Origin of the sequence: Campylobacter sp. CNRCH_2013_0671h (assembly GCF_025773055.1) — a bacterium.
In the GTDB taxonomy this organism is placed as follows: domain Bacteria; phylum Campylobacterota; class Campylobacteria; order Campylobacterales; family Campylobacteraceae; genus Campylobacter_D; species Campylobacter_D lari_D.
This window is the reverse complement of the sequence record NZ_JAKMTG010000008.1, coordinates 1-57,671: the sequence shown is the minus strand read 5'-3', so window position 1 is coordinate 57,671 and position 57,671 is coordinate 1. Positions and strand designations below refer to the sequence as shown.

The following is a 57,671-nucleotide window of genomic DNA, read 5'->3' as shown; positions in this document are numbered from 1 at the left end:
GTTAGTGATGAACTTTTAGGAAGAGTAGTCGATCCTTTTATGCGACCAAAAGATGGTAAAGGACCTATTGAGGCAAGTAAATTTATGCCTATTATGCGAGCACCTATTGATGCAATGAAGCGAGGTTTGATAGAAGAAGTTTTTCCAGTAGGTGTTAAAACAATAGATGCACTTTTAACTTGCGGGGTAGGACAAAAGCTTGGGATTTTTGCAGGAAGTGGGGTTGGTAAATCAACTCTTATGGGTATGATAGTGAAAAATTCCAAAGCTCCTATTAAAGTTATAGCTTTAATAGGAGAGCGCGGTAGAGAAATTCCTGAATTTATACAAAAAAATCTTGGTGGTAAACTTGATGATACTGTCATCATCGTTGCAACAAGTGATGATAGCGCGCTGATGAGAAAATACGGAGCATTTTGTGCTATGAGTGTGGCTGAATATTTTAAAGAACAAGGTAAAGATGTGTTATTTATCATGGATAGCGTAACGCGTTTTGCTATGGCTCAAAGAGAAATAGGTCTTGCCCTAGGTGAACCACCTACAACAAAAGGTTATCCGCCAAGCGTTTTAAGTCTTTTACCTCAGCTTATGGAAAGAACAGGAAAGGAAGAAGGTAAAGGCACCATAACAGCTTTTTTTACCGTGTTGGTTGATGGGGATGATATGAGTGATCCAATAGCTGATCAAAGCAGATCTATCCTAGATGGGCATATAGTGCTTAGTCGCGAACTCACTGACTTTGGAATTTATCCACCTATAAATATACAAAATTCAGCCTCAAGGGTTATGGGGGATATTATCAGTGATGAACATAAGCTAGCTGCTAGAAAATTTAAGCGTTTAAATTCTTTGCTTAAAGAAAATGAAGTGCTATTGCGTATTGGTGCTTATCAAAAAGGCACCGATAAAGAACTCGATCAAGCTATTGCTAAAAAAGATTTTATGCAGCAATTTTTAAGTCAAAATCCTGAAGAAAGTTTTGAATTTGAAGATACGATTAATATGCTTAAGATGATTGATACATAATAGTTGGAATATTTTTTGCTTTTTTTGATAAAAAAGTCATGAAAAAAGGATAGATCATGTCAAATATAGCATTTTTAGATCATCAACAAAGCTTAGGTTTAAAATATACCGATATTTGTCAAAATATTTTTGAAAGAGAAATTTTTACACATATGTTTTTAGAATGCATAAGTTTTGTTTTACTAGAAGATAAAGCAAAATTAAAATATTTAAAAATTATCGCTTCAAAAGAAGATTTTATAATCGAATTTAAAATCAATAATCAAAAAAAATCTTTTATTATTAATAATAAAAAAGTTCTAAATGAAGAATTCAGTGCAAAAAGAATGACTCAAGATGAATATGAAAGAGAAGTGGCGAGAATTTATCAAATCGAAAGATATTTAAAAGCCCAAAATAATCTTCAAAATTTTTCTAATGAAATTAGCACTACAATGAAAAATCTTTTTAAAGATATGGATGAATTTAAAAATTATATCGATATGCTTGAAGCAAAAGAAAACACCCACAATCATTACTTATCAAAAATTTATAATATAGCTTAATATTTACCAAACTTTGCCGATAATACCTTTGATCCAAACAAAAGGAGTATGTTATGGGCGAAGTTACAAACAATCAAGCAAACTTAATGCTTAACATTGCAACTACTATGATGAAAAAAACCATAGAAGTTAATGAAAATGCAGTAATGCAAGTACTTGAAGGCGTAAATGCAAACCCTGCTCCAACTACTACTCCTACTGCTAGTTCAGGATTACTTGACATTTACGCTTAAAATTTTTCTCTTCAATTCAAAAATTTTGGCATAGCTTTTGCTTTTTAAAAGTTAAGCAATATTTTTGAAGAGAAGAGTTATGTTTGTAAATTCTAATGTTAATCCGTATCAGAATTTTGCAAATTATCCTTTTGCAAAAACTGGACACATAGAAGAAAAAAAAGAAAATACTAATATTAAAAGTGATTTACTTGATATCAATGGTTCTAATTTAGACTATAAAATTACTTATGCAAGTGAATTTGGTTTTAGAATCAATGAGCAAGGTTTTTTTGAAAAAGATCTTAATAAAGCAGCTGCTTTGCCTCTTGATTATGATATTAATATAAAAAGTATAAGAGAAATTTCAAAACAACTTATAAAGCTTGATGAGAATTTAAATTATAACAAAATAGATTTACCAAGACTTTTAAACACTTATCACAACACATTAAAAACTATAAATCCACAGTTTCAAAACAATGACAATGATTTTTTAAGTAAAGCTCAAATTTCAGAGTTAAATCAAGGTTATAGTTATACTTATGAGGGTAAAATTTTAAAAGTTTATGAAAATGCTAAAAATTTACAAAATGCAAAAGAATCAAATAAAAATTTAAACACCTTAATGCTTGATAATAAAATAGGTGATTTTGCGTTTAACGCAAGCATAGAAAATACAGCTAGTAATCCTGTTATCAAACCTTATTTAAATAAACAAGGGGAGGTTTCTAAAAGTGGATTGCTGCTCAATTATATTTATCATGATTTAAAAGAACAAAATCACAATAAAGCTAATTTTTTTCTATCGCCTATTGAGTTGGATATGTCCTCTAGTGTAAATTTTCAAAAACTCATGAGAGGTCAAATGAGTATGCAAGATTATATTAATGAAAACAACAAAGAAAAAATGAGTTTTGATTTATATTTATATATCAATGGAGTAGATAAAAACAACACTTCAGAAGATAAGCTTTCAGTTTTCTTTCAACAATATATTAACTATCAACATAGCATTAACATGAAAGAATTTGCCAATTCAAGTTCTATTTATAGTCTTTATAGCGAGCAAGTTAGTAAAGAAATTGAAGTTTTAAAAGAAGAATTCAATCAAAACAATCCTAATATTGATCTTGAAAAAATCAATACTCAAAAAGAACTTTTAGATACTCAATTTTTAGAAAATAGAAAAAAACAAGCTAGTATTAACAAAATTTTACATTCTTATTTAAATGCTATGGCTTAACTTGTGCTAAAATAATAATGTAAATTATTACACAAGTTAAAAACTTACTTGATTTAATATTAAATTTAATATTTTAGTGTATATTAACAAAAAAGATAAAAATTATCCTAATTAAAGGAGTATAATTTGAAAGTATATTTAGATAACAACGCAACAACACAACTTGCACCAGAAGCTTACGAGCTTATGAAGCCTTTTTTAAAAGAGCATTTTGGAAACCCAAATAGCCTTCATCAATGGGGTAGTGCAACCCATCCTGCCTTAAAAGAAGCTATGGATAAACTTTATATAGGTGTAGGAGCAAGTGATTTAGATGATATTATTATCACTTCCTGTGCTACAGAAAGTATCAATTGGGTGTTAAAAGGTGTGTATTTTGATAAAATTTTAAATAACGATAGAAATGAAGTAATTATTTCTAGCGTGGAACATCCCGCAGTAGCTGCTAGTGCTATGTTTTTAAAATCTTTAGGGGTAAAAGTTATAGAACTTGGTGTTGATCATGAGGGTGTTTCTAGCGTAAAAGATTTAAAAGAAGTTATTTCAGATAAAACTGCCCTAGTGAGTATTATGTGGGCAAATAATGAAACTGGTATGATTTTTCCTATAGAAGAAATGGCTCAAATTGCTCATGAATATGGAGCATTATTTCATACTGATGCAACTCAAGCTGTTGGGAAAATCAAAGTTAATTTTGCAAAAGCTGGAGTTGATTTTGCTTCATTTTCTGCACATAAATTCCATGGTCCAAAAGGAGTTGGTGGGCTTTATATTAAAAAAGATATAGAACTAACTCCACTTTTACATGGTGGTGAGCATATGGGTGGTAGAAGAAGTGGAACTTTAAATGTGCCATATATTATAGCAATGGCAGAAGCTTTAAGAATTGCAAATACTATGCTTGACTTTGAAAATTCACACATTAGAAGATTAAGAGATAAATTAGAAGATTTAATTTTAGCTATGCCTGATACAAGTGTAGTTGGAAATAGATCAAGAAGGGTTCCTAATACCATCTTAGCAAGTATTAAAGGTGTAGAAGGCGAAGCTATGCTTTGGGATTTAAACAAAAATGGTATAGCAGCAAGCACTGGTTCAGCCTGTGCTAGCGAAGCACTTGAGAGCAATCCTATCATGGAAGCAATTGGTGCTGAAAATGATTTAGCTCATACTGCTCTAAGACTTTCTTTATCAAGATTTAACACAGAAGATGAAATTGATTATGCAGCAGAGCAAATAAAAAAAGCAACGCAAAGACTTAGAGCAATCTCAAGTACTTATGCATATAAGCCTGAAAATATTTAAAGGATAAAAAATGGCAAAGAATAATTTAATTGGCGGATCAATTTGGGATGAGTATTCTCAAAAAGTACAAGATAGAATGAATAACCCTCAACATATGGGCGAATTTACACAAGAAGATGCACAAAAAGCAAATGCAAAACTTATTATTGCAGATTTTGGAGCTGAAAGCTGTGGTGATGCAGTTAGACTTTATTGGCTAGTGGATGAAAAAACAGATAAAATCATTGATGCTAAATTTAAAAGCTTTGGCTGTGGAACAGCAATAGCAAGTAGTGATACTATGGTTGATCTTTGCATAGGTAAAACCGTGGATGAAGCTGTTAAAATTACAAATTTAGATGTTGAATTTGCTATGAGAGATAATCCGCAAACTCCTGCGGTTCCACCTCAAAAAATGCATTGTTCGGTTATGGCTTATGATGTTATCAAACAAGCAGCAGCACATTATAAAGGAGTCAATCCTGAAGACTTTGAAGATCAAATTATAGTTTGTGAATGTGCTAGGGTAAGCCTTGGAACTATCAAAGAGGTAATTAAACTAAATGATTTACATACAGTAGAAGAAATCACACAATTTACAAAAGCAGGAGCTTTTTGTAAATCTTGTGTTAAACCTGGAGGACATGAGAAAAAAGATTATTACCTTGTAGATATTTTAGCTGAAACTAGAGCTGAAATGGAAAGAGAGAGATTAAAAGATCAAAGTAAAGCAGATATTGCTTTTGATGATATGACCATGGTTAAACAATTAAAAGCAGTAGAGGCTGTTTTAGATAGCGATGTGCGTCCGATGCTACACGGAGATGGTGGGGATTTGGAAGTAATTGATATACAAAAAAGTGAAAGTAAAAATATAGATGTATATATACGCTATCTTGGAGCTTGCAGTGGTTGCTCAAGCGGAAGTGGCGCAACTTTATATGCCATAGAAAATATCTTACAAGAAGAACTTAGTCCAAATATACGCGTTATACCTGTTTAAGCAGTTTTTCTGCTTAAACTTTTAAATTTCAAGCCTTTTTATGTTAAAATAACGCATTAATTAAAAATTTAAAAAGGCTATTTATATGCAAAGACTTCAAACCTTTGTTAAAAGCGAAACTTTTCCGGGTGTTTTGCTAATATTTTTCACTTTACTTGCATTAATTTTACAAAACAGCTCTTTAACAGATCAATACACCAACTTTTTAAATATTCCTTTTGGGTTTCAAGCAGGAAGTTTAGAAATTTTCAAACCTTTGCTTTTATGGATTAATGATGGACTTATTGCGATTTTTTTCTTTGCCATAGGGCTTGAATTAAAGTATGAAGTAACAAGAGGACAGCTAAATAGTATAAAAGCTATGTCTTTACCTGTATTTGCTGCACTTGGTGGTATGATAGTACCTGCATTGATTTTTGCATTTTTTAATTATAAAGATGCTTTTGCTTTGCAAGGTTGGGCTATACCAACAGCAACTGATGTGGCTTTTGCAGTAGGAATTTTAATGCTTTTAGGTAAAAAAGTACCTACTTCATTAAAATTATTCTTGCTTTCCTTGGCTATTTTTGATGATTTGGGTGCGATTATTGTGATTGCTTTATTTTACACAAGCGAGCTTTCAGTATTTGCTATGATTGCTGCTTTGGTATGTATATTAGCACTTTATTTATTAAATCATTTTCATGTTACTAAAAAATCCTTTTATATCATTATAGCTATAGTATTTTGGATAAGCATGCTAAAAAGTGGAGTGCATGCAACTTTAGCGGGTGTGATTACTGCTTTGTTTATACCACTTGAAACAAAAAATGGAAAATCTTTTTTAAAAGAAATCGAACATGATTTAGCACCTTGGGTAAGTTATTTTATTTTACCTATTTTTGCCTTTGCAAATGCAGGTGTTGATTTAAAAGATATGGATCCAAGCTTTATGTTTTCTTCGGTTAGCTTAGGTATTATTTTAGGTTTATTTTTAGGAAAACAAATAGGTGTCTTTTTATTTTCATATATTAGTATAAAACTAGGCTTAGCAAAACTTCCGCAAAATGTTAATTTCAAACAGCTCTATGGGGTTTGCATACTCACAGGTATAGGTTTTACCATGAGCTTTTTTATAGATGGCTTAGCTTATCAAAATAGTGATATTTTTGCATATTCGGACAAGCTTGCTATTTTAATAGCCTCTTTGTTAAGTGCTGTGATTGGCTATGTTTATTTAAAACTCATTTATAGTTTCAAAAAATGAAATTTAAAAACCTCCAAAGCTTTTTATCTCTTGAAATTTTAGGAGGATTGTTGCTTTTAATAGCAACAATCTTTGCCCTACTACTTAAAAATAGTCCTTACGGGCAACATTATATGGACTTTTTAAGTGTAGAAATGGGTATAAAAATAGGAGCTTGGGAGCTTTTTAAACCTTCTTTGTTATGGATTAATGATGGGCTGATTGCAATTTTTTTCTTTGCAATAGGACTTGAATTAAAAAAAGAATTTGTTCAAGGAGAATTTAAAACTCTTAGCAATATTACTCTACCCTTAATAGCTGCTATAGGTGGTATAGTAGTACCTGCTTTGATATTTTGTGCTATTAATTTTAATGATACTTATGTTTTAAAAGGTTGGGCTATACCAACAGCAACTGACACTGCATTTGCTCTAGTTATACTTGCAATGCTAAAACAACGCATACCAAGCTCTTTAAAAATATTTTTAGTTTCTTTGGCGATTTTTGATGATGTAGGAGCTATTTTAATCATTGCTATTTTTTATACAGGTGAGCTTTCAACTTTGGCTTTTTTTGTTGCCTTTTGCTGCATTGTTGGCTTGTTTTTACTTAATCGCTTAGGTAATGAAAGAAAATCATTTTATTATATACTTGGTGCTCTGCTTTGGCTTAGTGTATTAAAAAGCGGAGTACATGCGACTTTAGCAGGTATTATTACTGCTTTATTCATTCCTGTATATACAAAAAACAATCATGCTTTATTAGAAGAAATTGAGCATGGGTTAAAATTTTGGATAGCTTTTATAATATTGCCACTTTTTGCTTTTGCAAACGCAGGAGTTGATCTTTCTAAAATAGAATTTCATATGCTTTTTAGTGGTGTAAGCATGGGTATATTTTTGGGACTTTTTGTTGGAAAACAACTAGGTGTATTTGGCTTTGCCTATATGGCGATTAAATTCAAACTTGCAAAACTACCAAAAGATGCAAATTTTAAACAACTCTATGGAGTTTGCATACTCACAGGTATAGGTTTTACCATGAGCTTTTTTATAGATGCTCTTGCTTATGAAGTGAGTGATATATTTAATTTTGTAGATAACTTTGCAATCTTACTAGCCTCATTAGCTTCTGGTGTATTTGGCTATTTTTACCTGCGTTTTATTAAATAATTAAGCTTTTTTTAAATTAAATAAGATATAATTTCATTTCTTATTTAATGTTTTGGCCCATTCGTCTAGCGGTTAGGACATCGCCCTTTCACGGCGGTAACACGAGTTCGAGTCTCGTATGGGTCACCACTCTTTTAGCTCCTAAATAAAAATAGCATAAACAATAGTTTCAATATTTAAGCTTAATATAAATTTAATATATCAAATATATATTCTAAAATAAAATATAAATAAATATTGCTTACTAGCAGAGCTCGCAGGGATTTTATAAAAACATTATAAATAACAAAACTTGCATTTTAAAATCTAAAAAATAAAATTAGCTTTCTTTATTTTCTCCATCTTTAAAAGAAAATATAGGCAAACTTAAACCATAATATATCGCTAAAAGTCTTGCTATAGTTCCTACAATCAATGAAGCAAGAATTACCCATAATTCATCTATGCCTAAAATATGCAATATATAATACAAAGCTCCTGTTAATATGGCCACACCTGCATAAATTTCTTTTTGAAATACAAGTGGTATCCTAGCACATAATATATCTCTTAATATCCCACCAAATACACCAGTAATCACAGCTGAACTCACAGCCACTATAAAACCATACCCCATTTCTATTGCAATTTGTGCACCTAAAACACTAAAAACAACCAAACCTATAGCATCTAAAATTAAAAAAAGTTTTTCAAGTCTTATAACATATTTAGCAATTTTTGTTGTAATCATAGCCGCAACACAAATCAAAATGACATATTCAGGAGTTTTAATCCAAGTTAATGGATGATGATCAAGTAAAATATCTCTGATAGAACCTCCACCAATAGCTGTTACCAAAGCTATAAATATCACTCCAAAAAGATCCATTTTGTGCCGTCCTGCAGCAATAGCCCCCGTCATTGCATCAACAGTAATTCCGATAATATAAAGTATAGTTAAAAGCATAATGAGTTAAAACCCTTGTTAAACAAGGGTTAATTTTTACTCACGATATTAATGATATTTTGAGCTACTTTTTTAGCAATAGGCTCAACAAATTCAGCAGGAGAAGTAAATCCTACGCAAGAGCAGTTAATCTCACCTAAAACATATTTATCTTTACCATTTTCATCTGTATCTAAGATAAAATCGGCAGTCCAAATTAAAGGAATATCGTAATTTCCAAGCTTTGAACGAATTTCTGGTAAGGTTGCTAAAAACCAATCTATCAATTCTTGCCAATCTTTTGGCTCATCATATCTATATTTTGCACCTGAAAAAAGTGTAGCAGAGAATGCATCAGCACCTTCTGCAGGCTTTTTATGCACTACATAAATTGGAGTATGATAAAGCATTAAAATTCTAATTTCACCTTCTTTAATACGCGGTAAAAAAGTCATATCTACAAGCATACCATTATCACCCACAATGTATTGCTCACAAAAATCCATAAATTCACCAAGCTCTCTTTCTTCTGTATGATTGTCTTTTGCTTCTGTGCATTTGATTTTTGCATTTAATGGCACACTTGTAGTCCCTGCTGGCAGTTCATCTATTAATCTCACACGCCAAATTCCCTCACCTGTTGAACCACGATTTTGCTTCAAAACCCTCTCGCCTTTTGCTAAGGTTTTTACAAAACTTTCTTTAAAAGTTTTAATATCATAATACGCATAAGTATCTTCAGGCACTAAAGCTGTTTTATTAAGCTTAGTAAGTGCATCTTTAGCGCCATATCCTATCATCGCATCAGGATGAGGCATACCTATAACACCATTTGCACAAAGTTTTCTTAACATATCAAAGTATTCATTTTCTTCTTTTAAATTTCCTGGGTTAATTCTAGAAACATAAGCATCAGCATTGTTTTTTACATATTCATAAATTTCGTCTTTTTTTTCAACCTCAAAAAAGATAACCTCAGCGTTCCAACCTTGCTCTTTTAAAGCATTTACCATAGGCATGGTGTCTTTTCTATGGCCATCTTCACCTTTATCGCTACCACCTCTAACTTCAAAAAATACGATATTTTTTTTCATATTGCTCCCTTTTTAAAGATATTTTATCATCATATCAAAATAAGTATTAAATTTTTATTTATTTTTTTCATAAATACATTGTAAATTTTGCAAATTTGAACTTGCATTTAAAAGTAAAGCATCGGCCATGCATATGGCTACCATAGCATTTACTACAACACTACCTCTTATACCCACACAAGGATCATGTCTACCTTTTAACTCATATATGATATTTTTTCCTTGAATATTTTGTGTTTGCTGGGGTAAAAATATAGAAGGGGTTGGTTTAAAATATGTTTTTATATCGATAAAATTTCCATTAGAAATTCCACCCAATATACCTCCGCTATGATTACTTAAAAATACTCCATCTTTTAACTCATCATTATTTTCGCTTCCATACATATAACTGCTTTGAATGCCACTTCCTATTTCTACAGCCTTAACTGCATTTACACCCATAATCGCATGAGCAAGTTTAGAATCAAGCTTATCATACAAAGGCTCACCTAAGCCTATGATAGGGTTTTTCACTCTAGTAAAAACTCTTGCACCTACGCTATTTTTAGCATTTTTAGCCTTTAAAATTTCATCTTTAAAGTTTTGCTCTAAATTTTTATCTAAAGCATAAATTTCACTATTTTTAGCATAATTAAAATCGAACTCATCATTACTAAGTTTGCTATCAATACTTCCTACCCCAAAAACTCCACTCATTATTTCTATATCAAACTCTTTTAAAAGCATACAAGCTAACGCCCCTGCTGCCACTCTTGCTACACTTTCTCTAGCGCTAGCTCTTCCACCACCTCTATAATCTCTAATGCCGTATTTGTGATAATAAGTAAAATCAGCATGTGCAGGACGAAACACATCTTTTTCATAATCTTTTGAGCGTGTATTTTCATTATGCACCAAAACACTTATAGGAGTTCCTGTTGTATAACCCTCAAAAACCCCGCTTAAAACTTGAGCTTTATCTTCTTCTTTTCTAGGAGTGCTAAATTTATTTTGACCTGGTTTTCTTTTATCTAACATTTCTTGCAAAAAATCAAAGTCAAACTTCACCCCTGCTGGCATACCATCTATCACACAACCTATAGCTTGACCATGAGATTCGCCAAAACTTGTAAATTTAAATCTTTTTCCAAAGCTATTCATAGTTTTCCTAATTTTTCAAGTGCTATTTTGGCACATTGTTGTTGGGCTTCTTTTTTACTACCTGCTATAGATCTTGCTACTTCTATACCTTGAATTTTTACTGCAATTTCAAATTGCTTTTTATGATCAGGTCCAAAAGCTTTCATCACTACATACTCGGGTGTGCCTGCCATATGTGCTTGTGTAATTTCTTGAAGTCTTGTTTTATAGTCTTTAAATAAACTTTGTGTATCAATATGCGGATAAACTTCATTGAGTAAATTTAATGCTATGTTTTTAGTTTTTTCAAAACCTATTTCTAAATACAAAGCTCCCATTAAAGCTTCAAAGGCATCAGAAAGTATAGAAGGTTTATTGCGTCCATCATTATTTTCTTCTGCAATAGACATAAAAATACATGTTCCAAGATCAAGTTTTTGTGCTAAGGTTGCAAAAGATTTTTCATTTACCAAAGCTGCCCTAAGCTTAGAAAGGTTTCCTTCTGAGTCTTTTTGGAATTTAAAAAACAAAAACTCCCCTACTACTAAATCCATTACAGCATCACCCAAAAACTCTAATCTTTCATTATTATAAGGCTTTTTATAGCTTTTATGTGTCAAAGCTTCGATGAGCAATTGCTCATTTTTAAAATGATAACTTAATCTTTCTTGGAGTTTTTTAAGCATTTATCAACCTTTCTTCTTGGAGTTTCAAAGCTGCATTTCTTGCTAGTTCATCACAACGCTCATTTAATTCATGGCCATTATGTGCTTTGATCCAAAAAGCAGTTATTTTATGATCTTTAGCAACATTTAAATACTCTTTCCAAAGATCAATATTTTTTTTACCTTTAAAATCTTTTTTTATCCAATCTTTAAGCCATTCATTAATACTTTGCACCATTAAATTTGAATCTGTGTATAATTTTACCTCGCATGGCTCTTTTAAAGCTTTCAAAGCTTGTATAATGGCCATTAACTCCATACGATTATTTGTTGTATTCTCACATGCCCCACTTTGTTCTTTTTGATGATTTTTATAAGTTAAAACATAAGCCCACCCTCCAAAACCAGGGTTATTTAAACACGATCCGTCTGTATAAATTTCAATATTTTTCAAGCTTTTACCTCATAATAAATCTCACATTTTCCAAATTCATAACAAAATGGACAATGATAAAAAAACAAAGGACTTTGATTTTTGCAATTATTACACACATAAGTAAAGCTAAGATTAGCACTTAGCTTATTATCATTTAAAATTTTTAAAATTTTTAGTTTATGATTTTTTATAGGAATAGATTTTGTACTTAAATTTTTTGCATAAAAAAACTCATGGTATTTTTCATCTTCAAGATTAAGTGGGCTTTTACATTCATTAAGTAAATCAATAACATTTTCAAATTTAGGCATTTGAGTAAGCTTATCTTTATAGTGTAAAAAACAAAATCTTAAAACATACTCATTATCTTTGCTAAAAATTAAAATTTCTTTAATCTTTTGCTCTTGCTCTTTAGAACTTGATTGAATTTTTAAAGCCTTTATCAAAGCTTTTTCTGCATATATATTTTCTCCAAGCTCAAACAAACATTCTAAAACATCTAAAACCTTATCATAATCTTTAAGTTTTAAATACACAATTTTTAAAAGTTTTAAGCTTTCTTTATTGCGTGCTTTAATTTTTAAAGCATTTAGCAAAGCTTCTACACTACGCTCTAAAAATCCTGCTTTTAGATAAACTTGTGCTAATGAAAAAAAGATAAATTCTTTTTGGTTAGCCTCATTTGTCTTTTGCAAAGCTATAAGATAAATTCCCACAGCTTTTTCAAATTCACCACTTTTGGTAAAAATTTGAGCTAGGAAATTTAAATTTTCTATACTTAAATTGGCATTTTTTAAAATCTGCTGATGGGTAGAATTGATTTCAAATTTTTTTACAAAACGATCAAGCTTGCTTTTTTGATCTTTGCTTGCAAAAAACCGCCATATATAATGTGAGCTAGCAACGATAAAAATCAAAGCCGTCAAAACAATAAGACCGAATAAAGGATCGCGGTATTCTACAAAGAAAAAATCCATAATCTTGCAACTTAACTTTCAAATTTATAACAATTATAGCTAAATGCTTATATAATTTTCTTTAAGGTTTAAATATGATAGAACAAGCAAGTATAGAACAACTTTTACAAAAAACAGATATTGTTGATATTATAGCTCATTATGTTGAAGTAAAAAAACAAGGTTCAGGCTATGTATGCGTTTGTCCTTTCCATGATGATAAAAATCCTAGCATGCATATTAATTCTATTAAAGGATTTTATCATTGTTTTGCATGTAAAGCTGGGGGCAATGTTTTTAAATTTGTAATGGATTATGAGAAATTAAACTTTGTTGAAGCGGTAGAAAAGGTTGCTTCGTGGAGTAATTTTTCACTTACTTACACCTCACAAAAACAGGATAATAAAAAATCTATCACTCACATCTTACCTACTCTTAATGCTTTTTATAAGCAAAACTTAGCTAAAAACAAAGAAGCTTTAACTTATCTTTATAAAAGAGGTTTAAATGATGAGGATATTAGAACCTTTGAGCTAGGCTTTGCACCAAGTTCTAATGAAACACTAAGACTTTTACAAAATGAGCAAATCACTCAAGAAGAAGCCTTAGAGGTTGGCGCAATAAAACAAAATGAAAATGGTGCTTATGCAAGTTTTATCAACCGCATTACTTTTAGTATTTATGATCATAAAAATTTACTCATAGGCTTTGGTGGTAGAACTTTAGATGAAGCAAATATGGCAAAATATGTTAATTCACCTCAAAGCAAACTTTTTGATAAATCACGCGTTTTTTATGCACTCAATTTAGCAAAAGATACCATTTACAAACAAAAAGAAATGATAATTTGTGAAGGCTATATGGACGCCATAGCCTTTCATAAGGCAGGATTTAAAAATGCTGTAGCAGTTTTAGGAACAGCTTTAGGTGAAAATCACATACCTTTGATAAAAAGATTAGAGGCGAGAGTGATTTTGTGCTTTGATAATGATAATGCAGGACTTAATGCTGCCGTGCGTTCAGCACATTTACTAAGTTTAGCAAAAATTGATGGAAAAGTAGTTTTAATAGAAGGCGGGAAAGATCCGGCTGAACTAGTGGCCGCTCATCAAGAAAAATTGCTTTTTAATATTTTAGAAAAAGGTATAGAACTTGGAGAATTTTATATAAGAAATTTGATCACAAATTTTGATTTAAGCTCAGCACTTAGTAAGCAAAAGGCTTTAGAAGAGGTACAAAAATACACTTTTAACCTTGAACCTTTAATAGCAAATTCCTACACTACCTTAGTAGCAAATCTTTTGGGTGTAAATGTTAATGATATAAAACTTTCTAAAAATACTAGACAAAATATAAATTTTTTTACTCCTACAAAACAAAATAAAATCAACAACATAAGCGAGTTGGAGCTTTTGAAATTTTTATATGAAAATCAAAAAGCCATAGGACTTTTTAAACTTTTAAGTGCAAAAGAATATTTCTTACATCAAGATATTGCTAAGGCTATTTTAGAACAAAAAGACTTTAATGATCCTAGCATAAGAGAACTTTATGAGATCGAAAATATTAAAATTTTAAACAATTTAGAAGAATTTTTATATGCTATTTGCAAAATTAATTTTGCTCATTTTAACAAATTAAAAAACTTAAATTTAAAACAAGCCTTTAAAAAGCAAATTTATAATTTGCTCAATCAAAATTTAGAAAAAATCAAAAAAAACTATCAAAATGATGAAAATTTTTTTAATCATTTAATGGAAGTTTTAAAAAATGTCCAATTTTTAGATGATGAGGGAAGTTTAGAATTATTTTTAAGTAGATTACAAAAAAATATAAAAGATAAAAAAGCAATTCATTATAACTTTGAAGAAGAAGTTTTTTAAATAAAAACTTACATAAAAATTAAAAAATATTCACTACAATATGCCAAAAATTTCGAAAGGAAAAAATGAAAGCATTAGCACTTTTTAGTGGTGGTCTTGATTCTATGCTTGCTATAAAACTTATAAGCTCTCAAGGCATAGAGGTAAAAGCTTTAAATATCAATATAGGCTTTGGTAGCACAAGCGATAAAAGCGAACTCATGGCAAAACGCGCTGCTATGGCAGGGGCTAGTTTTGAAATGATAGATGTAAGAAATGCATATTTGCAAGAAGTTTTATTTAATCCTCAATATGGTTATGGAAAACATTTTAACCCTTGTATAGATTGTCATGCTTTTATGTTTAAAACCGCTCTTTCTATGTTAAAAGATGAAAACGCAAGTTTTATCATCACAGGAGAAGTAGTTGGTCAACGCCCTATGAGTCAAAGAAATGATGCTATGGCTAAGGTTAAAAAACTAGCACTTGATGAAGAAGATTTAATCTTGCGTCCAATGTGTGCTAAAAATTTACCTTTAACCAAACCTGAGCGTGAAGGTTGGGTTGATAGAGAAAAGTTAGAAAACATCAGCGGAAGAAGTAGAAAAAGACAACTTGAACTAGCTGCCAAATTTGGTTTTGAAGATTTTGAAAGTCCGGGTGGTGGATGTTTACTCACACTTGAGAGTTTTTCAAATAAAATCAAAGATTTTATTAAATTTGATAAAAATATGCAAGTTAATGATGCACAACTTTTAAAATATGGACGCCACTTAAGACTTCCAAATGGCTCTAAAATGATAGTAGGTAGAAATGAGCTAGAAAATCAATTTTTAAAAGAATTAAAAACTCAAAAATATGAAGAATTAAAACTCTTTGATTTAATCGGTGCTTATTCTTTGGTAGATGAAAATATCAATCCGCAAGATCTTGAACTTGCTCTAAGCATAGCACTAACTTATGCTAAAACTCAAAATAATACAAAATACAAAATAGGTTTTAAAGATAAAATTTTCCAAAGTATGGCTTTTGAAGATAAAAATAAAATTCAAGAGTATTTTATAAATTAAACTACCCTTAAAAAGGGTAGTTTTTTTAGAATTTCTTTCTTCTAACTTCTGCTACAATATCAGCCGACATAGAATCAACTTCATTTGCTACAGAATTAGTTGCATGTGCAATTTGTGAGTTTTCTTTAGTTAAACCATCTATTACTGAAACAGATTGATTAATTTGTGAAATTCCTAAAGCTTGTTCTTTAATACTCTCACCCATTTCATTAATAGATTGAACTAAGATATTAGTATTAGCTTCAATCTCACCTAAAGACTTTTGAGTTCTTTCTGCTAGATTTCTAACTTCATCAGCAACAACAGCAAAGCCACGACCATGTTCTCCTGCACGAGCTGCTTCAATAGCAGCATTTAATGCAAGTAGGTTAATTTGATCAGCAATATCTCTAATAACATCAGTTACATCTTTAATATCGCTACTTTGTTTAATAACCTCTTCAGTTCTTGCTGCTACTGCGTTCATAGAAGCACTCATTTCTTCAACAGCAGCTGCGCTTTCTTGTAAAGAATCAGCTTGTTTTTGCGCGCCATCATTAAGCTTTAAAACACTCTCTTTTAAAGCATCAGCTTTAGTTTGAAGCATTTCCCCTTGTTTTAATGAAGCTTGAAGCATTTTTCTTATTTCTTCTCCGACTGCATTAAGCGATTTTTCTATCTCACCATCAGCATACTCAAGTTTATCTGAAAAATCAAGATTTTTAAAACTTTTAAAAACTCTTTCTATTTCATTTAAATCTTTACCAATTTTCATTTGCATATCATCAAGCATTTTATTTAATACTTCTTTTAATTCCACAAGTTTTGGATTAACAGGATTTGCTTTTATTCTTTGAGTAAAATGTCCTTTTTCTATATCACAAGATACTTCTAAGATATTTTGCACAGTTATGTCATCTTTTTCTAAACAAGTATGTATATATTGAACATTATCATTAATCATTAATGCCATTTTTCCAAGTTCATCATTATATCTAGGAATTAAAACCTCAACGGTTGGAAGCTCATGATTTAAGTATCTAAAAAATTTCATTAAATGATCTTGAAGTCTTTGTACTCTTATAGAAACTATTCTTTTTACTGAAGTACCAATCACAACTACTATAACAATTATCGCTATAATAGAATTAATCAAAATAATATTTCTTAAATCCACAATAGAAGCATATACAGATTCATTTGGGACAATAGCCAACATAGCCCAATAAATTCCCGTATTTGGCCATATTTCAAATACTCTTATAGCACCATGATATTCACTACCATCATCTGCTTTATAATCAATAGCTCCTGCATGGATAGTTTTTTGTGCTTCTATTATATGAGCTGTATTTTTATTAACCTCTGTAATCTTTTTTGTAACAAATTCAGCATTTGGATGCGTAGCTATAACACCATTACTTGCTATTAAAATCCTTCTTGCTCCTTGATAAATAGATCTTGAAGAATCATTTAAAAAATCAGCCGTAGGTTTAAGATCAAAAAGCATACCAACAACACCTATAGCCTTTCCTTTTTTATCTGCAATAGGTGCAGCTACATGAACACCTAGAAATTTATTTCCATGTATGTTATACCATCTTGGTTCTCCAAAATATAACTTACCCCCCCCCATCAAATTTTTTATAGCATTCGTTTTAGCAATCTCTTCACTTGCTGCTAAAGTTTGCATACCGCCAGCATTGTTAATATCTACATCTCTCATTAACACCATAAATTCATTATTATTTGAAAAATATTTTACATCAACACCCAAATTTTTATATGCAGTTCCGTCTTTTAAATAATAATAACCATAAGCTATATCTCCATTTGCATCAATGGCTTCTCCGAGGATATTTTCTATCCTTTTTGGGTTTATAGCACCTTCTGAAATAAGATTGTTTAAAGTTCTTTGTGTACCAATAGTACTGACGAATAAAGACCTAATGCTCGCTTCAGCTTGATTTCCATAACGATGCACAGAAGCTGTGAGTGTATTTTCTATTTGTGTATTTAAAATAGCTGTGGATCTGTTTATAATCAAAAAAGATAAAATACTTAAGATTAAAACAACCGTTATAATAGCTATTGCAACTATTTTAGCACCAAGACTCCAATTACGCATTTTTTCTCCTTTAGTTAATAAATTATAAATTTTTATAATTATAAAAACTTTTCATTAAATAAAAATTAAAATTTATTAAAATATTAAATATTTTATAAACAATAAAAATTATCAAGTTAAAGCTAAAGAATTGAGTAGTTTTTACAAAGAAAAGAAGTTGAAGATTTATTTAAATGGATGAATGAAAATGCCAAATCACCTCGTTGGCTGAGCGTAAATGGAATAGATTATGATGAAGCTTATGTTAAAATTTTTCACACAAGCAAAAGCATAGATGAGTTTAAAGAAAAATACCTTGGGCTTCAAAATACATACTTTGTTGATTTTAGTAAAAAGATTAATGAACCTCAGGAAACTTTAGAAAAAGACAAAGAAAAATCTTTCAAACCTATACAAGGTGAAAGTAAAAATAAAGAAACCTACAAAGATGATAATGCAAAAAAATGAACTTATACAAAGCTTTTAAAAAATAAATTTAGCACAAGAGAAGAATTAGAAATTCTTTTTGGTATGAAATTTAATGATGATGTGAAAGAATTTAATCAATTTCTTTCTCAAAATATCACTCCAAAAATTATAGATATTAAAGTTTAAAAATATTTTTATAATATTAAAATATATTAAATTTTATAAAATCATTAGAGCCATTTTCACTAATAACATTAATAACATATTTACCTTTTTTTAAATCCAAAGATAAACTTTCTTCTTTTCCTTCAAAAATCAATTCTTGATTTAAATACCAAAAAAGTTTTTCTTTTTTAGGGTTTATAAGTTTAATTAACAATTTTTGCTTATTTTTTAAATCTTTTGGCAAAATGATATTAAGATTATTTAGTGGATATATGATTTTTAAATTTTGATTAGAGCTTTGTAAATTTTGCTTTTCTTTTGCAAAAAATGCTTGTGCATTGGAAGGTAAATTTAATATAATCTTTTTCTTTGCATGGATGAAATTTTCATCTAAAGAATCAACTTCTTTATTTTTATACATAAAAACTTCTTTTAGAAATGGTGAAGTTCTTAAGACATTTGCACTTTGCGGGTAAAGCACTTCTTTAAAGTCAAATTTATAATCATATCTATATCCTGTTTGATTTTCAATTTTGATAGAAACTAAATCATTAGGCTTTTCAAATTCTAAATTAACTCTCTCAAGTAAGGATAAAAGTTCAAAAAACAATTCCCCTGCTATGCTTACACCATATAAATTTGCATTTGCCTCGCCATTAAAATTTCCAACCCACACTCCTAAAGTGTATTTTGGAGAAGTTCCTATAGCCCAGGCATCTTTTCTACCATAACTTGTGCCTGTTTTCCAAGAAATAATAGTATTAAAATCATATTGTCTTAAACCTGCTCTATCTAAATCCTTTAAGGTTTGTAAGGTTAAAAAGCTTGCTCCATCACTAATAAGCTTTTTATTTTCTTCAGTAAATGCATTTTCTTCATATAAAAGCTCTTTAAAATTTCCATAATTTCCAAGTCCTAGATAGATTTTTACCATATCTTCTAAACTAAATTCTTTTGTGCCCAAAATCAAAGAAAGTCCGTATTTTTTAAAATTTTCATCTTCAAAATCTAAAATATCTTTGAGTTTATAAAAAAACTTCTCATACCCATATTCTGCAAGTAAGCTTACAAAAGGAACATTAAGTGATTTTTGCAAAGATTCTTTTGCACTAATAAAACCATGGTATTTTTTATTTGCATTTTGTGGAGCAAAGTTAGAAAAAAATGTAGGCACATCAAGCATTAAAGATTCAGGCACTATAAGTCCCTCATCTATGGCAAAAGCAAAAAGCAAAGGTTTTAAGGTTGAACCCACACTACGCTTTGCTATCACCCCATCAACTTGACCAAAACTTGCAAAATCATAAAAATCATTAGAGCCTACATAAGCTAAAACTTTATTTGTTTTGGTATCTGCTAACAATATAGCTAGATTTTTTATGCCTTTTTGTTGTAGTTTATAAGAATATTCTTTAGCTTTTTCTTCAAATTTGATTTGAATTTTTTTATCTATACTAGAAACGATTTTTTCTTTATCCGCTAAAAGCCTACGCGCTAAATGTGGAGCCAAGTTTTTCCTTGTTTTAAAGCTAGGAAGTTTTTCAGCCTTTGCAAGAGTTAAAATATCTTTAGAAAAATATCCCTTTTCAAAAAGCCTATCAAGCAAAGCATTGCGTTTTTTTAAAAGTCTATCTTTGTTTTTTTCAAGATTAATTAAACCTGGATTATTAGGAAGCACAGCAAGCAAGGCTGCTTCACTCCAAGTAAGATCTTTTAAATCTTTTTCAAAATAAAATAAACCAGCACTTGCAACACCTACTAAATTTCCTCCATAAGGAGCATTATTTAAATAAAGTCTTAAAATTTCTTCCTTATCATAAGCATTTTCTAAAGCAAAAGCTTTGATGATTTCATTAAATTTATTAAAATATGTGCGTTTGTTTTGCTCTAGAAGTTTGATTGTTTGCATAGAAATTGTACTTGCACCACTTCTTTTACTTGAAAAAATATTATTTTTAAAAGCCCTTATAATCGCTAAAAAATCTACTCCATAATGAGAATAAAAATTTTTATCTTCATATAAAAGAACTGCACTTTTTAATTTTTGCGGTATAAACTCACTCTCTAAATGCCATTGTTCGTTAGAATCTAAAAATACACTAAGAATTTCTTTATTTTTATCAAATAAAACCTTACTATAAGTGCATTTAAATAAATCCTTACTATCAAAGCTAAAATAAATTAAGCCTATGTAAAAACATAGGCTTAAAAAGCATATTGCAAGGCTTATTTTGATTTTCACTGCACTACTTTAACTCTTTTACTCTCACTTAAAGCTCTATAAGTATTATCATACATTGCTTCAGCATAAGCTCCACTCAAAGTATAAACACCTGGAGTAACAGCACTTAATTTCACAAAAAATTCTCTTGACTCATCAGAGTATAAAGGAAAGAAATACATGATTTTATCATCTCTTATATCTACAAAATCATAATAAGAATTTTTCACAAAATCAGGAGTTTCATCATCTAAAAGATCATGCACTATCTCCCATCCACTTGGTAAAATTTGAGTTAAAGCTATATTAGAAGTGCCCGGATAATTTTTATTTGATATTTTTAATTTCATATAAAAAATTTGAGAGCTTTTTATAGCACTTTCATCTATTTCATTTCCATTTTCATCATAAAAACTTCTTTCTATATACATACGCTGCGCAAAAGGTTCGACAATACCTTTTTTAATTCCCTCTACTCCAAAATGCACATAAGTATCTTCTTTAGCTTCTATCAAAGCGCTGCCTTGATTAAACTCAAATTTAGAAAAACTTGCATTGAGCTTTTTACTCTCACCATTAATTTTTACACTTGCATTGATAGTTTTAGGATTTTCATCACTAAAGCTATTTGCCAAAGCATATAAAGCATAGCCTGTGCTTTGAGTGCTAAGCCAAGCTTGGCTTTCTAAAGTTTTTTTAATATCATCTAATAATTCATCATTATTTTTACCATAAATTATTTTATACGCATTTGCAATAATAGCTTCATCTCTTAGAAAAGATCCATAAGTATGAGTATAATTAGCTTTTTCATCAGGCTTTGTGCTTAAATTTTTAGCTATATTTAAAGCTACCTCATCAAAACCTGCTAATTTATAAGCTGCACTAAGTTGCCAAAGACTTACATTGTTTAAGCTTTGCAAATAAGTACTATCTTCATAAATAGCATTCATTATGCTTAAATTTGGCTCTTTGGCTAAAGCTAAAAGATATAAAGAATTTATTCTAATTTCTTTATTTGTTTGAGCTTTTAAAACATAGTGTTTTTGATAATCAAGCCATGCTTTAAACATTCCCTCGCTCACATAATAGCCTCTTTCTTTGGCTAAAATCATAAACATACCCGCATAATTACTTCCCCATGCATCAGAATCTTTAAGTCCTTGCCAATAAGCAAAGCCACCATTGGCAGTTTGAAAATTTGCGTATTTACTTAACAATGCATTGATATTGTTAATATTTTTTTGTTCATTTGCTCCTTGATCAAGTTTTTGCAAAAAGAGTTGCGGTAAAACTGCTGAAGTACTTTGCTCTATACATCCATAAGGATAATTTTGCAAGTATTTTAATCTATGATTTATATTTAAAATAGGCTTAGAACTCACACTTAAAAACGCCACTGGGTTGATATAATCTTGTGTGATTTTAAACTCCATAGAAGTATTTGCAGGAATTTTAAAAGATTTTCCCTCATAAGTAATCGTATTTAGTGCTTTTATGTCAATTTGAGTATTTTGAGTATAGGTGTAATCTTTTGCATTTAAACTTAACTCTATTTCTTCCACCCCAAGCTTGCTTGAATTTACTCTTGTGTTAATATAAATATCTTTTGTTTTTTCATTACCAAAATCAATTAAAATTTCATCTTTTTCAAAATTTATGAGTGAATTTTTTGTTTTTAGTTTAAGTTTTGCATTTTTTACATCATCATCTACTTTAAATACCTGCACCAAAAGCTTAAACTCATCATCAAGTCTTAAAACCCTTGGCAAAGTTTCAAGCATTACAGCAGGTGCGCTAACTTGGATATCTTTAGAAGCACTGCCAAAACCTGCTAAGTTGTTCGCCACTACCATAACTCTAACCGAACCTAGATACGAAGGCATATTAAATTTTAATTTTGCATAACCATTTTCATCACTTTGTACTGGCTCTTGAAACAACACAACAGGTTTAAATCGTCTTGCTTTTTCATCGTTTTTACTTTTATTTACCCTACTTTCTAAGAAAACATCACCGCCTGTAGTTAATACTTTGGAAGCATTAGAAATATTTTTAGCAATGATTTTATCATAGGTATCATATATGCTCATGTTAAAGCGAATTTTTTGATAAAAATATCCCCAAATATCTGGAGTTTTAAAAGCATTCACATCAAGCAAACCCTCATCTACAATAGCTATGGTATAAGTATAACTTTGCTTGTTTTTACTTTGAATTTCTACTTCAAAATCTTGTTTTGGCATGATTTTATCCGGTACTTTTAAATCAAGCTCGATTTTACTTTGTTCATCTACTACATTCAAAGGCACTACACCAAAAAGTCTTAAGGCTCTATCGTTAGTGTATTGATTATAATCTTGAAGCAAAATCACACTCACATACACATTTGGCTTATATTCTTTAAGAATAGGAATTTCAACCTTTGTAATATCTTCATGCGTATCTATCACAAAGCGTTTTAAAACCTTTACATTATCATTTAAAGTAACGATGGCTTTTGCACCCTTAACACTTTCAAATTCAATAAAAGCTGTTTCGTTTGGTTTGTATTCTTTTTTATCGCTTTTTATTTTTAAAGAACTCACTATATCAGCATTACTTGGCGCACCAAAACTACTAATATAAAAAAACTCTCCTGTGCTTGTTTTACTTTGTGTATCTTCAAGCTCTATAAACATTTCACCATGGTATTCTTTGGGATCAAATTCTATTTTAACCGGTTTATCCTTACTTAAAATAGTTCCTTGGGTAATGATTTGTGTGTTTTTATCTTTTTTGAGTGATTTTAAAAAATCATCATAATTATCATAATCCCACCACCAAGAATAATCATTTGCATAAATAGTATATTTAATCTCCCTATTTGCTATCAAATTCTCATCTAAATCACTCACAATAGCTTCAAAATTAATTGTAGAACCCGAGCTTAAATAGTGATTTTTCAAACGCTTAATACCCACAAAATACTCATGTAATATCACTTGTGAATTCACAAGCGCTTCAACTGATCTTGAACCTTTTTCAAAAACCCTAGCCCTTATGTTAGCTTCAAGATTATATGGAGTATTTTTAAAAAAATCTTTTAAAGCAAATTCTTGCTTTACAAAGCCACTTTCATCTAAAATGCCTTTTAAATTATCTTGATATTTTTGCACTAAAACACTAGGATTTGAAAAAATATATTCTGGATATTTTGAATTTTTATATTCTTTTTTACTTACAAATAAATCAGCTTGATATTGTAAATTACTTGCTGGTGTTCCAAAAAGATATTTTGAGCTAATATTAAAATCTAATTTTTCATTTTCTTTTATACTTTTTGGAGCTTGTATAGATACTTTTATACGATTTGGCACTATATTTTGCACTAAAATTTCTTTATCAAAAATAGCATTTGCAAATTCTACTCTAGCTAAATACACTCCACTTAAAGCTTGTTGATCAAGTGAAATCTTTTTATAAAAAGTTCCATTACTCAAAGGATCAAGTTTAATTTTATCTAAAAACTTTTTATTGCGTGGATCAAAAAAACTCAAAAATATAGGGTGATTAACAGCTCCTTTATCATTTCTTGCAACCATAGTTAAATGTATATCATCACCTGGTCTATAAACCCCTCTTTCTGTGTAAATAAACACTTTGTTTTGAGAATTTTGCTCTAAACCATCTACATCAAAACCATCATATAACAAAGGCGAACTTAAGCGTAAAATAGAAGCTTGCTTATCTTTTGAAGCAATGATAAATAAAGCTCTTGACTCATCAATATCATCAAAAACAGCCAAACCATTATCATCGCTTGTCTTAGAAGCTAAAATTTGATTGCTTTTGCTAATTATATCAACCCTAACCCCACCTAAAGCCTTTTGTGTGGTAAAATCTCTTACATCGACAAAAAGTTTTTTATTTAAATTTTGAGCAATTAAAGCTATATCTGAAAAAATCAAATTTTTACTAATCTTTGCTTTTTGATCAAAAAATCTTTGTTTTTTCCAACTCTCCATACCCTCATCAAAAACATAATCAATATCTTCTTCTTTAAAATAAAGCTTAACTATAAACACACCACTTAAATCTTTTAAACCATCTAAAGCTATCTCATTTTCTTGCCATTGATTTTTAACATTTTTAATATCAAAGTCTTTTTTTAATACTACTTCACTAGTATAATCACTCTCTGAAAAAATATCACTATCATAATCACTTAAATTTTTAGCACCTTGAAGATTTTTATATCTTAAATATTCACTTAAATTATTTGAAAATACCTGATGAACTTCTAAATGGATCTTTTTAATATTTAAACTTTTAAAAGCTATTTTTTTACTCGCTTTGCTAGATAAAAATACCCCTTGATTTGTAAAACTTATAGCAGGCTCATAGTCTTTTAAGCTCACTTGAGTTTTATAGCTTTCTTTTGTACTAATTCCATCAGCGCTTTTAATCCCTTGAGCAAGTTGAATTTCATAAGTTTTATTTGGAGTAAAATTTCCTATGAGCTTGATTTTATTCCCAAATACCAATGCTTTAAAATCTACTTTGGGTGTAATAAAAATCAACTCTTTTAAATTTTGATCTTGCGAAATACTTTGAGAAAAAAGTAATTCTATGTTTTTATTGATTATATTTGCATTTTGAAATACAAATTCGTTCTTTGCAAGTAAAATATATTCTAAATCTATATTTTTCTCTAAACCTAAAATTTCTTTATCAAAAACTACTTTTATATTAGTGTTTGTATTTTTAATTTTTAATGGCTTAGAATACACACTTGCTATATCATCTTGGATGATAATTCTATCTATTTGAATTTCTTTTTCTTGTGCATTAATTTTTACAGCTTTTAACAACTCATCTTTATCAAAAGCATAAAAACTTTGAACATTTAAAATCAACACACTCTCATCATTTGATATATTTTGAAAATATCCTTTGACATCTAGTTTTTCAAAAGGAGTTTTTACTTTTAATTGTACTTTTTCATCAGCTACAATATCATTTAAGTCTATAAAAATATCATAATTTTGATTTGCTTTTAAAGAAGTGTATATGTTTAATCTTGTGGAAGTTTCAAGTTCATACTTTGCTTTTATTTTTTGATTATTAATAACAATTTCTCTTTCTTTTACAACACCTATGTTTTCTGTAATGATATTGGTATTAAATTCTATAAAAATACTATGCGTATTTTCATTAAAACCATAAGATCTTATAATAGAATTCTTATCTTCATTTTTAGAACATGCAAACAACAAGCTTGCAAGCAAAAAAATAAAAAAATAATGTAAAAATCCTTTCATGGGTATCCTCTTTTTGGTAAATTTTTCAAATTATATCTAAATTCACTCTTGCTTCACTCAAAAAATTATATAATTCTTACATAAAAATAAAGGAGAAAAAATGAAAAAGAAAATCGCTGCATTATTAACAACTTTAAGTCTTTCAAGTCTTGCTTATGCAGATGGAATTTATGGTGTTATAGTAGATGTAAATGATGGTGCAAAAACTATTTTAATCGATACCACCTATGGAGAAAAAATGAATATAAAAATTCTACCAAATACAGAAATTGACATGGATGATTGTGGTATTTTTGGTATGGATAAATATGGCACTTTTAGAGATTTAAAAGTAGGAACTTTTATAGAAGCTGAAGTTTTCCATGGCTATACTCAAACAACACCAAATCCACAAACGCCAAATCAAGTTCAAAATATAACCGCTAAAGAAATTAAAATAGAATGCAAAAAAAGAGCTTATTAAGCAAAATAACTCCTAAAAAGGAGTTATTTTGATGCGTTTTTTTCTTGTATTAATTTGCATTAGCACTTTTGCATTTGCTTATAAAATTCAAGGTATTTTAAAAAACACTACTACACATACAATAAGTATTCAAACAAGTTTTGATAATAACTTAATTATTACCATTTTACCCCAAACACATATAGATATTTATAACTGCGGAATTTTTGGTAGCAATAAAAAACAAGCCAATGTGCAAGATCTAAAAAAAGGAAGTCTTGTTAAAGTTAAAGGCAGTAAAAATGGAAGCATTATCATTGCTGAAAAAATTATAGTAGAGTGTGATGATCAAAGAAGAGCTTATTAAGATAATAACTCTTCTTTATCGTCTTTATTGATTTTTTCTATATAAAGACTTTGTGAAGGAAATGCAAAACTTAGTTTATTTCTTTCGACAATCTTCATTAATTCAAGTAAAATACTTTGTCTTGCTTCTCTAAAACCTGCAGCATCAACTGCTTTAGTATAAAAATATACTTCTATATCAATAGAACTTGCGCTAAAGCCACTCACAGCCACATAAGTATTATTTTTATATCCTTCTAAATCATTCACTGAAACTAAATTTTGTCTATATCTAGCGCGGGTTCCACCATGATTTAGCGCACTATCATCAACTTGAGCTATCAAAGGACTAGTAGCTAATAAATATCTTATATCTTCTACACATTGCTCAAGTTGTTCAGGTCTTGCATCATAAGTTACACCTATAAATAATTTTACATGGCGTCCTATTTTTCTTTTACTCCAATTTTTTATATTAGTTCCCATAATAGTTGAATTTGGTAAAAATACCAAAGAATTATCAAAAGTTCTAATAGTAGTTTTTCTAAGCCCAATTTCTACTATAGTTCCTTCTATACCTGAAATTTCAACCCAATCGCCTTGATTAAAGCTGTTATCAAAAAGCAAAAGCACAGAAGCAAAGAAATTTGCAATAATATCCTTAGCTGCCAATGCCACAGCCAAACCACCAATACCTAAAGATGCAATCAATGCTGAAATATTAAATCCTAAATGTGATAAAACAAATAAAACAGCTATTACTATAATAATAAAATATAAAATTTTAATAATTAAATTAACCACTTCGCGTTTGCCACTTTTTTCAGCAAGCTTTGCCACAATTACCATACCATAACTATCAAAAATATTTATCACAAGCCAAGCAGTTAAAATAACATAAACAATTGATAAAATATTACTAATTCTTATATCTACAGGTGCAGGATAGTAAAAAATAGTAAAACAAATTCCAATAGCATAAGCAAACAAAAACCAACCCACTGGTCCTTGGAGCTTTTCTAAAAAGTGAGTTTTTATTTCTACATTTTCTGAATTTTTTCCAAATAAATGTATCAATACAAAATACAAAATTTTTGCAAGATAAAATTTCAAAGAATAAAACAAAACAATGACAATAATAGAAATAACTATTTTTCCAACATTTACACTACTAATAGAGGTTTGTTTATTAATATAATTAATGGCATTTTGCAAGCCCAAGCCCGTAAATAAAAAATTAGTTTCAAGCAAATTTGCATTATTTCTTAGATATACCAAAATTTCATTATATGACTTGATGGTATTTCTTAAATTATTTTCACTAAGCTCTAAAGTTCTAAGTTGAGTAATATCATTAATTTTCTCTTTATCTAAAGCAAAATTAAAAACTATATCTTCTTTTAATGAGTCAATGCTTTCATCAATAATTTTTTTTATTTTTTGACTTTGAGCACCTTCTATAAAAACTTTTTCTAATTCAAATATACAAAGATAAAAATGTTCTGCAGAGGTTAAATTTAAAAGTTTGATTTTATTATCCACATAATCATAATATCTTTTTTTAGCTTGAGCATTTTCAACACTTTTTTGTAAAGCATTCTTAGTTTTTAAAAAATCTTTTGCTTCTTTATCATCAATCTTTTGAGATACCATTTTTAAAGGTAAAGTAGTCAAAAGAGCTGTTTTTTGTTTTTCTATTTCTTTGATATTATCTTGAAATTCGGTGCTATTTGTATCACCGGTTTTAAAACTTTCCAAAAGTAAATTAAGCTCTATATAATCTTGTACCAAAGCAAAAATACTGTTCTTATCTTCTAAAGCATTTTTTTCCTGTGCATTCAAAGTGCTAATAAATAAAAATAATAAAATAATATTAACAATCTTTTTCATACTTTTTTCACCCTCTCTTGTATTAAAACAAAATTTTCAAAATTAAAATCATACTCATAAATTTCACCCGTTTCTATGATGTAATACCAAGCATGAAGTTCTATTTCTTTTTTATTTAAAGCTTCTTCTATACCTGGATAGGTTAATAAATTTTGCAAAGAATTAACCAAGTTCATTTTTTCAGTCATCCAAGATCGCATGGCTAAATCACTGCCTGCAACTTTTAAAACCTTATTTTTAATAGGCTCGAGCAAGGTAAGCCATTTTCTCACATTCGGCATACTCTTTAGCTCATTTTCATTTGCATATAAAGCCGCACAGCCACCACAATTACTATGTCCGCAAACTATGATATTTTTTATATGTAAAGAACTAAAAGCATACTCAATAGCTGAAGTAGTTGCCAAAAAATCATCTCCTACTCTATAAGGTGGAACTATATTGCCTATATTTCTTACAACAAAAAGCTCTCCTGGACCTGTATTAGTAATTAAATTTGGTATAACTCTTGAATCAGCACATCCTATAAAAAGTGTGTGGGGATTTTGTTTATTTTTTAAACTTTCAAAAAGTTCTGCATGCTCTTTAAAATCTTCTTGCATAAATTTTAAAGCACCCTCGATCAAGTCTTTCAAAAAAAGTCCTTTTTTGCATTTTAATAAAGCATTATACTAAATTATTTTTACTTAAAACAAATCTATAAATTTATTTTTTGTTATATTTTTATACAATTTTAATCTTTTATTTATCTTTTTTTTGTAAATTTTAATTTTTAAAAATTATTGGAGGATTTTAATGAGTCTTTATGATAGAGATTATTCTAACTCTAAAACTCAAGAATTTGAAGGTTATGCTAGAAGTGATTTGAGCATTTTTATAAAACAAACTTATCAGCTTTTTGCTGCTTCATTATTAGCTGCAACAGCAGGTGCTTACATAGGAATTTTTGCCTTAGCACATTTATTTGCACAATCTCAAGCAACTTTTTGGATTTTATTTATCGTAGAAATTGGCTTGTTATTTGCATTACAATGGAAAAAAAGAGAAGCTCCGCTTAATTTAGTTTTACTTTTTGCCTTTACTTTTGTTTCAGGACTTACTTTAACACCACTTTTATATTCTGTTTTAGCACTTCCTGCAGGAGCTAGCATTATCGCTCAAGCTTTTGCTTTAACAACAGTGGCTTTTGGTGCTTTAAGCGTTTTTGCTATGAATACAAAAAGAGATTTTACTATGATGGGAAAAATGCTTTTTATAGCTTTAATTGTTATCGTAGTAGCTTCTTTAATTAATATCTTTTTTCAAAGTTCACTTTTAAGCTTAGCAATTTCTGGTATTGGTGCAATTTTATTTTCTTTTTACATTCTTTATGATACTCAAAACATCATTAGAGGAAATTATGAAACACCAATCGAAGGTGCAGTTGCACTTTATCTTGATTTTATCAATCTTTTCATCTCTCTTCTTAATATTTTAAGAAGCTTTAATAGCAGATAAAAATTTGCGAGAAAAATTCTCGCAAATTTTCTTTACCTCTTTCAAGTTTTTATCAAACTTTTTAAGTTAAAATACTCATTTTATTTTCAATAAGGAAAATTCATGACTACTCTTTTAATTATTTTGCAATTTGCAATTGTTGTAATTATTTGTATTGCTGTTTTATTACAAAAAAGCTCAAGCATAGGACTTGGAGCATATAGCGGAAGTAATGAAAGCTTGTTTGGAGCAAAGGGTCCTGCAGGGTTTTTAGCTAAATTTACTTTTGTGATGGGTGTTTTACTTATCGCTAATACAATTGCTCTAAGTTATATGTATAATAATGCTAATTCTAACTCACTTGCTGAAAAAGCAGAACAAATTTTACCAAAGGCACCTGAAACAAACACAACTAGCATTCCAGTTGCACCAAGTACTCCAATTAGCGAAAGTAATACTAGCAAATAAAAAAAGGAAATACCATGCTAAATGAAATTTATACCAAGCAAAAACAACAATCAGACAAAAGCTTAGAGGCCTTAAAAAAAGATTTTACTACCATAAGAACTGGCAAAGTAAATATAAATATACTTGATCATATTCATGTAGATTATTATGGTAGTGCAACTCCATTAAATCAAGTAGCAACAGTTTTAGCAACTGATGCTTCAACTATTAGCATTACTCCTTGGGAAAAATCAATGCTAAAAGCCATAGAAAGTGCCATAGCTGCGGCAAACATTGGAGTAAATCCGAACAATGATGGCGAAAGTGTTAAATTATTTTTTCCTCCTATGACAAGAGAACAAAGAGAAGAAAATGCTAAAAATGCTAAAGCTATGGGTGAAAAGGCTAAAGTTGCTATTAGAAATATTAGAAAAGATGCAAATGATGCGGTAAAAAAACTAGAAAAAGATAAAGCAATCTCAGAAGATGAAGCTAAAAAAGCTTATGATGAAGTACAAAAACAAACCGATAATTATACAGCAAAAGTAGATGAGTTAGTTAAAAACAAAGAAGCGGAACTTTTAAAGGTTTAAAAATGAACTTAGAACAAATTTATAAAGATTGTGGAGCATACCTACAAGGACATTTTTTACTTAGCTCAGGGAAACACTCTGAGTTTTACCTTCAAAGTGCTAAAGTTTTAGAAAATCCAAAACTAGCAGGTGAGCTTTGTGATGAGCTTGCAAAAGTTATTGCTAGTTTTAATATTGAATTTGATAGTATTTGCTCGCCTGCCTTGGGTGGAATTTTAGCAGGTTATGAACTTGCTAGAGCTTGCAACAAACGCTTTATTTTTACTGAACGCGTAGAAGGAGTGATGAGTCTTAGACGCGGTTTTGAAGTAAAAAAAGGTGAAAAATTTATCGTTTGTGAAGATATTATTACAACAGGTGGCTCAGCACTTGAGAGTGCAAAAATCATCGAGAATTTAGGTGGAGAAGTAGTAGGTTTTGCAGCTTTAGCAAATCGTGGTTTTTGTGCTGTAAAAAATTTAAACAATCCAAGAAAAGAAAATGCAAAATTACCACAAAATTTACCACTTTTTGCACTAGGAAATTTTGAATTTGATATTTATGATGCAAATACTTGCCCACTTTGTGAAAAAGGCACTAAAGCTATCAAACCTGGTAGTCGTGGTAACTAATGAAAACTAAAGCAAAAATAGCCACTCGCTTTTTAAGATTTAAAGCCTTTTTGATTGATCTATTTTTGCTTTATGTGCCCATTTTGTATTTGTTTTATTTTACTCTTGGCTCTAAAGAAGCTTTTTTAAACAATCAACTTATAATTTTTTTGTGCCCATTGCTTTTTGGATTTTTACAAGCATTATTTTTAGTAAAAAAAGCTCAAAGTCCTGGACTTAAAGCTTATGATTTATACTTGATTGATATTAAAAATGGACACAAACTTAATTTTTTTAGAATAATCCTACGCTATGTAATTTTCATTATAAGCTTTGGCTTGTTGATTGGCTTTTTGGTAAGCTTTTTAAGAAAGGATACCTTAGCCTTGCATGATATTTTAAGCCAAAGCGCTATTGTAACAAAGGTGGAAAAATGAATAGAAAAAGAATTTATAATCCAAAATCAAATGAAACTTTAAATGATAGAAAAGTATTTAACGGCAACCCACATGGTATTTTAAATTTTACTAAAGCAAAATACACATGGGCTTTAAAACTTTGGGATTTAATGGAAGCAAATACTTGGTTTCCAAAAGAAGTAGATACAACAAAAGATGCACTAGATTATCGTTGCAATCTAACCGTAGCAGAAAAAAGAATGTATGATCTAGTTTGGTCTCAACTTATCTCAATGGATAGTTTTCAAACAAACAATCTTGCTGATAATATCAACCCTTATATCACAGCACCTGAAATCAATGCGGTTTTAGCAAGACAAGCTTATGAAGAAGCAAATCACTCAAAATCTTATGCAGTGATGGTTGAAGCAATCTGTGAAAATACAGACTTAATTTATGAAATGGAAAAACACGATGAGACTTTAAGAGAAAAAAATGATTTCATTTCAAGTATTTATGAAGAATTAGCTGGCGAAGTAGATGATAATAAACTTTTACTTGCAATGGTAGCAAATCAAATTCTAGAAGGAGTGTATTTTTATAGTGGTTTTACTGCTATTTATGCTTTAGCGCGTGCAGGAAAAATGCTAGGTTCAGCACAAATGATACGCTTTATACAAAGAGATGAAATTACTCATTTATTATTATTTCAAAATATGATTAATTCTGTGCGTAAAGAAAGACCTGATTTGTTTAATGATATCAATATAAACAAAATTTATGATATGTTTAAAAAAGCAGGTGAACTTGAGATCAAATGGGGTAAATACATCACTCAAAATCAAATCATGGGTTTTACAGACGATATTATAGAAGAGTACATTCACTATCTTGTTGATCAAAGACTAATAGCTATTAATCTTGATAAAATTTATAATGCAAAACATCCTATTAAATGGGTAGATGATTTTTCTAAATTTAATGATCAAAAAAGCAATTTCTTTGAAAGCAAGGTTACAAACTATTCTAAAGGGAGTTTGAGTTTTGATGACTTTTAAGTCACAAAACTACCCATATTTTACATTTTTTTAAACTAAAATTCTCTTTTTATTTAATATTTTATTTTTATTTATTTCATTATTGTAAAATCCGCCATTTTATTTTATTAGTAAAGGGGTAATTATGGAGTTTTTAGAACTTTTGCTAGTCTTTATTGCCATAGTTCTCATGATAATTAAGCCTGAAAAAGAAAAACTAGCTTTTTCTATACTTGTAATTTCATGGGCTATTATGGTATTTGACTATTTAGGTCGCAAATCAGGCGCAATCTTAGGCCTAATGAATCTATAAGGTGGCAAATATGTGTGATATTAACAAAACTAAATTTTTTTATTTTTTAATGTGCTTGGCAGGTTTTTTAATCATTTTAATGCCTGTTGGAATTGCAAATTTGATTTTTGGTTATATGCTAGGTGATAGCCCTTGTACTTCTTGTTGGGGCCAAAGAGAATCAATGATTTTCATTGGTGTTGCAGCTTTATTTATTGTGCGTTATGGTATAAAAGGTAAGTTCTTAGCTTTTCTTTTAATTGCAACTGCGTTTGGTTTATGGCAATCATTTAATCATATAAGCGGACATGCACATCGTGATCTTGATCAAGGTTTTGGTTTGCCTATTTTTGGTTTGCATACTTATTTTTGGGCTGAAGTAGTATTTTGGGCTGTAGTTTTATTACTTGGTGTAATTTTTGCTTTTGCTCCAAAATTTGGCTCCTTTGAAAAAGAAATGGAAGGAGTTAGTTTTAGAAAATTAACTAAATTTAACCTAGCTGCTATGGTTATTGTTGCTTTTATCGTAGCTTCAAATGTCTTCCAAGCTTTCGTAAGCACTGGTCCTATCCCATATAGCGGACAAGGTGATCCAGTTCGTTTTAGTTTAAATCCAAAATATATTATTTGGGATGATTCAGGCTGGAATAAAAGTTGGAAAAGCATTTCTTTCTTAGGAAAACGCGATGTTAAAGAACCTGATTTTGCTTTTGCTCCTGCTAATGAAAAACTAGGTATTGAATTTGATAATAATATCAGCAATGCTCCATTTGCAAATATCGATGATAATCTAAAAATCGTAAATGAAACAAAAATTGATTTTCCTAAAGCTATCAATACACTTGATTATATCAATGGAGAGTATGTCGCAAGTTCAAAATGGGAAGTATTTTTCCTAGATGATAATTTTAGCACTAAAACAGATTTTCTATTAGACCCATATTTTTCAGCCACAATTAATCCTATCATAGGAATTATTCCTTATTTGGACAACAAATACATCTTAATGGGCTCTAATAAAACTTTCTTAAGATTTGCTCAAAATCCTAATGCAGATGAAGCTTTACAATATGCTGATTTTATTAGAGGGGCAAATAATTTTGAAGGACAAGGTGAAAACCTTGGTCGTGGTAGAATTGACACAGTTAGAGCTAAATTCCATCATATTTTAAGCACAACTACTGATGGAAAATACATGTATCTTGCTACCGTTCCAAACAATAAGGATACTAAAACTTTTGTAATTTCTAAAATTTCTTTAGCAGATAGAGTTCTTTCAGCTGAATTTACTCCTAAAGCTGAGTTAAAAGAAGGAAAAACTTTGGGCGATCTTTATATAACTTCAATGGCTTTTAAAAATGGTAAAATTTATGCATTAAGTAAAAAGCATAATGTTATTGCTGTAATTGATCTAGACAAAGAAGAAGTTGTAAAAACTATTTCGTATCCAGAAAATATAACTAACGCAAGAAGCTTATTCTTCAAAGATGGCAAAATACACATCTTATCTTATCAAGATGGATCAAACATCCTTTATACGCTTGATTAATCTTTAAGGCGTTTTTACGCCTTAAAGACTTTAAAGCTAGATAAATAAAATTTAAGATAAAATAACACTTTTTATCAAGGAGTGCTTATTGATTCATATATTTGAACAAAAACAATGTCAAACTATGGCAGAAGAAATTCGCAAAAACACTTTCATTAATGAAGAATTATTTGAAGCTTTTTGTTCTACTCCAAGAGAAATTTTTTCACCTTTAAAAATGCATGCTTATAGACTTGATGCGCTTCCTTTAATGGGTAATCAATGGATAAGCTCGCCTTTAACCGTGGCTAAAATGACTATGGCACTTGATTTTAAAGATGCTGATAGTGTTTTAGAAATAGGTTGTGGTAGCGGGTATCAAGCTGCGATTTTAAGTAAGCTTATTAGAAGAGTTTTTACCATAGAGCGCATTGAAAAACTTGCAATTAGTGCTATAGAAAAATTTAAAAAACTAAACTATGCTAATATTCATGTAAAATTTGATGATGGGCAAAATGGTTGGAAAAATTATGCACCTTATGATAGAATTTTACTCTCAGCTTATATAGAGCATATTCCAAATGTATTATTTGATCAACTTGAAAACAATGGAATTTTAGTAGCTCCTTTACTCATAGGAAATCAACAATTCATCACTAAATTTACCAAAAAAGATGGTGAGATTAGCAAAGAAATTTTAGATGAATGCCTTTTTGTACCTATTAAAGATGGTAAAGAATAGTTAAAATTTCATTTTTAAAATAATAAAACCATATTCATCTTTATATTCACCCTCTTGTAAAAAACCATTTTTCTGATAAAAATTTATACGCCTTATAATTATCTTTATTTACTTCAACATATTTCAAATGATAATCATTTATGGCTTTAGATATTAAAGTAGTGTCTATACCTTTGTTAAAATATTTTGAACTTAAAAACAACATTTCAATTTTATCATCCACAAATGCTAAAAATCCAATCATTTTGTCTTTATTATAACAAATCAAATAATTTAAACTAAAGAATACTTGAGAATTTAAAAGATCATTTTTAATCTTTTCTCTATCAAAATCAGATAAAAAATCATGGGAATGTTTCACACTATCCTCCCATATATCGATCAATTTATCCTTAATATTATCTGTAATTTCTTTAAAATATTTAATTTTAATATAATTATTTTTAAACATAAGCTTTTTATAGGGGATGTTTTTTTATAATTATGTTAAAAAAGGAATATTATGAGTTTTAAAAGAATACTTTTTGGCTTATTTACTACTAGCATGCTTTTTGCCTATGAGCAAATGCCTCAAAATACCTCACATGGAAATTTCATAGACAAAGACAAATGGAAAAATTTAGATAAAAACTGGATTTATTGTGAAAGTGGTTTAAATCAAGATTTTATTAATATAAATAGCAAAAAGTCTAGAAACAAAAATCATTCTTTAGAATTTAACTACTCAAATGATTCTTTTGGTTTAATAAATGATGGTTATACCATAAAAATGTATTTTGCAAGCAATGGAAGCCATATCGTGCTAGATAATACAGCTTATAATTTATCGCATTTTCACTTTCATAGCCCATCAAAGATTTCTATTGATAAAAAATCTTATCCTTTAGAAATTCATTTTAGCCATGTAAGTCAAAAAGGCGATATAGTAGTGGTTGTGCTGTTTTTACAAGAAGGCGCGGAAAATCCTTTTATTAAAAAAATCATCCGTGCTTTTCCTAAAAAAGAAGGCGATAAGCTTTATGTTCAAGGCTTAAGTGCTAATGAGTTATTGCCAAACAATCTTCAATCTTTTTATATCTTTAAAAATAAACTCAACAAGCCTTGTAATCAAAAAATCACTTGGATAGTTTTAAAAGACATAAGCTATGCCTCTAAAGAGCAAATTCAAATCATACAAAATTTAATGGGAAAAAATGAGAATTTAAAAATACAAGAAATTAATAATTTAGAACAAAATGATTAAGTAAGCTAAACTTAATCATGTATAAAAGCTTGAATTTTTTCTAAATTAGCTCTAAAAAGTTTAAAATTTAACTCGCTTGAAATTTTTAAATCAGCAAAAAAAGGATTTTTCAAACTAGCTATGAGCAAATAATCATCTTTTTTCAAAACTCTTTGTGTAGAAAATTCTTTATCCTTTACTTTTTCAAAAATACTTTCATTTGACTTAATATCTTCTTTTAATTTCTTACTATAAAGCAAAATTCCACAAAAGAAATTCCCAAATTCATCTTTAAATTTCACATCATAAAGAATAAAATCATCAAAAATAAAAGAATTTTGAGAATGATAAGTTTTTAAAGAAAAATCAAAAGTAATTTTTTCAAAATCTTTCTGATAAAAGCCTTGTTTGTCAAATTTAGCATTGTTTTGCTTTAAAAATTCTTCACACATTTTAAATACAAGCTCATTGCGTCCCCACATAAGCTTTCTTCCTAAAATTCTAAAAAACAAAACTCCTGCTAAAACAGCAAAAAACAAAGCTATAATCACATCTTTGCTAAATTGAAAAGCAAGAAAAAATATAACCAAAGCTTCAGCAAATGCTAAAATTTGTAAAGCTTTGAGTCTTTTATTTAAAGCTTGTCTTATGGCTTCAAAATCCATTAAGACTTAGCCTTTTCCATTCTTTTTCTTTGAGTAGGATCAAGATATCTTTTTCTAACTCTAATATTTTGTGGAGTGACCTCTACAAGTTCATCTTCTTCTATCCACTCTAATGCTCTTTCAAGGCTTAATTTTCTAGGTGGTACAAGCTTAATCGCATCATCACTACCACTTGCTCTAACATTAGTTAAATTTTTACCTTTAATAGGATTAACATCTAAATCATTTGGGCGTGAATGCTCACCTATAATCATGCCTGTATATACTTTTGTTTGAGGATCAATGAATAATACCCCTCTATCTTGTAAGTTAAATAAAGAATATCCTAGTGCAACACCATTTTCCATAGAAATTAACGCGCCATTATTTCTTTTTTCAACTGCCCCGCTAAATGGACGAAACTCTAAAAAGCTATGGTTCATCACACCCTCGCCTTTAGTATCTGTTAAAAATTGTGATCTAAATCCTATAAGCCCACGCGCAGGAATTTCAAACTCAAGTCTTGTTTGACCATCTCCAGTTGGTGTCATAGTTTTCATTTCAGCTTTTCTTTTACCTAGTTTTTCAATCACTACTCCAGTAAAATCATCAGGCACATCAATCACTAAATGCTCAAACGGCTCTGTTTTAACACCATCTTCTACCTTAACGATAACTTCAGGTCTACCCATACAAAACTCAAAACCTTCTCTACGCATATTTTCGGCTAAAATAGTTATTTGAAGTTCACCTCTTCCACTTACTTTAAATTTACCCTCGCCTGTGCTTTCATATTTCATGGCAATATTAGTTTTCATTTCAGCTTCTAAGCGTTCTGCGATTTTATTTGAAGTTACATGTTTACCTTCAGTACCCGCTAAAGGACCATCATTTACTGAAAATACTATACTTAAAGTTGGCTCTTCTATATGTAAAGGATCAAGCGGCATAGGGTTATTTGGATCTACCACACTATCTCCTACATCTAAAGCTTCAAAACCTGCAATCGCTACAATATCGCCTGTCCCTGCTTCTTCAATGTCCATTTTTTCTAGACCCATAAAACCAATAAGTTTTGAAATTCTTCCATTGATTTTAGAGCCATCTGCTTTAGCAAGCATAACATTTTGATTTTTCTTTACTTTACCATTAAAAATTCTTGCAATCCCTATCTTACCAACGAAATTATCATAACCTAGAGTAAAAACTTGAAGCTGTAAAGGATTTTCATCACTACCACTTGGAGCAGGCACACGCTCAAGTATAGTCTTAAACAATGGTTCCATGTTAGTGCTTTCATCTTCAAGTGCAAGTTTTGCATAACCATTTTTAGCAGCCGCATATACTACTGCAAAATCAAGTTGTTCATCATTTGCCTCTAAAGCCACAAAAAGATCAAAAATTTCATTGATCACTCTTTCAGGATCAGCAGCTGGCTTGTCGATTTTATTAATAACAACAATAGGTTTAAGCCCTAAAGATAAAGCCTTTTTTACCACAAATTTAGTTTGAGGCATAACCCCTTCTTGTGCATCAACTAAAAGCAAAACCCCATCAACCATTTTTAACACACGCTCAACTTCACCACCAAAATCAGCATGGCCTGGAGTGTCTATGATATTTATTTTTGTGCCTTTATAATTAATAGCAGTATTTTTAGAAAGTATAGTGATACCTCTTTCTTTTTCTATATCATTACTATCCATTACACGCTCTGCTATTTGTTCACGCTCATTAAAAGTTCCTGATTGTTTTAAAAGCTCATCTACCATTGTTGTTTTACCATGATCAACATGAGCTATAACAGCTATATTTCTAATATTATCCAAGTTTTTCTCCAAAGTCTTAAATTTAAAATCTAATATTATATAAAAAAAATGCTTAAAAATTAAGATTTAAAAATTGGAACACTTGTTGCTTTTGTCTTGAGTAAGAATTATTTTTAAGGAGAAAAATATGTCAAACCTAAATACTCAAATCTTTAACGCTAACTTAGAAAAACAAGGAACTTCAGTTTTAAATAGTAAGCATTTTATGGAACTTTTAAATTATTTAGAAGTTATAAATTCAAATGAAGAAAAAGAATTAAATTATGCAAAACTTTCAAGCAAAGTAAGTGAAATTTTAGATGATGCGCAAAATGAAAATGCGGTTTTAAATGCTAAAAACATAGAAGAATTATTAGTAATATTTAAAAATTTTAATCTTACTCATGAAAATTTAAAACTTGATTGTGCAGCACAATTACAAAATTTATTTCCAAATTTAGCAAAAAATAATTTTTTAGTAGGTTAATTAATGTCTAATATCCAAGCTAGTGATGCTTTAAACTTACTAAGCATCACTCCACAGAATGAAAACCCAAGTAAAGAAAATACTAGCTCACAAAGTGATGGCGAGGAATTTTTAAATTCCTTATTGCAAGCAATAAATGAAAAAGATGGAAGTTTACCAAAAGATTTCAAGACTCTACAAAAAGATGATAAAGTTAATGATAAAATTTTAAAAGATGATGTCAAAGATAAAATACCGCTGGATGAAAAAGATGCTTTGAAGCTTTTTGAGGGTGCAAATTTTATGCAAATTCTTTCTTTATTAGAGGTTTTACAAAGCGATAGCAAGGATATAAAACTAAACAAACTTGTCCAAGATAATACTGCTATTTTAGCTCTTGAAAAAAATCTACACAAGCTAAAAAATATAAAAAATATTAATGAGCTTTTTAATGTGGCAAAAGAGCTTGGATTAAACATCAAAAATATAAAATTTGAACAAATTAAAGATTTAAAAGAAGCCTTTCCAAATCTTGATAAAAAAGGTTTTTTTGAAATACCAAAACAAAATAATAATACTAATGTTTTTCAAGATTTAATCAATCAAAAAATTACCAAGCTTTTAAAAGAAGAACCAAATACAAGCAAAAATATAAAAAGCAAAGAAAACGAAGGTGTGTCTTTGCTTTCTTCTGCTTTAAAAAATATAGAACTTCCAAAAAAAGATATAAAAACACAAGCAAAAGAAAACATTCAAAACATAGATTTTAAAGAAAAATTAGTAGAAAAAATTCAAATTCAGGATGAAAAAGAAATAAAAAACGCAAAAAATATCCAAAATACAACAACAAAATTCAATGAAAAACTAAGTGATATTGAGTTAATTAATCTTACTCAAAACACAAACCTAAAAAAAGATATTAAAGAAAAAGAAAAGCTAGATTTTAAAGAAATATTAAAGAATGAAAAACTAACTATTAGCGAAGATAGCTTTAGTAAAAAAATAAGTTCTGTTTTAGAAAATTCAAAAGATTTAAAAGCTGAATTAACAAATATAAAAAATACTCAAAATATACAAAATCAAAATCAAGATTTAAAAATTAACTTAGAAAATCAATTGGCCCCTCAAGATAAACATTTAAAAATAGATAAAAGTAATCAAAATATAGATAATTTTAGTGATATTTTTAAACACACAAAAGAGTTTTCAAAAGATGAAAATGATCATAGTGAAGAAAATTTAAATTCTTATGTAAGGGAAATGAATAGGGTTTCTAATAATTTTATAAAAAATCAAAATATTCCTATGAAAGAAACTTTCAATGATTTTGCCCAAGAATTTAAAGAAAAACTAGAAAGCTACAAAGCACCTATAACTCGCTTTAGTATAACTCTTAATCCACATAATCTTGGAGAAGTAGAAGTAACTTTAGTCCAAAGGGGTTCAAATTTAAATATTAGCTTTAACTCTAATCAAAATACCTTAAATCTTTTCATACAACATCAAGCTGAATTTAAAAATGCTCTTGTAAATATGGGATTTACAAATTTAGAAATGAATTTTAGTAATCAAGAAAGAAAAGAACAAAGCAATCCGCAAAGACAAAAAAACAACAATAGTAAAGAAGATAAGGTGAATTTTGAAAAAGAAATTCAAGAAAAACCGAGCTTAGAAATGGTTTTAGCAAAATATTTTTAAATGGAATATTTTTTGCTTTGAGCTTTAAAAATATATAAAAAAGGATTTTTATGTCAAATATAAACACACAAACCCTTCAAGGTCCTTTAGCAACGCTTAATACTAAAGATATGCCAAATGCTAAAGGAAGCACTAGAGCCGGTGAAGGTGATAGCGGGTTGATTTACAACCCTGGGGCAGAACTTGACAAGGATGCGTTTTTAAAGCTTCTTTTAATAGAACTCCAACATCAAGATCCAACAGATCCTATGGATACTGAAAAAATGCTTACCCAAACGGCACAACTTTCAGCACTTGAAATGCAAGATAATACTAATAAAACCATGACTCAACTTGTAACTGCGATGACAAAACTACAAAATTCTATTGCAGCAAGCACAGGTATGAGCGCACTAGCTGCAGTTGGAAAGCTTGCAACAGTTAAAGATAATTACCTTGTAGTGGCAGATGATGATATACAATTTCAAATTAATATGTATTTACCACAAGAACCACAAAAAGGTAAAAAGACTGATATTGATATTGAAGGTTTTGAACTTAAGAAAAATGGCGAAGATAAACTAGATATAACAGGTAAAGTTGATAAAGAAATAGCTGAACCTGGAGAAACTATACATATAAAATTAAAAGATGACAAAGGTCAAGAAGAAACGGTTCAAGCAGTAGTTGGAGAAGATCAAACATTTAAAATAGTAGGACATACCCCAAGTGTTGATATCAAAACAGCAAAAATTGATTCAGCTTATAAATCAGACAGCACACCTGTAACATTTACTATTTATAATGAAGCAGGAGATCCTGTAAGAACAATGAGTGTTAAAGATATGAGTGCTGGTATGAAACAAATCGTTTGGGATAGAACAGATGATAGTGGAAGTCCTGTACCATCTGGAAAATACTATGTAAGAGCAAGCTATATAGGTGAAGATGGCACAACCGTTAATTCAACTTATGGTGCTTATCCTATCACTGGAGTTAAATTTGAAGAAGGTGAAGCTCTAGTTGGTATGGGCGGTAGCTGGGTTAAATGGGAAGATATTAAAGAGATTACAGGATAAAATCATGTTTACAGCATTTTACAATGGAGTAAATGGAGTAAAATCCCAAAGTTATGGTATAGACAATACCGCTCATAATATAAGCAATGTCAATACAGTCGGTTTTAAATACTCTGATGTGGCATTTAAAGATGTATTTTATAGCACCATAACAACACAATCATATAACAAAGGTCAAACTGGTTATGGTAGTGTAGCAGGAGCTACTAATGATATTTTTGAACAAGGTCCGTTAGTTTCTACTGATAATGAATTTGATGTAGCAATTACTGGAAAAGGCTTTTTTGGTGTAAGTAATGCCAATGGGGTTTATTATACTAGAAATGGTGCTTTTAAACCTGATGCAAATGGATTTTTAGTAGATTCAAATGGAAATTATGTACTTGGAACTATGAATCCATCATTACAAGAAATTCAACTAAGCGATAGAGTTTCTAATATGTTTGGTCAGATTATGGGACAAAAAGTCACTACAGCTTGGAGTGGAACACCTGGACAGAATTTACAAATGGGCGGAGTTAATACTCAAGGACCTATTTCTGTACCTAAAAATCTTTACTTACCACCTCAACCAACGCAGAATATAACTTGGAGTGGAAATTTAGACACAAGCACCAAAACAGAAGCAGTAAATGTAGATGTAGATGCTTCTAAATTTGAATTTAGTAAAAATGAAGATGGTAGTGTAAAAATTTCAGGTAGTGTAAAAGATGAACAAATTTATGGTATAAAACCTGGCGATACTATATATTTTAAAATCACTGATGAAAAGGGTGCTAGTCAAACATTACAAGCTACTTTAGATGAAAATTTAGCTTTTAGTATCGACAATCAAAAACTAGATAAAGTCGATTTAGAAACAGCCAAATTAGAATCATCTCACTTAAGCGTTGAAAAAGAAGTAGCTGATAGCACAGAACTTTCTGCAAAATTAATAAATCCTGATGGATCTATTAGTTGGGTAAAAGTTAAATTAGATAGAGTTTTACCGCAAAATGGTACAGATTTAGAATACAAAGCTGTTGCACAAGTGTATGATAATGATGGCAATAAAATAGGTGGAACAACTGAAGGTTTAATCACTTTTAACGAATCTGGAGCTTTAGTATCTAACACCTTAAATTCGGTAGATAATAATGGCACAAGGGTTAATATAAATCTTGGTTCTTATTATGATCCAAATATACCAAATTCAGGCTATGATGGGCTTCATGCTTTACAAAACAAACAACCTTCAGTGCATACACAAACAGATGGTAAGGGCGAGGGGTTTTTAAATAATTATTCTATTAACACAGATGGTACTATCATCGCCACTTTTACCAATGGAGATCAAATAGCTATGGCAAAACTTGCTTTGTTTAATTTTACAAACGAACAAGGCTTGGAAAAGCTAGGGGAAAATCTTTATGGGCAAACAGGAAATAGCGGTAATCCAACTTTTTTACTTGATGCTAATGGAAATTTCAGCACAGCAACTTTTAAAGGTTCTTATTTAGAGCAATCTAATGTAGATTTATCGGTAGCTTTTACTAACTTAATCACTCTACAAAAAGCTTATGATTCAAGTAGTAAAAGTATCACAACAGCCGATCAAATGATACAAAAAGCAATCAACATGAAACGCTAATTTTAGCTTTTCATGTTTTATTTATATTTTTTTGCTCTAAGATATATTTTACCTCTTGCTCAAAAAATTCATACACCCTAAGCTGAACCAAAGATTCTTCTTCATTTTTATCTATTAAACGCTCAAGTTTATCAAATTTTATCTTTTGTATATATCTTGGATTTTTTTTCAAAAGCAAAGCAATATTTTTAAGTAAAGTATCCAAACTAAGCTCATTTTTTAAAACTCTATCTACATATTCTTTAGAAGTTTGCACCAAAATTGCTTGCCTACTTTTATCTTTTGGATAAATTTCACTAGCAATATCAGCTAAAACTTGCCAAATTTCTGCTTTTATATTTTTATTTGCCACAATAATAGCCGCAAAAGATTTTGCTCTAAATTCTAAAGACAGATGACTGGGAACAAAAAATTCTCTAAATTTAGATAAAAAATTTGCAAATATACTCAACATGCTTCACCTCAATGTTTTTTAAGATATTTTAAGATATTATTTCAACTGCCTTCTCTTAGACCTGTGCAATGCTATTTTTAAGCACCGCTTCAGGGTGGGAACACAGCAGAGCACTTAGACTTAGTGTGTGCCGCAGTCATCTGGGAGAGGGTTTTAAAGTTTAAAATACCCTTTAATATCCTCACAAATTCTAAAGAAATTTACCCCATTAATAGTCGGATTTGTTTTAAAATACTCATACATTCCCACAAAACCGCTTTCAAGTTCTTTAGACTTTACTCCATAGCTAATCGATAAAGCCGCTTCTATAAAAGCTGCTAGCTTATCACAATACTTCAAAGCCTTTCCATCAATAGCCTTAAAACGATCCTCATTAACCGCATCCAAACTACCGCTATAAACACTTGGCTTGTTATTAAAAATACGATTTTCAAATTCATTTTTTACAAAGGCACTTTCTTCATTTTGTCCTTCTCTAATACCAAGTATATAACTAAATTCTTCCCTGAAAGATAGTGGTATAAAAGGTAAAATTTTCTCATTAATAAGTTTCATTTCATACTCATTGATAATTTCATTTAAACCATCTATGCCATATTTTACCGGAGAGATGATATCTCTAGTTAAACTTTCAGGCAAATCATGAAACAAAGCACAATAAAAATTGCTTTCTATCCTACTATCGCATGCTTTTACTTCTAAAGAATAAAAATAAGACAAAATAGCTACCACAAGCATATGTCCTAAAACCGCAGTTTCTGGAATCCTTGGAGTTTGTGCCCATCTTTTTTGAAAACGCAAGCGTCCGCTTAGATCGATTATTTTAGAAATTTTTCGATTAAGGGCTATTTTTCTTGCGCCAATTAACTCATAATAATCTTCTAATTCTTCTTCAACCTTAGCCTTAATCTCATCAATATCACTTAAAAATGAACTAGTTTGATAAACTATATTAAACTCCCACCTTGTCGCAAAATACGAAGCAGCTTTTAAAACAAGCCTTTCTTTTGCACAATCTTTACCTTGCAAAAAAAGCTCATAGCGTTTTAAAAACTCACCATTTTCTATATCTTGAATCATTGGTGCGATTTTACTTAACACCCAAGCACTTACTTGCTCATTTTTTGCACGCGTTATCTCATGATACACATCAGGGCGTATATCAGTCACTACCACCCTACTTAAAAACTCAAAAATTCCTGCTTCTATGATAAAACGCATATTGACATCTTTTTCCATTTTAGCAATGAAATAAGCAATGATAAATTTATGTGCTTGTTTATCAAGCTCGACTAAATTTGTCATTCTAGGATAATCATTCCACCTTGATATAGAAGCAGCTTTAAAAATATGCTCTATCAATTCTACACTAATCATTTATTTCCTTTTTTTGCTGTGATTTTACTTTATTTTATAATCTTTAGCAAATTTTAGATATGTTTGAAAACGAATTAGAGTGATTAAAAGCTTTCTATATCACTTAACTTAAGATAAACCTCATCATTTTTACTAAGCTCTTTATGATGATAAATGCTAAAAATATGTCCTTCCAAACTCACGCCTAGCTCATAAAAATCCCCATAAAACACGCATTCTAAAACGCTAGCCTTTAAAGGAGTTTGTGAAGTTGAAATTTGTATATCATTAGGGCGCAAAATGCCATTTTTACTTTGCAAATATGCTTTGAATTTCTCATCCAAAATTGTATTTGGATCTATAAAAAATGCCTCGCCCAAAAAGCAAGCACTATCTATATTTTTAGGCTTATAAAAAAGCTCTTTAGCACTTCCATAGTCTAAAATTTTCCCATCCTTAATCAAAGCGATATTATCTGATAAATAAAAAGCATCGTCTTTATCATGTGTGACAAAAATAGCACTAAGCTTATGTTCTTTTAAAATATTTTTGATTTCTTTGCGCATTTTAACGCTTAAAGTGTGATTTAAATTTGAAAAAGGCTCATCAAAAAGTATGATTTTTGGTCTTGCGACTATGGTTCTTGCTAGTGCTACTCTTTGAGCTTGCCCACCACTTAGCTCATTTGGATAGCGCTTTAAAAGTGTATTTAAATTTAAAATTTCCAAAACCTCATCAAGCCTTTGTTTTTGCTCGTTTTTGCCTAAAGAGCTTATACCAAAGCATATATTTTCTTCTACATTTAAGTGCGGAAACAAAGCATAATCTTGAAACAAAACCCCCACATCACGCTCTTGTGGGGCTAAATACATACTCTTAGAAGCAACTAGTTTATCCCCTATATAAATACTACCATCATTGATTTCAAAAAAACCAGCTATACAACCAAGCAAAGAACTCTTACCACAGCCACTTTCTCCCAAAATACTGACAATCTCGCCTTCTTTTAAGCTCAAAGAAATTCCCTTTAAGACCTCTGTTTTTCCAAAAGATTTGTAAAGATTGTCAATTTTTAAGATTTCCATTATTGTCCTTTTTGGTTGTTTTTATTTTGCAAATAATGCATTAAAAATGTAGGGATAATCCCAAATAACACTATAATCAAAGATGGCAAAGAAACATTGTAAATTAACTCATTTTCACTATAAGCAAATACAAGCGATGAAAGCGTTTGAAAACCTGAAGGTGAAAGTATAGTTGAAATAGGTAATTCTTTTAAAATATCCACACAAATAATCACCACAGCTAAAGCTAAATAATGTTTCATCAAAGGAAAATGAATTTGAGTGAAAATTTTAAGTGGTTTTGATTTTAAGGTTAAATTTGCATAGTCTATATTTTTAGAAATTCGCTCATAGCCTGATTGAGTTGCAAAAATCCCTGAAGCTAAAAACCTCACAAAGTATCCAAAAAACAGCACTAAAAATCCACCACCTATGGCATACTCAAAAGACAAAAGATCAAAAATATAATTTAACACACCCAAAATCACTAAAATTCCCACAGCTACCACAGCTCCAGGTAAAGAATACCCCAAAGTCGTAAGCCAAAGAATGATTTTAGAAGCTTTTGTATCATTTAAACGCACCACAAAACATAAATAAAATGCCACTCCCACAATAGCAAAAGAACTCACCAAAGCCACACTAAGACTATAAAATGCAGGTGTTAAGACATTGCTTAAATTTTGCATAAAATCAAACCCAGCCCAATAAACAAGCCACATAATAGGCACGACAAAGGCTAAAAATGCCACTAAAAAGCACCATAAAAAGGCTAAAAATGCCCTAAAGCCTTTTAACTCATCTTTTGGGGTAGGTAAAAACACATTTTGATTAAAGCCTTTTTTACCTCTTTGAATTTTTTCTAAAAGCATTAAAAATGCGATAAATACAAGTAAAGCCACGCTTAAAGCCACAGCACTGACTTCATCGCCACCACTTCCCCATGTTCTAAAAATTCCTGCACTAAAAGTATCTACGCCAAAATACGCCACCAAACCATAATCACTCAAAACCTCCATAGCCACCAACAGCAAAGCACCCACTATACCCACACGGCAAAATGGCAAAATCACTTTAAAAAATGTTTTTAAATTAGAAGCCTTAAGTGTTTTGGCACTTAAAATGATATTTCCAAGTCCATAAGCAAAGGTATTTTTAGCAAAAAAATACACATAAGGATAAAGAGCAAAAGATAAAATCACAATCACGCCATATGCATTCATGATATCTATACGCCTATCAACACCTAAAAGCGTGGGAATTAAGCCTTGAAATTCAAACAAATCAATCCAAACAAAACCCATTACATAAGAAGGTATAGCCAAAGGTAAAATCAAAAACCATTCAAAAAATTTCGAGCCAAAAAATTTATAAAAAGCTATCAAATAAGCACTAATTAATCCTATAATCAAACACAACACTAAAGTCCCAAACAATATAAAAGCACTACCAAAAATATACCTTGGTAAGACATTTTTACTCAAATGTTTTAAGGTATTAATATCTATAAAAGGAAGGTGTAAGATAATAGCAAGTATAGGCAGTATGATTAAACTACAGAAAAAAAAGGTGGCAAAAGACCACCTTAAACTTAAAAATTTCAAATTTTATTTTTCCTTAAAATTATTTCCATTGAACTTCATCAAAAATCATTAAAGATTCTTTAGCATTACCCCAATAAGCTTCGAAATTTGGCTTTTCTACTTTAAACTCGCCCCAAGATTGTAAAATTTTAGCAGGTTTTACTTCTTTATTTACTGGATACTCATAATTTTGGTTTGTTAAAATTTCTTGTGCTTCTTTTGAAAGCATAAACTCAATAAATTTAACCGCAGCTTCTTTATTTTTAGAAGTTTTTAAAACACCTATACCACTTACATTGATATGTGTTCCTCTATCATCTTGGTTTGGAAAAATCACTTTTACTGAATTTGCGGCTTCAACATCTTTAGGATTTTTTGAATTTGCTAAATGTCCTAGATAATAACTATTTGATATAGCCACATCGCCTTCTTTTGCATAGATTGCACGAATTTGATCACGATCCCCACCTTTTGGAGTACGTGCAAGATTATTTGCTATGCCTTGTGCCCATTCTTTTGCTTTTTCTTTGCCCAAAGTATCTATCATAGCACTTAACAAAGAAATATTATAAACATTATTTGAACTTCTTACTAAAACCTTACCTTTAAATTTAGGATCAGTTAAATCTTCATAAGTTTTAATCTCTCCATCTTTAATTCTATCTTTAGAAGCGATGATGATTCTTGCTCTTGTTGTAAAAGCATACCATTCGTTGTTTTTACCTCTTAGCTCTTTTGGAGAAAGTTTTTCTAGCTCAGGCGAGCTAACTGAAACAAAAAGATTATTTGTGCGAACTTGTTCTAAATTTCCCGCATCAGCAGTCATAAATAAATCTGCTTTTGAATTTTTACCTTCAACTTCTAATCTTTTAGCAAGCTCATTAGCCTTAGCTTGCACCACATTTACACTAATACCTGTTTTTTCTTGAAATAATTTGAAAATTCCTTTATCAGAATCATAATGACGATGAGAATAAATCGTAAGCTCTTGAGCACTTAAGCTCATAGCAGCTAGTAAAGATAGTAAAACTACTTTTGCTTTCATTTTATAAATTTCCTTAATTTTAAATTTTGAAATTGATAAGGATTATTATATTAATAATTCACTTTATATTTACTTAAATTGATATACATAATCAATTTAAAATAAAATAATACAAAATTAACATAAATCAAGATATTTTTTCTCTTATTTTTATATAATCATCAAGAATACAATATACAAAGGAGATAAAATGACACAAGAGCAAATTCAAATCATCAAAGATTGTGTACCAATTTTACAAAAAAATGGTGAAGTTTTGACAAAAGAATTTTATAAAATCATGTTTGAAGAATATCCTGAAGTAAAACCTATGTTTAATATGGAAAAACAAGCTTCAGGCGAGCAACCAAAAGCTTTAGCAATGGCTATTTTAATGGCAGCAAAAAATGTAGAAAATTTAGAAAATATGAGAAGCTTTGTTGATAAAGTAGCTATCACTCATACAAAATTAAATGTCAAAGAGGAGCATTACCCTATAGTAGGTGCTTGTCTTTTAAAGGCTATTAAAGTAGTGTTAAATGCAGATGAAACTACACTAAAAGCTTGGGAAGAAGCTTACAAAGCTATCGCACAATTTTACATAAACATTGAAAAAGAAATTTATGCAAAAGCTAAGTGACAATAGGCTTTGATTTTTCAAAGCCTATTTTAAAAACGCTATCCCCGCTTTTGCTATTTTTACATCCTCATCTAAGTGTGCTCCACCCACACCTATACCACCAACAACAACTCCATCTATAAAAATCGGTACCCCACCAGGCATAATAGAAAACTTATCATCTAAATAACGAATATCTTCAGGTATTTTACCCTCTTTTACACCTTTAAAAATAACTGCTGTTTCTCTTTTTTGCGAAGTGGCTGTGTAGGCTTTTTTATAACTAGCATTAATCGTATGCACACCTGCTTTATCATCTCTTAAAACTGCTAAAATTTGACCAGATTTATCTACTATGGTAATACTTACATGAAAGCCATTTTTTCTTGCTTCTTTCTTTGCAAGATCCAAAATCCCTTCAACCATTTGCGAAGTTAGAACAGGCTCTTTTACAAGCTCAAAAGATTTTGCCATCAAACTTACTCCTAAAAATAAACATAAAATAAATAATTTTTTCATTTTTATCCTTTAAAATTTTTCTACTGCATTTTTTGCTAGTTCTTTAATATCGCCTTTTAATTCACAAATTTGACCATTTTGTGCGAGTAAAATTCTATCAGCCATGTCAAAATATACTTCATCATGTGTTATAGCAAATATTGTAATGCCTTTTTGCTTTAAAAGTGGCAAAAGCTTAGTGTAAAAAAACTTTCTAAACATAGGATCTTGATCAGCTGCCCACTCATCTAATATTAAAATATCTCTTTTTTCAAGTAAAGCATTAAGCATAGCAAGGCGCTTTTTTTGTCCAGCCGAGAGCTTTATAGTGCTAAAAGTATTTTCCACAAGCTCTACTTTTTCATTTAGTTCTAAAATTTCAAGCCAATATGCCAAGTCCTCTTTGCTAAATTTCTCATCTTCTAAAACATGCTCAAATAAATGAAAATCACTAAAAATCGCACTAATTAAACTTCTATATTCATAAATATTTTCTGAAGTTATTTTTTCATCATCTAAAAAAATATCCCCTTTAAAGTCTATAAAAAGTCCTGCTAAAATCATAGAAAAAGTAGATTTACCACTACCATTTTTCCCTATTAAAAATACGCATTCGCCCTTTTTAAGCTCAAAATTTACAGGTTTTAGTGCAAAATTTTCATTATAAGAAAAAGATACATCTTTAAAACAAAGTTTTTGCCAAGTTTTTTTATTTTGACTAATTTTAAACTCATGAGAATAATTTTCTAAATTTAAATTTGAAATTTTATCTAAAGCGATTTTTGCCATCATAAGCGTAGGAAAACTTCCTATCATAGCTCCAAGTGGCGATCTTAAAAAAAGCACACTTAAAGCAATAGTAGTAGCACTTTGCAAACTAGCAAGTTCATAGCTTAAAGCTATATAAAACTCCACTCCTACTAAAGCTAGCATGGCGCTATTGCTCCAATTATTAGATAAGATATGTAAAATATTTCCTATAGTGGAGCTTTTTTTCTTTTTTAGAGCATTTTTTTCAAACTCGTTTTCATAATAATACTTTGCCCTTAAAGGATTTAAGGTTAATTCTTTATGCCCTTGTAAAATATTTTGATAGTTTTTTTGCAAAGCATCATCATTTTCCCTAGCATTTTTAAAATAAAAATACACCTTGCTCATCAAAAAATTATCCACCAAAAAAACACACACTATCCACACAAAACACAAAAAGAAAATTTCTAAAGAAAGATAAGCTATATAAGCACTTACACAAATAATCAAAACACTTGATTGTATGAATTCAGGAAGTCTTAAAAGTCCAAAAGAAATACTACGCACATCATTATTTAAAGAAGCCAAAATCTTTGCTTTAGTAGTATTTAAAATACTCAAAACACTTGTATCTAAAATTTGCTTTACAACCCTTCTTTGCATTTTAAAAATAAAACTTTGTCCAAACGAGCTTAAAGCAATTTCTACAAAAGAAGAACTCGCAAAAAATACAAGCAACAAAAGCACAAAATACACGATAATATTTGAGTTTTCAAGATTAGCTTTTAATAAAAATTCATTGATAAAAACTAAAGTCAATACACCTAATATACTCGTAAAAATACTAAAAAGCAAAAAAAGAATGATTTTTAATTTGCTTTCTTTAAATAAAAAAACTAAAAATTTCATTTAATCTAAACCTTAACTCTAAAAGCAAATTATATAACAAAAATATGCATAATAAATTATTTATATTGTTTATGTTTATTTGTTTTTATTTAACTATAAATAAATTTTGTTATAATATATTTAAAAATTACATATTGATATTAATAATTATTTAAGGATAGCTGATGTCTAGTTTTTCTAACCATATTCTTTTATCTGGTATTGTTATTTCTATCTTATTTGATCAAAGTCTAGCGCTACCTAGTGGTGGTAAATTTACACATGGAACTAGTGGTTCTATTAGCATAAATGATAATCATATGAATATCCACGGAAATGGGCAAAATTCTGTAATACAATGGGGGGGGGGATTTAGCATAGGCAAAAATGAAAGTGTAAATTTTAATGGCTCTAACAAAAACTACCTAAACATTGCTCATGGTACAAGTAAATCCACCATAGAAGGTTTATTAAATGCAAGTGGCAATAATGTCTTTTTAATCAATCCTAATGGAGTAATCATAACTAAAACAGGAACTATCAATGCTAATCGCTTTGTGGCTTCAACCTCATCAATAAGTTCTGATGAAATACAAAAATTTGCAAATGGAAAAACAAACACCATACAATCACCCATTATAAAATTAGATAAAAACAATGGCAATGTAGTTAATATGGGAAATATTAACGCTGAAGAAGTTGTCTTTATAGGAAATAAAATTTTATTAAATTCAAATATTAAAAATTCAAATGATTTATTAACCAAAATCAACTCAAAAAACATCAAACTTATAGGAAACGAAATAGACATTGATACATCAAATATAAACGCAAATTCTTTATCAAAATTAGAAGTAAGTGCTAAAGAAAGAGGTTCTATATATTTAAATGCTAGTGGATATTACTACGATCCTAATTCTTTTGCAGTTTTTGATAAATTTAAACAAGCTGATTTTCAAAATATAAAACATAATAATAACTCCTTTAACATATATGATTTTGTAGGAATATCTTCAGATGTTGATTGGTGGCATTTTGCCAAAGGTTGGAATGAAAATAAAAAAGATTTTAGAAATACAGCTGTTGAATACAGACTAACAAATGATATAGATTTTAAAGGAAAAAACTATGCAAATTACTGTATAGAAGGATATGGTTGCACCAATATGATAGTAGGATATAAAGATCCTATTTACAATGATAATTGGGAAATTATAGAAGATAATAGCTTTTATAATAAAATTTTTGACGGACAAAATTTTGCTTTAAAAAATATATTCATAGATACAAATGTATTATCAGATTCTTTAAGATATGTTGGTATATTTGGAAATGCTAATGGTTCTGAATTTAAAAATATAATAATTGATTATAACAATAATTCTATTCTATCAAACTCAATGTATACTGGAGGTTTTGTAGGATATGCAAGTGGTGGCAGTAAATTTGAAAATATAGAGTTAAAAAATATCTCTAAAATCTCTACACAAAATAAAAACAATCTCTACGCAGGAGGTTTTATAGGATATGTTAATGGTGCTAACTTTAACAAAATTGATATAAAATCAATAGGAGAAATCAGCGGTATTAGCCTTGAAAATAGATCACATATTGGAGGTTTTGTAGGTGGAATTAACAATGGAAAATTTGAAAATATAAACATATCACAAATAAATAAAATTATTAATGATAAAACAACAAAAGCAACATATACGGGTGGTTTTGCCGGAGAAGTATGGGGAGGAAAATTTAGCAATATCGATATAAGACAAATTGATGAAATTAATGGAGGTTTTGTTACAGGTGGTTTTTCAGGTAATATAGGCTATGCTGATCTTGAAAATATAAATTTAGATATAAACAACATAACCTCCACTTTTACTACTTTACGCCATACTTATGCTGGCGGGTTTGTAGGAAGTATTGATTCTGGTGATACTTATTTTAAAAACATCAATGTGCGTGTTAAAAATGTAAAAAGCATTAGTCAAGATAACAAAGATGGCTCATTGGAAGAAGATTTTTTTGATACAGGAAATGCTTATGCTGGCGGGTTTGTAGGTTTTGCTAATGGAGGTGTTTTTGATAATATTAGCATAGAAGCTGAAAAAATAGAAAGCATTAATAATAACTCCATGGAAGGCACTCGTGCTGCAAGCGGTGGCTTTGCAGGAAAAATAGAAGGATATAGAAGTGATAATTTATCTCTTTCAAATATCACAATAAAAAATATTGACACTATTTCAGGCAAGATTGAAAAAGACAAAAGCGGAATGGTGAATGTTGGAGGTTTTGCAGGATGGATTCAAAAAGAAGGTAAAGGAAGTTTTTCTAACATAAGCATATATGATATAAAAAATATACAAGCTTATGGACAAAAAGACTTTGCCAATGCTGCTGGGTTTATCGGATATATTGAAGGGCGTTCAATGTTTCAAAAATTTAATTTAGATTTTAAAAATATATATTTATTTTTTGAAAATGACTCCCAAATACAATCTTTTGCAAGTGATGGTAAAAATTTAAGTGGAAAATTTATTAGTGCCTATAACGATAAAAATGTAAATTTAGCTTTTAAGAATATACATATTTATCATCATGAGAATGATTTTAATGATGTTTTTAGCGACTTAAAATTACGGAAAGATATGAAAATTAATATTCATACCTATAATGATGATAATAAAAATTTAAAATTTGAAGATTTTTTAAGTAAAGATAATACAATAACAAGACCTATTATAGAACTACCAAAAAAACCAGATTTTTCAAATAAAATAGAAATTAATTACCCAAATATAGACAATATCATACAAGAAGAAGCCATCCTTGGTAAAGATGATTTATATGAAGATGTCATCAAAAATGAAATTCTAGCAGATCTTATCAATCAGCATTATAAAATATATATTGATGTTTTATTGGATATGTTAGCAGAAAAAGATTATAATCTAATGACAGAAGATGAAAAAGTAGATTTTGTGGCAAAATACTTCATCAAAGATACAGCAAATAATAAATCACAAGCCTTGAAGATAGTTCAAAGTTTAGATTTTATAATGGCTTATCAAAACAACGGATTAAATAATGCAAATAATGATAAATTTGAAGAAGGTGTAAAAGATTTTTATCAAAACAATATAAAATCAAATATAGACAAAACAATTGAGAAAAAAATAAGTATATTAGAAATTCTAAAAGGAGAGTTAAAAGATATAGTTTTAAATTCACAACAACTTCTAAAAGAATTGGAAAATATAAAATTACAACTTCAAATAGCAGAAAAATCTTATAATGACTATATAAAAAACAATTCTTCACTAGATCCTAATAAGCTAGCTCAATTACTTAAAAATATCAATATGCTAGAAAAACAACAAGAAACAATAGCTTCCAAATTAGGATTAGCAGAAATTAAAAATAAAATAGAATATCAACACAATAAAGGTAGTTTTTTAATAATGGGAGATTATCAATATGACTTATATAAACCTATTTTAGAAAGCATTGATCTAACACCTAGTATTCCGGTTGAACCTGATTTGCCTTGGACTGATCTAACACCTAGTATTCCGGTTGAACCTGATTTGCCTTGGACTGATCTAACACCTAGTATTCCTAGCATTCCTACACTAGAAAACAATCAAGCAAAATCAAGTCTAAACAATAATCAAAACTATCCTGCAATGATTAATGACAATATTGCTAATTTATTTTTATTTAATTCTTTAGGAGATGATTTAGTTAAAGATGAAATAATAATCAAAGAAATTGGAGAACTTGATATAGAAGCTCGTAAAAAAACTTGTATTGTAAGCGATGGGTTTAAAGCTATGAACCCATGTGCTAATTAAAGAAAGTTAAATGCATAAGATTATTGTTTGCACCTTAATTTTAACATGTGCTTTACGAGCTACAAATGACAATATAAAAATAATAGAATTATCCCCTGATAGAAATATACCACAAAACAAAGCTTTAAAAGAAAATTTAAAAACTGAACAAAATTATGAAAAATTTCAAGATGCTAGAGAAATCATAAATACACACCAAGAACATTATGAAAAAGAAATACTTACTCACTATAATTTTCACATCACAAACAAAGGAATTGATTTTGAAAATTTAGGAATTGAAGAAGAGGAATTACATAATCTCATATTAAATTATGAACAGAAAAAATTTAATATCCAAGATTTGCAAGATGTATCAAATATTGTTGCTTATTATTTCCAAGTTAATGGCTATCCTGCTGCAACAGTGTTTATTCCAAAACAAAATTTTGAAGATGGCAATATAGAACTAAACATTGCTTTAGGAGTATTTGGAAAACACATAATAGAAAACAAAACCTCGATCAAAGATCATTTCATAAAAGATAAATTAGATAAAAAACTTAAAGGTAGAATTATCTCCACTAAATTAATAGAAGATAGCGCATATAAAGTCAATGAAATGTATGGAGTGCAAACCCTAGCAGGCTTACAAGCAGGAGAGAATGTAGGAGAAACTGATATAGTTATAGAAGTAGTGCCTGATACTAAGGCTAATGTATTATTATATGCTGATAATTATGGTATTGAAAGTTCTGGCAAATATAGAATAGGCATCAGCATGGGATTTAATTCTATACTTAATATGGGAGATTATTATAATTTTTACTTACAATCAAGCAATGAAAAACAAATCAACTATGGGGCTAGTTATACTTTCTTTTTAGGAAATTTAAAAATTACTCCAAGTGTATCAAAAGGAAATTATTCCTTGGGAGAAGATTATGAAAATGCCGGATTTTATGGTACTTCTAGAAATTTCGGTATAGACTTTTCTTATCCTGTATGGATTAATACTAATTCATCATTTTACTTTACTTCAAGTATTTATCATAAAATACTTAGTGATACAAGTGCTGGATTTTTAACTTTTAATAAGCATTCTAATGTAGGTAGCATAGGTTTAGAAGGTTTATTTAGAAATTTTCATAACACTTTTATTTATAGTACCAAAATTAACCTAGGCAAGATCTATGACGATGGGGTTAATTTTTTAGGTACTAATTATAAAAATAATAGTAATGGCATG

At 29.5% G+C, this 57,671-nt stretch carries 49 protein-coding genes, 1 tRNA gene, 1 other RNA gene and 3 pseudogenes (1 of these 54 running past the window's edge); 32 read left to right on the top strand and 22 right to left on the bottom strand.

The window, feature by feature from the left end:
- From fliI to L8X97_RS06590, 9 genes are all read left to right on the top strand, one after another.
- On the top strand, window positions 1–1,026 hold the 3' portion of the coding sequence (gene fliI / locus L8X97_RS06630; RefSeq protein ID WP_220566469.1) for a flagellar protein export ATPase FliI. The gene continues 282 nt to the left of window position 1, outside the view; only the last 1,026 of its 1,308 coding nucleotides appear in the window; its start codon lies beyond the left edge, outside the window; the stop codon is at window positions 1,024–1,026.
- Between the two features lie 56 nt (window positions 1,027–1,082).
- Window positions 1,083–1,571: a hypothetical protein gene (locus L8X97_RS06625; protein ID WP_133318996.1), complete on the top strand. Its 489-nt coding sequence runs from the start codon at window positions 1,083–1,085 to the stop codon at window positions 1,569–1,571.
- A gap of 53 nt (window positions 1,572–1,624) precedes the next feature.
- Window positions 1,625–1,804: a putative motility protein gene (locus L8X97_RS06620; RefSeq protein WP_133318997.1), complete on the top strand. Its 180-nt coding sequence runs from the start codon at window positions 1,625–1,627 to the stop codon at window positions 1,802–1,804.
- A 79-nt stretch (window positions 1,805–1,883) separates the two neighbouring features.
- Window positions 1,884–3,029, top strand: coding sequence for a hypothetical protein (locus tag L8X97_RS06615; protein ID WP_133319187.1), 1,146 nt, complete (start codon window positions 1,884–1,886; stop codon window positions 3,027–3,029).
- Window positions 3,030–3,155: 126 nt separating this feature from the next.
- A complete protein-coding gene (locus tag L8X97_RS06610) occupies window positions 3,156–4,334 on the top strand; it encodes a NifS family cysteine desulfurase (RefSeq protein ID WP_133318998.1) in 1,179 nt (392 codons plus the stop codon).
- A gap of 10 nt (window positions 4,335–4,344) precedes the next feature.
- A complete protein-coding gene (locus L8X97_RS06605) occupies window positions 4,345–5,316 on the top strand; it encodes an iron-sulfur cluster assembly scaffold protein (protein WP_220566466.1) in 972 nt (323 codons plus the stop codon).
- Window positions 5,317–5,401: 85 nt separating this feature from the next.
- Window positions 5,402–6,562, top strand: a complete 1,161-nt coding sequence (gene nhaA / locus L8X97_RS06600) for a Na+/H+ antiporter NhaA (protein WP_133319000.1) — start codon at window positions 5,402–5,404, stop codon at window positions 6,560–6,562.
- The gene (gene nhaA / locus L8X97_RS06595; protein ID WP_133319001.1) at window positions 6,559–7,713 is read left to right on the top strand and encodes a Na+/H+ antiporter NhaA; all 1,155 of its coding nucleotides are present in this window, start codon (window positions 6,559–6,561) and stop codon (window positions 7,711–7,713) included. Before nhaA (L8X97_RS06600) ends, nhaA (L8X97_RS06595) begins: the two co-directional genes overlap by 4 nt.
- Before the next feature lie 54 nt (window positions 7,714–7,767).
- Window positions 7,768–7,842: transfer RNA gene (locus L8X97_RS06590), tRNA-Glu, on the top strand.
- A gap of 190 nt (window positions 7,843–8,032) precedes the next feature.
- Here the strand turns inward: L8X97_RS06590 and L8X97_RS06585 are convergent.
- The 6 genes from L8X97_RS06585 to L8X97_RS06560 are packed head-to-tail and all read right to left on the bottom strand — an operon-like array spanning window position 8,033 to window position 12,932.
- Window positions 8,033–8,659 (bottom strand): trimeric intracellular cation channel family protein, encoded by a 627-nt coding sequence (locus L8X97_RS06585; protein WP_133319002.1) that lies wholly within the window; start codon window positions 8,657–8,659, stop codon window positions 8,033–8,035.
- Between the two features lie 29 nt (window positions 8,660–8,688).
- Window positions 8,689–9,732, bottom strand: coding sequence for a Cj0069 family protein (locus tag L8X97_RS06580; protein ID WP_133319003.1), 1,044 nt, complete (start codon window positions 9,730–9,732; stop codon window positions 8,689–8,691).
- Window positions 9,733–9,786: 54 nt separating this feature from the next.
- Window positions 9,787–10,875: a chorismate synthase gene (aroC, locus tag L8X97_RS06575; RefSeq protein ID WP_133319004.1), complete on the bottom strand. Its 1,089-nt coding sequence runs from the start codon at window positions 10,873–10,875 to the stop codon at window positions 9,787–9,789.
- Complete coding sequence (rnc, locus tag L8X97_RS06570; protein ID WP_133319005.1) at window positions 10,872–11,540, bottom strand: ribonuclease III; 669 nt, start codon at window positions 11,538–11,540, stop codon at window positions 10,872–10,874. The genes aroC and rnc overlap by 4 nt, the downstream gene beginning before the upstream one ends.
- The gene (gene rnhA, locus L8X97_RS06565; protein WP_133319006.1) at window positions 11,533–11,973 is read right to left on the bottom strand and encodes a ribonuclease HI; all 441 of its coding nucleotides are present in this window, start codon (window positions 11,971–11,973) and stop codon (window positions 11,533–11,535) included. Before rnhA ends, rnc begins: the two co-directional genes overlap by 8 nt.
- Window positions 11,970–12,932, bottom strand: a complete 963-nt coding sequence (locus L8X97_RS06560) for a hypothetical protein (RefSeq protein WP_133319007.1) — start codon at window positions 12,930–12,932, stop codon at window positions 11,970–11,972. The genes rnhA and L8X97_RS06560 overlap by 4 nt, the downstream gene beginning before the upstream one ends.
- Window positions 12,933–13,006: 74 nt before the next feature.
- On the opposite strand from L8X97_RS06560, the gene dnaG reads away from it, so the two are divergent.
- Complete coding sequence (gene dnaG, locus L8X97_RS06555) at window positions 13,007–14,794, top strand: DNA primase (protein ID WP_263661618.1); 1,788 nt, start codon at window positions 13,007–13,009, stop codon at window positions 14,792–14,794.
- A gap of 65 nt (window positions 14,795–14,859) precedes the next feature.
- Window positions 14,860–15,843, top strand: a complete 984-nt coding sequence (locus L8X97_RS06550; RefSeq protein ID WP_133319009.1) for an MnmA/TRMU family protein — start codon at window positions 14,860–14,862, stop codon at window positions 15,841–15,843.
- Window positions 15,844–15,868: 25 nt separating this feature from the next.
- On the opposite strand, the pseudogene L8X97_RS08440 reads toward L8X97_RS06550, so the two are convergent.
- Together L8X97_RS08440 and L8X97_RS08435 are read right to left on the bottom strand one after the other, a co-directional pair.
- Window positions 15,869–16,249 (bottom strand): annotated as a pseudogene (locus tag L8X97_RS08440) (methyl-accepting chemotaxis protein); the annotation flags it as partial.
- 1,077 nt (window positions 16,250–17,326) lie between these two features.
- Window positions 17,327–17,950 (bottom strand): annotated as a pseudogene (locus L8X97_RS08435) (hypothetical protein); the annotation flags it as partial.
- Between the two features lie 141 nt (window positions 17,951–18,091).
- Here L8X97_RS08435 and L8X97_RS06540 point away from each other — a divergent pair.
- Window positions 18,092–18,544: pseudogene (locus L8X97_RS06540) on the top strand (hypothetical protein); the annotation flags it as partial.
- Between the two features lie 16 nt (window positions 18,545–18,560).
- On the opposite strand, the gene pbpC reads toward L8X97_RS06540, so the two are convergent.
- Both pbpC and L8X97_RS06530 read right to left on the bottom strand, forming a co-directional pair.
- A complete protein-coding gene (gene pbpC / locus L8X97_RS06535) occupies window positions 18,561–20,765 on the bottom strand; it encodes a penicillin-binding protein 1C (protein ID WP_263659570.1) in 2,205 nt (734 codons plus the stop codon).
- A complete protein-coding gene (locus L8X97_RS06530) occupies window positions 20,762–26,047 on the bottom strand; it encodes an alpha-2-macroglobulin family protein (RefSeq protein ID WP_263662911.1) in 5,286 nt (1,761 codons plus the stop codon). The genes pbpC and L8X97_RS06530 overlap by 4 nt, the downstream gene beginning before the upstream one ends.
- A gap of 100 nt (window positions 26,048–26,147) precedes the next feature.
- Here L8X97_RS06530 and L8X97_RS06525 point away from each other — a divergent pair, with 100 nt between their 5' ends.
- Window positions 26,148–26,510, top strand: a complete 363-nt coding sequence (locus L8X97_RS06525; RefSeq protein WP_220567078.1) for a hypothetical protein — start codon at window positions 26,148–26,150, stop codon at window positions 26,508–26,510.
- Window positions 26,511–26,541: 31 nt separating this feature from the next.
- Complete coding sequence (locus tag L8X97_RS06520) at window positions 26,542–26,856, top strand: hypothetical protein (protein WP_220567077.1); 315 nt, start codon at window positions 26,542–26,544, stop codon at window positions 26,854–26,856.
- Here L8X97_RS06520 and L8X97_RS06515 read toward each other — a convergent pair.
- Complete coding sequence (locus L8X97_RS06515; protein WP_133319016.1) at window positions 26,853–28,724, bottom strand: mechanosensitive ion channel family protein; 1,872 nt, start codon at window positions 28,722–28,724, stop codon at window positions 26,853–26,855. The genes L8X97_RS06520 and L8X97_RS06515 overlap by 4 nt on opposite strands.
- On the bottom strand, window positions 28,721–29,359 hold the full coding sequence (locus tag L8X97_RS06510) for a carbonic anhydrase (RefSeq protein WP_133319017.1): 639 nt from the start codon (window positions 29,357–29,359) through the stop codon (window positions 28,721–28,723). The genes L8X97_RS06515 and L8X97_RS06510 overlap by 4 nt, the downstream gene beginning before the upstream one ends.
- 160 nt (window positions 29,360–29,519) lie before the next feature.
- On the opposite strand from L8X97_RS06510, the gene L8X97_RS06505 reads away from it, so the two are divergent.
- The 9 genes from L8X97_RS06505 to L8X97_RS06465 all read left to right on the top strand — a co-directional run bounded on the left by L8X97_RS06505 (window position 29,520) and on the right by L8X97_RS06465 (window position 35,827).
- On the top strand, window positions 29,520–30,221 hold the full coding sequence (locus tag L8X97_RS06505; protein WP_039629164.1) for a Bax inhibitor-1/YccA family protein: 702 nt from the start codon (window positions 29,520–29,522) through the stop codon (window positions 30,219–30,221).
- 102 nt (window positions 30,222–30,323) lie between these two features.
- Entirely contained in the window at window positions 30,324–30,668 is a 345-nt protein-coding gene (gene secG / locus L8X97_RS06500; RefSeq protein ID WP_263662910.1) for a preprotein translocase subunit SecG, read from the top strand.
- 14 nt (window positions 30,669–30,682) lie between these two features.
- On the top strand, window positions 30,683–31,240 hold the full coding sequence (gene frr / locus L8X97_RS06495; protein WP_039668941.1) for a ribosome recycling factor: 558 nt from the start codon (window positions 30,683–30,685) through the stop codon (window positions 31,238–31,240).
- Window positions 31,241–31,242: 2 nt separating this feature from the next.
- Window positions 31,243–31,851 (top strand): orotate phosphoribosyltransferase, encoded by a 609-nt coding sequence (gene pyrE / locus L8X97_RS06490; protein ID WP_133319020.1) that lies wholly within the window; start codon window positions 31,243–31,245, stop codon window positions 31,849–31,851.
- A complete protein-coding gene (locus L8X97_RS06485) occupies window positions 31,851–32,267 on the top strand; it encodes an RDD family protein (protein ID WP_133319021.1) in 417 nt (138 codons plus the stop codon). The genes pyrE and L8X97_RS06485 overlap by 1 nt, the downstream gene beginning before the upstream one ends.
- Window positions 32,264–33,286, top strand: coding sequence for a ribonucleotide-diphosphate reductase subunit beta (locus L8X97_RS06480; RefSeq protein ID WP_133319022.1), 1,023 nt, complete (start codon window positions 32,264–32,266; stop codon window positions 33,284–33,286). The genes L8X97_RS06485 and L8X97_RS06480 overlap by 4 nt, the downstream gene beginning before the upstream one ends.
- Window positions 33,287–33,410: 124 nt before the next feature.
- Window positions 33,411–33,578: a dihydroneopterin aldolase gene (locus L8X97_RS06475; protein WP_133319023.1), complete on the top strand. Its 168-nt coding sequence runs from the start codon at window positions 33,411–33,413 to the stop codon at window positions 33,576–33,578.
- A 10-nt stretch (window positions 33,579–33,588) separates the two neighbouring features.
- A complete protein-coding gene (locus tag L8X97_RS06470) occupies window positions 33,589–35,106 on the top strand; it encodes a disulfide bond formation protein B (protein WP_263662909.1) in 1,518 nt (505 codons plus the stop codon).
- Window positions 35,107–35,197: 91 nt separating this feature from the next.
- Entirely contained in the window at window positions 35,198–35,827 is a 630-nt protein-coding gene (locus L8X97_RS06465; RefSeq protein ID WP_263659584.1) for a protein-L-isoaspartate(D-aspartate) O-methyltransferase, read from the top strand.
- 46 nt (window positions 35,828–35,873) lie between these two features.
- Here L8X97_RS06465 and L8X97_RS06460 read toward each other — a convergent pair whose 3' ends face one another.
- Window positions 35,874–36,212, bottom strand: coding sequence for a GNAT family N-acetyltransferase (locus L8X97_RS06460; RefSeq protein ID WP_263659564.1), 339 nt, complete (start codon window positions 36,210–36,212; stop codon window positions 35,874–35,876).
- Window positions 36,213–36,329: 117 nt separating this feature from the next.
- On the opposite strand from L8X97_RS06460, the gene L8X97_RS06455 reads away from it, so the two are divergent.
- Complete coding sequence (locus L8X97_RS06455; RefSeq protein WP_263659563.1) at window positions 36,330–37,070, top strand: carbonic anhydrase family protein; 741 nt, start codon at window positions 36,330–36,332, stop codon at window positions 37,068–37,070.
- 11 nt (window positions 37,071–37,081) lie between these two features.
- Here the strand turns inward: L8X97_RS06455 and L8X97_RS06450 are convergent, their stop codons facing one another.
- Both L8X97_RS06450 and typA read right to left on the bottom strand, forming a co-directional pair.
- A complete protein-coding gene (locus L8X97_RS06450) occupies window positions 37,082–37,714 on the bottom strand; it encodes a poly(A) polymerase (protein WP_263659562.1) in 633 nt (210 codons plus the stop codon).
- Window positions 37,714–39,522, bottom strand: a complete 1,809-nt coding sequence (gene typA, locus L8X97_RS06445) for a translational GTPase TypA (RefSeq protein ID WP_220567072.1) — start codon at window positions 39,520–39,522, stop codon at window positions 37,714–37,716. Before typA ends, L8X97_RS06450 begins: the two co-directional genes overlap by 1 nt.
- A gap of 127 nt (window positions 39,523–39,649) precedes the next feature.
- On the opposite strand from typA, the gene L8X97_RS06440 reads away from it, so the two are divergent.
- From L8X97_RS06440 to L8X97_RS06425, 4 genes are read left to right on the top strand one after another with little or no spacing between them, the layout of a single operon-like run.
- Window positions 39,650–39,988, top strand: coding sequence for a hypothetical protein (locus L8X97_RS06440; RefSeq protein WP_133319030.1), 339 nt, complete (start codon window positions 39,650–39,652; stop codon window positions 39,986–39,988).
- A 3-nt stretch (window positions 39,989–39,991) separates the two neighbouring features.
- Window positions 39,992–41,665, top strand: coding sequence for a flagellar hook-length control protein FliK (locus L8X97_RS06435; protein ID WP_263662908.1), 1,674 nt, complete (start codon window positions 39,992–39,994; stop codon window positions 41,663–41,665).
- A gap of 50 nt (window positions 41,666–41,715) precedes the next feature.
- Complete coding sequence (locus L8X97_RS08430) at window positions 41,716–42,723, top strand: flagellar hook capping FlgD N-terminal domain-containing protein (protein WP_220567070.1); 1,008 nt, start codon at window positions 41,716–41,718, stop codon at window positions 42,721–42,723.
- Between the two features lie 4 nt (window positions 42,724–42,727).
- A complete protein-coding gene (locus tag L8X97_RS06425; RefSeq protein ID WP_263662907.1) occupies window positions 42,728–44,353 on the top strand; it encodes a flagellar hook protein FlgE in 1,626 nt (541 codons plus the stop codon).
- A gap of 10 nt (window positions 44,354–44,363) precedes the next feature.
- On the opposite strand, the gene L8X97_RS06420 is transcribed toward L8X97_RS06425, so the two are convergent.
- Window positions 44,364–44,807, bottom strand: coding sequence for a hypothetical protein (locus L8X97_RS06420; RefSeq protein ID WP_263659559.1), 444 nt, complete (start codon window positions 44,805–44,807; stop codon window positions 44,364–44,366).
- Window positions 44,808–44,859: 52 nt separating this feature from the next.
- Between L8X97_RS06420 and ffs the strand changes: the two genes are divergently transcribed.
- An RNA gene (ffs, locus tag L8X97_RS06415) (signal recognition particle sRNA small type) lies at window positions 44,860–44,957 on the top strand.
- Between the two features lie 3 nt (window positions 44,958–44,960).
- Here ffs and L8X97_RS06410 read toward each other — a convergent pair.
- From L8X97_RS06410 to L8X97_RS06395, 4 genes are all read right to left on the bottom strand, one after another.
- On the bottom strand, window positions 44,961–46,184 hold the full coding sequence (locus tag L8X97_RS06410) for an HD domain-containing protein (RefSeq protein WP_263662905.1): 1,224 nt from the start codon (window positions 46,182–46,184) through the stop codon (window positions 44,961–44,963).
- An 83-nt stretch (window positions 46,185–46,267) separates the two neighbouring features.
- Complete coding sequence (locus L8X97_RS06405) at window positions 46,268–47,248, bottom strand: ABC transporter ATP-binding protein (RefSeq protein ID WP_263662904.1); 981 nt, start codon at window positions 47,246–47,248, stop codon at window positions 46,268–46,270.
- Window positions 47,248–48,831: an ABC transporter permease gene (locus L8X97_RS06400; protein ID WP_263662903.1), complete on the bottom strand. Its 1,584-nt coding sequence runs from the start codon at window positions 48,829–48,831 to the stop codon at window positions 47,248–47,250. The genes L8X97_RS06405 and L8X97_RS06400 overlap by 1 nt, the downstream gene beginning before the upstream one ends.
- Window positions 48,832–48,850: 19 nt before the next feature.
- On the bottom strand, window positions 48,851–49,855 hold the full coding sequence (locus tag L8X97_RS06395; protein WP_263661604.1) for an extracellular solute-binding protein: 1,005 nt from the start codon (window positions 49,853–49,855) through the stop codon (window positions 48,851–48,853).
- Window positions 49,856–50,045: 190 nt separating this feature from the next.
- Between L8X97_RS06395 and cgb the strand changes: the two genes are divergently transcribed.
- On the top strand, window positions 50,046–50,474 hold the full coding sequence (gene cgb / locus L8X97_RS06390; RefSeq protein WP_133319038.1) for a single-domain globin Cgb: 429 nt from the start codon (window positions 50,046–50,048) through the stop codon (window positions 50,472–50,474).
- A 24-nt stretch (window positions 50,475–50,498) separates the two neighbouring features.
- Here the strand turns inward: cgb and L8X97_RS06385 are convergent, their stop codons facing one another.
- Together L8X97_RS06385 and L8X97_RS06380 are read right to left on the bottom strand one after the other, a co-directional pair.
- Window positions 50,499–50,972 (bottom strand): GlcG/HbpS family heme-binding protein, encoded by a 474-nt coding sequence (locus L8X97_RS06385; protein ID WP_133319039.1) that lies wholly within the window; start codon window positions 50,970–50,972, stop codon window positions 50,499–50,501.
- Between the two features lie 9 nt (window positions 50,973–50,981).
- On the bottom strand, window positions 50,982–52,610 hold the full coding sequence (locus tag L8X97_RS06380) for a multidrug ABC transporter permease/ATP-binding protein (protein WP_263662901.1): 1,629 nt from the start codon (window positions 52,608–52,610) through the stop codon (window positions 50,982–50,984).
- A 164-nt stretch (window positions 52,611–52,774) separates the two neighbouring features.
- Here L8X97_RS06380 and L8X97_RS06375 point away from each other — a divergent pair, with 164 nt between their 5' ends.
- Both L8X97_RS06375 and L8X97_RS06370 read left to right on the top strand, forming a co-directional pair.
- On the top strand, window positions 52,775–56,443 hold the full coding sequence (locus tag L8X97_RS06375) for a filamentous hemagglutinin N-terminal domain-containing protein (protein ID WP_263662899.1): 3,669 nt from the start codon (window positions 52,775–52,777) through the stop codon (window positions 56,441–56,443).
- 10 nt (window positions 56,444–56,453) lie between these two features.
- The coding region (locus tag L8X97_RS06370) for a ShlB/FhaC/HecB family hemolysin secretion/activation protein (RefSeq protein ID WP_263662897.1) at window positions 56,454–57,671 on the top strand (1,218 nt) is incomplete at its 3' end.

Coding starts and splice junctions, on each gene's coding strand:
- L8X97_RS06620 (WP_133318997.1), top strand. CDS start 1,625: ATGGGCGAAGTTACAAACAATCAAGCAAACTTAATGCTTAACATTGCA.
- L8X97_RS06425 (WP_263662907.1), top strand. CDS start 42,728: ATGTTTACAGCATTTTACAATGGAGTAAATGGAGTAAAATCCCAAAGT.
- L8X97_RS06615 (WP_133319187.1), top strand. CDS start 1,884: ATGTTTGTAAATTCTAATGTTAATCCGTATCAGAATTTTGCAAATTAT.
- secG (WP_263662910.1), top strand. CDS start 30,324: ATGACTACTCTTTTAATTATTTTGCAATTTGCAATTGTTGTAATTATT.
- L8X97_RS06470 (WP_263662909.1), top strand. CDS start 33,589: ATGTGTGATATTAACAAAACTAAATTTTTTTATTTTTTAATGTGCTTG.
- L8X97_RS06385 (WP_133319039.1), bottom strand. CDS start 50,972: ATGAAAAAATTATTTATTTTATGTTTATTTTTAGGAGTAAGTTTGATG.
- aroC (WP_133319004.1), bottom strand. CDS start 10,875: ATGAATAGCTTTGGAAAAAGATTTAAATTTACAAGTTTTGGCGAATCT.
- L8X97_RS06605 (WP_220566466.1), top strand. CDS start 4,345: ATGGCAAAGAATAATTTAATTGGCGGATCAATTTGGGATGAGTATTCT.
- rnc (WP_133319005.1), bottom strand. CDS start 11,540: ATGCTTAAAAAACTCCAAGAAAGATTAAGTTATCATTTTAAAAATGAG.
- L8X97_RS06485 (WP_133319021.1), top strand. CDS start 31,851: ATGAAAACTAAAGCAAAAATAGCCACTCGCTTTTTAAGATTTAAAGCC.
- L8X97_RS06420 (WP_263659559.1), bottom strand. CDS start 44,807: ATGTTGAGTATATTTGCAAATTTTTTATCTAAATTTAGAGAATTTTTT.
- L8X97_RS06455 (WP_263659563.1), top strand. CDS start 36,330: ATGAGTTTTAAAAGAATACTTTTTGGCTTATTTACTACTAGCATGCTT.
- nhaA (WP_133319001.1), top strand. CDS start 6,559: ATGAAATTTAAAAACCTCCAAAGCTTTTTATCTCTTGAAATTTTAGGA.
- cgb (WP_133319038.1), top strand. CDS start 50,046: ATGACACAAGAGCAAATTCAAATCATCAAAGATTGTGTACCAATTTTA.
- L8X97_RS06525 (WP_220567078.1), top strand. CDS start 26,148: ATGAAAAAGAAAATCGCTGCATTATTAACAACTTTAAGTCTTTCAAGT.
- L8X97_RS06475 (WP_133319023.1), top strand. CDS start 33,411: ATGGAGTTTTTAGAACTTTTGCTAGTCTTTATTGCCATAGTTCTCATG.
- L8X97_RS06580 (WP_133319003.1), bottom strand. CDS start 9,732: ATGAAAAAAAATATCGTATTTTTTGAAGTTAGAGGTGGTAGCGATAAA.
- L8X97_RS06410 (WP_263662905.1), bottom strand. CDS start 46,184: ATGATTAGTGTAGAATTGATAGAGCATATTTTTAAAGCTGCTTCTATA.
- L8X97_RS06435 (WP_263662908.1), top strand. CDS start 39,992: ATGTCTAATATCCAAGCTAGTGATGCTTTAAACTTACTAAGCATCACT.
- L8X97_RS06380 (WP_263662901.1), bottom strand. CDS start 52,610: ATGAAATTTTTAGTTTTTTTATTTAAAGAAAGCAAATTAAAAATCATT.
- L8X97_RS06480 (WP_133319022.1), top strand. CDS start 32,264: ATGAATAGAAAAAGAATTTATAATCCAAAATCAAATGAAACTTTAAAT.
- L8X97_RS06375 (WP_263662899.1), top strand. CDS start 52,775: ATGTCTAGTTTTTCTAACCATATTCTTTTATCTGGTATTGTTATTTCT.
- L8X97_RS06530 (WP_263662911.1), bottom strand. CDS start 26,047: ATGAAAGGATTTTTACATTATTTTTTTATTTTTTTGCTTGCAAGCTTG.
- L8X97_RS06440 (WP_133319030.1), top strand. CDS start 39,650: ATGTCAAACCTAAATACTCAAATCTTTAACGCTAACTTAGAAAAACAA.
- L8X97_RS06625 (WP_133318996.1), top strand. CDS start 1,083: ATGTCAAATATAGCATTTTTAGATCATCAACAAAGCTTAGGTTTAAAA.
- L8X97_RS06515 (WP_133319016.1), bottom strand. CDS start 28,724: ATGAAAAAGATTGTTAATATTATTTTATTATTTTTATTTATTAGCACT.
- L8X97_RS06585 (WP_133319002.1), bottom strand. CDS start 8,659: ATGCTTTTAACTATACTTTATATTATCGGAATTACTGTTGATGCAATG.
- dnaG (WP_263661618.1), top strand. CDS start 13,007: ATGATAGAACAAGCAAGTATAGAACAACTTTTACAAAAAACAGATATT.
- L8X97_RS06450 (WP_263659562.1), bottom strand. CDS start 37,714: ATGGATTTTGAAGCCATAAGACAAGCTTTAAATAAAAGACTCAAAGCT.
- pyrE (WP_133319020.1), top strand. CDS start 31,243: ATGAACTTAGAACAAATTTATAAAGATTGTGGAGCATACCTACAAGGA.
- L8X97_RS06395 (WP_263661604.1), bottom strand. CDS start 49,855: ATGAAAGCAAAAGTAGTTTTACTATCTTTACTAGCTGCTATGAGCTTA.
- nhaA (WP_133319000.1), top strand. CDS start 5,402: ATGCAAAGACTTCAAACCTTTGTTAAAAGCGAAACTTTTCCGGGTGTT.
- L8X97_RS06550 (WP_133319009.1), top strand. CDS start 14,860: ATGAAAGCATTAGCACTTTTTAGTGGTGGTCTTGATTCTATGCTTGCT.
- L8X97_RS08430 (WP_220567070.1), top strand. CDS start 41,716: ATGTCAAATATAAACACACAAACCCTTCAAGGTCCTTTAGCAACGCTT.
- L8X97_RS06505 (WP_039629164.1), top strand. CDS start 29,520: ATGAGTCTTTATGATAGAGATTATTCTAACTCTAAAACTCAAGAATTT.
- frr (WP_039668941.1), top strand. CDS start 30,683: ATGCTAAATGAAATTTATACCAAGCAAAAACAACAATCAGACAAAAGC.
- L8X97_RS06405 (WP_263662904.1), bottom strand. CDS start 47,248: ATGGAAATCTTAAAAATTGACAATCTTTACAAATCTTTTGGAAAAACA.
- L8X97_RS06560 (WP_133319007.1), bottom strand. CDS start 12,932: ATGGATTTTTTCTTTGTAGAATACCGCGATCCTTTATTCGGTCTTATT.
- L8X97_RS06520 (WP_220567077.1), top strand. CDS start 26,542: ATGCGTTTTTTTCTTGTATTAATTTGCATTAGCACTTTTGCATTTGCT.